Genomic DNA, 57671 nt, shown 5'->3' with positions numbered 1-57671 from the left:
GGAGCCTATGAAGAAGGTCAAATCATAGTGCGGGCTGACAATCCAGCGAGTGGTTGCAGTTGTTTGTTCCATGCGAAAATTTAGGAAACATATTTTGATTTTTGGGCTAAATTACGGCGCTTCATAGAACTTAATTAATTGCATGAAACACAAACACTTGCTTTGGATGGGGCTCACCTGCCTTGCATTGACAGGCCATGCACAAGCCCAAACATCGTATCAAAGCCATGAACAACGCAGTTCAAGGCTGAGAACATTAGCTTCAGCCAACGGTTCGCTGGCTTCCGTGAAGTCTATCGGAAAAAGCCGCGGACAACGCGACATCTGGTTACTTACGCTCAGCAAAGGCGATGCTGCCAAAAAACCGGCACTGCTCATAGTGGCAGGTTTGGAGGGCGCACACCTTGCCGGAACGGAAACGGCCATTCAGATGGCAGAAAAAATGCTGGCCAATGCCGGCAAAGATTCCATTGCCAAATTATTGGAAACAAAAGCTATCTACATCATCCCTTCCGCTAACCCTGACGCACAAGAGCAGTGGGCTGCCAAGCCCCGCTATGCGCGCAGCGAAAACGGACTGGATTATGACAACGATCGCGATGGCCGCCTGAACGAAGACCCTTTTGAAGACCTCAACGGCGACGGACTGATTACCATGGTGCGTGTGGAAGACCCGACAGGCACATTCATTGTGTCCAAAGATGACCCGCGCGTGCTGGTAAAAGCTGACCCTGCCAAAGGCGAAAGCGGTAAGTACATCCTCATCACCGAAGGAACCGACAACGACAAAGACGGCAAATTCAACGAAGACGGTGCGGGTGGCGTTCATATAGACAAAAACTTCACCTTTGACTACCCGATTTTCGTAGATGGTTCGGGCGATTATGCGGCTTCCGAGCCTGAGGTGCGTGCCATTTCCGATTTCCTGTACGGTTCTCCGAATATTTTCGCGGTGCTGACCTTCGGCCCGAACAACAACCTGAGCGAAGCGCCTAAGTTTGACCAGTCTAAAGTAGCACGCCGCATTGTTACAGGCCCTACGCAAAAAGATGCTTCGGCCATGGAGCAGGTTTCCAAACTCTACAATTCGTTAGGTTTGAAAGATGCGCCTGCCATGCCGCAAACCAAGGGCAACTTTTCGCAAACTGCTTATTTCCACGCAGGTCGTTTCAGTTTTACCACACCCGGTTGGTGGGCTCCCAAAGTAGAAGCAGCCAAAGACACTACCAAAAAAGCTGATGCGGGCGCAGGTGCAGCCACAACAGCTCCTGCCGGCGGCGGGCGCATGGGCGGTGGCGGTGCAGGTGCTGCGGCAGCCGGCGCAGATAATGACGACGTGCGCTTCCTCAAATGGGCAGACCGCGAGAAACTCACGGATGTGTTCGTAGAGTGGAAAGAAATCAAACATCCTGATTTCCCTGATAAAAAAGCCGAAGTGGGTGGTATTGCACCTTATGCAAAATTGAACCCTCCTGTAAATTACCTAAACGAAACAGCCGAAAAGCACTTGAAGTTTATTGCAGGATTAGGTATGCAAATGCCTGATGTTCAGATTGTAAACGTCAGAACCGAATCGTTGGGCAACGGCCTGAACCGCATTACGCTGCAAGTGGTAAACAAAGGTTTGCTGCCTACCTATGCCGATATGGGCGACCGTGTGCGCTGGGTGAAGAAGGTAAAAACAGAACTGTTCTTAGGCAATGGTCAAAGCATTGTTTCAGGCCGTAAAATTATTCTCCGCAATGCGCTGGCTGCCGGTGAAGCAGAAGAATACACTTGGCTGATTTCAGGAACAGGCAAACTGACCATTCAGGCAGGATGCCCTACGGCAGGCGTAGCTTCCACCGAAGTAACGCTCAAATAACCAATGCAGGGTTTAAATCATTCACACCGTTTGACAAATTAAAAAGAAACCAATGTTGAAGAAAATATTTTCCGCAGCCCTTTTGTGTATTGGCGTACAGATGGCTGCCTTTTCACAAACCGACCCCGACCTGACAGGGATGCGCGCGTTGGGTACGCCCGCTAACCCGAAAGTAAAATGGGCATGGAACTACTACATGGACTATGCCGGCATCATGAAACTTTCGCAGGAATTGGTGAAGGCTTACCCCAATCTGGTAAAGATTGAGAACATCGGGAAGTCCACACAAGGCCGCGACATGATTGTGCTGGCCATCACCGACTACAAAAAAGGCAACGCCGACCGCAAACCGGGATTCTGGATTGATGGCGGCATCCACGCCAACGAGTTGCAGGGTACACAGTTTGCCATGTACACTGCATGGTATCTGGCTGAGAGCTTCGGCAAAGTGGAGTTCATCACCGAAATGCTGCAAGACCGCATTTTCTACATCCTGCCTACGCTCAGCCCCGATTCGAGAGAGCAGTTTTTGTTTAAACCCAACACTGCCAACTCATCCCGTTCAGGTTTGGTTGCCTTAGACGACGACGGCGACGGCTACGTTGATGAAGACGGTTACGACGACTTAGACGGCGACGGCGAAATTACCATGATGCGCCGCAAGTCGCCTACAGGCCGCTGGAAAGAAGACCCGAACTATCCCGCCCGCATGATTCCCGCAAAAGCCGACGAGCCGGGCGAGTATGAGATGTTGGGCATTGAAGGCATTGACAATGACGGCGACGGTCGCGTAAACGAAGACCTGCCCGGTACTTACGACCCTAACCGCGACTGGGGCTGGGGCTGGCAACCGGACTATGTGCAAAACGGTGCATTCTACTACCCCGGCACGCTGGTTGAAACCCGCAATGTGAAAAACTTCATCTACAACCATCGCAATATTGCAGGCGCACAGAGCTACCACAACTTTGGCGGTATGTTCCTGCGCGGCCCCGGTGCTGAGGAAGACCAAGGGTTTTACACACAATCCGACATTGCCGTTTATGACCTGATTGGCAAGCAGGGCGAAAAAATGATTCCGGGCTATAACTACTACGTGCTCTGGAAAGATTTGTACACCGTTTACGGTGGTGAGATTGATTGGCTGGCGCTGGCAAGAGGTATCTTTACTTTCTCCAACGAAATCAACACTTCTTACCGCCTGTTCAACAAAAGGTCTACGGAAGGCCGTTTCCAAAACGACGAGTTCAATGAGTTTGATAAATACCTGCTCTTTGGCGATGCGTATGTAAAATGGAAGCCTTACAAGCACCCGCAATACGGCGATATTGAAATCGGTGGCAGCAAGAAAAACAACGTCCGCAATACGCCGGGCTTTATGTTGGAAGAAGAAGGCCACCGCAACATGGCCTTCACGCTGTTGCACGCCTACCACATGCCCAAAATTGAGATTGCCGAAATTAAATCTAAGAAACTGCCCGGAGGTTTAACAGAGGTTACGGCTACCATTATTAACACCCGTGCCATGCCTACGCACTCTTCGCATGATGTGCGCTACAAAATTGAGCGTCCCGATTATATCACGTTGAAAAATGCGCAGGTTATCAGCGGCATGATTGTGGACGATGCAGACCTCAACCTGACTCGCGAACAGAAGTTCAACCCGCAAACCATTGAAGTGCCCAATATCCCCGGCACACTGACCGGCACAGGCGGCGGTGGCGGTGGTTTTGGTGGCTTTGGCGGCGGTAATTATGCCGTTAAAGTGCGCTGGATTGTGCGTGGTTCTGCCGATAAATACACCGTAGAAGTGGACAGCATGAAAGGTGGCGTAGTAAGCAAAACCGAGTAATCCTGCTCCGAACAATGGAATTTAAAAGGCCGCCCGTTTTCGGGTGGCTTTTTTATTGCAAAACGACCGACAAAAAAATGCAGGTGCGCGTTTTCGGCCATGCCAATTGGAGGGTCTGAATATTTAGACAAAACCGACTTGCAGGAGTAGGATAGTAGAGGGCAGTGTATGACCTGTCTCTGCTGTATTGTCTGTATAAAATGGTTAGATTGGCAATGGATTCGTGCGCAACCGTGAATCAAATTGGAACTTTTCCAAGATTTTATGCCGTATTTAATCCCCGCCGCCGCAGCCGCTGCAACCACCCCCACAGCCGGAGTCGCCTCCGCCGTCGGAGCCGCCATCATCAGAACTGCCGCCATAGGAGTCCCCGTCGGAGCTGCCGCCAAAGCCATCATCAAAAGAACTGTCAAAGTCAAAGTCAAAACCATCGGTCATGTAAAGTAAGTCGTTGTTGTCCGATGTTCTTTCGCGCTCAAACAAACGGCTTAACTCATCATCTAACAGCACGAGCAAATGGTGGTCAATAGCCTCGGTAAGGAATAAGTTGCCGTGCAGCAGTTGCAGCAGTTTTTTTGCTGTCGCCTTGTCCGTATGATAGAGGTCAGGCAACATATGGGTCAGTTCCTGTAATTCCGTGGCGGCATAGGTTCGTTTCAGTGCTCCTTCTTCGGTATATTTGACCTTATCCGTCAGCCTTGCCCAAAACCCGCGTTCAAAAGCCGTAAGCAGTTGCGGAGTTTTCATCACCTGTTGCCGCAAATAAGCAGGGTTTGCTGCCTTTCCACGCGCTAACTTAATCAAGTTGGCTAATAAAATTTCCCGATTGGGTTCGCGCGAAAAATGACCGGTGTAAATCTCCTCATGTGCAAACGGGCGATAGTCGGCATAGTGCTCGCCTCGCTGTACGTACAGATTTGCCGTCGGTGCTTCATCATGTCCTGTGGCAGGTGCGGGCTTGATGGCAAGCACTTTTTTCAGCAGCAAGTCCATCAGTGTCAGTTTGAGCATTCGCTTGAAGTCTGCTTCTTTACCGTGCAGCAATACGAGCGATTCCGCAGGCGTTAGCGAGGGCAGCATTTTGAAATTTACGAGCGCGGCAGCCATAATCGTTTCAATTGGTTTTTGAGGAGCAACCACCAATGCTTTTTAGGGATGATAAAATGCGTATCGGCATTGACTCTCATAAAGTTAATGAAACGAAAACGAATTTCGGCAGGCGGCCAAATATCTTTGGGCGGAGCATGGCCGAATGTTGTTTGGTAGCTTGTCAGCGTGTAGTTGTACCAATCGTTGAACTTGTTGCGCTCGGCATTGCCGCCGCGTGTAGGGCCGTGATGCAGAGGTTTTCGGAGAATTTGCCCGCAAAGCTCGTCCCAGTAGCTGCGTGTATAGAGCAGGTGCAAATGCCAAACTTGGTCTACTTCATCGGAGGGCGTTACCGGATGTGGCAGCGTGGCTGCCAACAACAGAAATTTCTTGTATTCGTCCACTGCGCGAAGGGCAAAATCAAGTGTCCAGCCGTTGTCGCGTGCCAGTCGCGCAGAAAACGGCAAGGCCGATTTTACATCGTCCATCTCAAAATATTTGAGCTTTTGCCACAACTCCGCCTGTTCGGGTGTCATTATCTGCTGTTTTAGAACGCTGAATACACAAATTTTGCCAAAAATTTCAACTTTGCTGCCTCAACTGTTCAAGTGCTTCAAAACCGTTGCCGCTTTGTCTTTGCCGATAAGCCCGGCAAGTTCTTCAAAAGGCACGGTGGCAATTTTTTTTACCGAATGGTACTTGGCAAGCAGTTTTTCGGCGGTTTGCTTGCCGATGCCGGGGATATTTTCCAATTGGCTCACAATGCTTTTGCGGCTGCGCTGGTCGCGGTGGAAGGTAATGGCGAAGCGGTGCGCCTCGTCGCGGATGCGTTGCAAGAGCATCAGCCCTTCCGATTTTTTGTTAATCAGCAGCGGCAACTCATCTTCGGGGTAAAAAATTTCTTCCAAACGCTTGGCGATGCCCACAATGGGGACAAGTCCGTAGATGCCCAAGTCTTTCAGAGCTTGGCAGGCGGCACTCAACTGCCCTTTGCCGCCGTCAATCACGATCAGGTCGGGCAGGGTTTTGTGGTCGTCCAGCAGGCGGCGGTAGCGGCGCGTTACGATTTCGTACATAGAGGCAAAGTCGTTCGGACCTTCTACGGTTTTGATGTTGAAATGCCGATAGTCTTTTTTGGAAGGTTTGCCGCCTTTGAAACACACCATCGCCGCCACGGGGTTTGTTCCCTGCAAGTTGGAATTGTCAAAACACTCAATGTGCATCGGCACGTTGGGCAGGTTCAAATCGGCTTTGAGGCGGTCAAGTACGCGCTTGCTTTGCTCTTTTTGTTCGCTGTCGCGCTGCATTTTTTCCTTGCGGTAGAACATGGCGTTTTTGTAGCTCAATTCCACCAACTTTTTCAGGTCGCCTATTTTGGGCACCATCACCTCAAAGCCTTCAAAATCAATATCGGGCGCAACGTTGGTAATCACGCGGGGCGCTTCGGAACGGAACTGCTGCCGAAACTCTACAATCATGGATGAGAGAATGTCCGTTTCGCTTTCGTCCAACTTCTTTTTCAGATGCACGGTTTTGGTCTGGATAATGCAGCCGTGTTCAATGTGCAAATAGTTGAGGTAGGCGTATTTTTCGTCGGTCGTAATGGTAACCACGTCCAAATCGGAAATATCGGGATTGACCACCAGCGACTTGCTTTGGAATTTTTCCAGCGCTTCCAGCTTTTCCTTGAAAACCTGCGCCTCTTCAAATGCCAACCTGCCTGCGGCTTCCATCATTTGCTCGCGGAAATAGTTGCGCACAACGCCCAACTTGCCTTTCAGAATGTTGAAAACCTGCGCCATATCGGCATCGTAATCGGCGGCGGTTTGCAGCCCTTCGCAAGGTCCTTTGCAGTTTTTGATGTGGTATTCCAAGCAAACTTTAAACTTTTTGCGGGCGATGTTTTCGGGCGTAAGGGCATATTTGCAGGTGCGAATGGTATAGAGGCGGCGCACCAACTCCAAAACGGTTTTCATTGCCTTTACGCTGGCGTAAGGGCCAAAGTAAGTACCGCGCCCTTCTATGCGCTTCCGCGTCGGAATCAGGCGGGGGAACGGCTCGTTGGTAATGCAGAGGTAGGGATAAGTTTTGTCGTCGCGCAGCAGGATGTTGTAGCGCGGCTGGTGTTGTTTGATGAGATTATTTTCCAACAGCAGCGCGTCAAATTCTGAATTGACGACGGTATATTCCATGCGGCGAATTTCTCTCACCAATTGTCGGGTTTTGCGGCTTTTGTCGTTAGATTTGACAAAATAGCTGCTCACCCTGTTTTTCAGGTTTTTTGCCTTGCCTACGTAAATCAACTCATCCGCCGCGTTGTAGTAGCGATAGACCCCCGGTGCGGGGGGCAGGTTGCGGATGGTTTCCATTAGTTCGCTGCGTTCTTCCTGTTCCTGCATGTGCAAATTTAGCTCACTGCCCATTCATTCACCCCAAAAATTGCCGCCGTTCGCCTGCCCCAAGCTGCCGTTGGCAAGTTTTAAAAGCACGGTATTTTTCGTTTTTCTATTTTCGGTATCGTACGATGTTGATTGGCAAGGGCGCACCCTGTCCCTACATGATACACGGTGAAATTCGTGTTCCAAAATGCCTCAGACACCGTCGGTAAATCTGAAAATGAAATGACTGAACTTGCTTCCGAACAATTAGTGATTGCCGGTTGGGTCAGTATAGCGGCGTATGCCTTGCTGATTCTGTTTTTTGTTGTGCGCGGCGCACGTAAAATCACCAACCTTTCCGACTATGCGGTGGGCAGCGTGTTGTTTTCGCCCGTAGCGGTGGGGCTTTCGCTGGCTGCCTCTATGACCTCTGCCGCCACATTCATCATCAATCCGGGTTTTGTGGCTTTTTACGGCATCAGCGGCGTACTTTCTATGGCGGTGATGTTGCCGCTGGGGGCGCTGGTTTCGCTGGTTGTTCTCACCAAAGGTTTTCGCAAGGTGGGCATGAGCGTAAAGGCACTCACCATGGCGCAATGGATTGGCACGCGCTACGGCAGCCCTGCTTTTGCCATGTTTTTTGCCGTGCTGTCGCTGTTGCTGCTCACCTTTATTGTGCTGATTTGTGTGGGGCTGACCAAGGTCATTTCGCAAACGCTGAACCTGCCCGAACTGCCCGTGCTGATTGGCATCGTGGTTTTTATTTTCGGTTACATGATGTTTGGCGGGGCTAATTCCATGGTTTATACGAACATGATTCAGGCGCTGCTGATGATAGCAGTTGCCGTTATATTGCTTACTTCGGGCTATGAGCATTTTTCGGCAGGCGTGAAGGGCTTCATGGACAAGCTCGCGGCAATTGACCCGCTGCTCACCGCGCCGCTAAACCCGCAATCTTACCTGTTCCGCGATTGGTTTGAGGTGGCATTTTGCCAATTGGTGGTAGGGGTGGCAATTGTTTGTCAGCCGCACATCATTACGCGCTCGCTGTTGCTCAAAAACGATAAAGACGTGAATCGCTATTTGCTAACGGGCGTGCTGGTGGAAATCTTGTTTTTCTTCGTGGTATTTGCGGGCTTATATGCTCGCCTGCGCTTCCCCGATTTGACCATTAACGGTCAGGCTGTACCTCTGGACGGCATACTTTCCGCCTACGTGGTGAGCGAATTTCCCGTGTATGTGGGGCTGATTGTGGTGTTGGGGCTGATTTCCGCAGGGCTGTCCACGCTGGAAGGCTTGATTCAGTCGCTTTCTACATCCATCAGCAGCGATTTGCTCAAACCGTTGGCGGGCAAGTGGCTCATCCGCGATGAGCAAAATCCGCAAGGGTTGATTCCCGCTATTTTGTTGAACCGCTTGGTGATTGTGGTGCTGGGCGTGCTGGCGGTGCTGGTATCGTGGCAGCAGTTGGTTGCACCCGATTTGAGCGTAGGCATTTTTGCACAAAACGGCGTGTATGCGTATTTCTCGGCGGCTTTTGTACCCGTTTTGTTCGGCACATTCGTTAAAAACGTTCCGCTGCGTGTGCCTGTGGCAGGTGCGGTAACGGCTACGGTGGTGCATTTTGCGGTGTATTACGGCAGGCTTACCCCCTACATGGAAGCACCCGTGCGCAACCCGGGCATTGCCGCCGCGCTGGCGATTCTGTCGGCGGTGGCGGTGGCGGGGGTGTTGTATTGGGCAGGGACAGGGCATGCCCTGTCCGTACACGAAAAAAAATCGGTGTAAATCCGCGTCATCCGCTGTTATCAGCATTCTAAAAAAACCCAAAAAACAAACCGACAACCCATATGAAACTCATCCCGTTTTTCTTGCTGTTTGTCCTGTTCGCCGCCTGCGGTGGCAGTGCGGAACTTGCTTGGGACAGCGCCAACGACAAGCGTCCGCCTTTTGCGCCGCAGTATGCCTTCGCCGTGAAAGAAACCGAATATCCGAAAGGCTATAAAATGGCTTATACCGACGAAGGCGCAGGCGATACGGCAATTGTATTCATCCACGGGCTGGGCGGCTACCTGAAACATTGGGAAGCCGTTGCCGACTCGCTGAAAGGTTCGGTGCGATGTATTGCGGTTGATTTGCCCGGCTACGGCAAGTCGTCGCGTGCCGAATTCAAAGCCGATGACTTCATGGATTTTTACGCCGATGCGGTGTTGCACCTCATCAATGCTTTGCAGCTCAAAACCGTTGTGCTGGCAGGGCACAGCATGGGCGGGCAAATTGCAATGGTTGCCGCACTGAAAGCACCCGATAAAATAGCGGCGTTGGTGCTGGCTGCCCCCGCAGGTTTTGAAACATTCAGCGCAACGGAAGGCTATGCGATGAAGTCCTTTGCCACTGCCGATTTTTTCGCCAAGCAGGGTGAGGAAGAAATCCGCAAGAGCTTTGAAGCCAACTTCTTTCAAATGCCGCCACAGGCAGAGCAACTGATTCAGGAACGGTTGGCGATGCGCAACAGCTATGGCTTTGAGGCATATTGCCAAACGGTTGCCAATGGTGTAAAGGGCATGTTAGACCATCCCGTCAGAGAGCAACTGCCCAATATCCGCCAAAAAACGCTGGTGCTGTTCGGGGCGAACGATATGCTGATTCCCAACCGATTGATGCACAAGGACTTAACCACGCAACAAGTAGCCGAAGAAGGCACAAAGGCACTGCCCGATGCCCGCTTGGTGATGATTCCCGAAGCGGGGCATTTGCTGACCTTTGAAAAACCGCAGGCAGTAGCGGCAGAAATTCGGCAGTTTTTGAATAAACCGCAATAAACCGCTGTTAGGGTCTGCCGACTGCTAACAGGGCAATCCCTAACAGTAGATTCAGCGAAATAACAGAAAATCAATTTATACAAACCTTTGAAAATCAAGTAAAAACATGAAAATGATGAAAACTTTTCTACTCGCGGTTGCCCTGCTGCTCGGTGCGGTGCAGGCATGGGCACAAAACGGTACCATTACGGGCACTGTTACGACAAACAACGAACCGCTCATCGGTGCTTCGGTGATTGTGGTCGGCTCTATTACGGGCAGCACAACCGATGCCACGGGCAAGTATTCCATCAGCATCAAGCCCGGCACGTACAAATTGCGCATTTCGTTCATCGGTTATGAGACCCAAGACCATACCGTTACCGTTACGGCAGGGCAGACCACTACTTTGGACGTTGCCATGGTAGAAGGCGCGCTGGTAGGTCAGGAAGTGATTATTTCCGCTTCGCGTCGCCCTGAAAAACTCACCGAAGCCCCTGCCACCATCGTTACTTTCGGTGCGAAAGAAATCAGCGAACTGCCTTCGTTCAACGTGGGCGAACTGCTGGCGCGTCAGAAAGGCGTGGACTATGTGCGCTCGGGCGTTTTGGGTGTGGGTATCAACGTACGCGGTTTCAACTCGGCATTTAACCCCAAAAACCTGCAAATGAACGACGGTCGGCTTTCTACGCTGATTGCAACAGGCTTGCCGCTCGGCGCGCTTAGTACCGTAGTGAAAGAAGACGTAGAGCGCGTGGAAATCGTGTTAGGCCCTTCTTCGGCTTTGTACGGCCCTAACGCGCACAACGGTTTGGTGAACACCATCAGCAAAGACCCGCGCACCTCGCAAGGTACAACCGTTGCGCTGGGCGTAGGCAACCAAAGTGTAATGACAGCCCGCTTGCGCCATGCACAGGTATTGAGCAAAAAATTTGCCTTCAAACTATCAGCCGAATATACCGAAGGTGAAGAATTTGCTTACAATGACACTGTTTATTTCAACAATACTGCCTTCCCAACCTTCACGGGCGGTGCTGTTCCAGCAAGATTTACTGCTATTCCCGAACTGGATTTAGATAGAAGATTCAACAGTTTACGCGGTGAAGCAGCCTTATACTACTCTATCACTGACGACTCAGATTTGATTTTGGCATACGGCGGCAGCAACAGCAACAACATCGGCGTAACTAACGCGGGACGCAACCAAATCAAAGATTGGCAAATTCATTACCTGCATTTGCGCTATGTGTCGCCGCGTGTGTTTGCACAGGTGTATCACACCATTTCTAAAACTGATGACACCTATGCCATGAACCAACGCACGCAAAACTATATCTCGTTCCGCGATGCAGGATTCCCTGAGGCAGAAGCCCGCCGTCGTGCGATGAATGAGCAATGGTTCGGTATTTCACCTACCATTGGCGTAGCCTTGAATCGCGGTGCACTTTTCCGCGACGATTCGCGCCGCTGGAACGGTGAGGTGCAGTACAACAACAACTTTGCAGGGTTTGACGTAGTCGTAGGTACGCAGTTCCAACGCGATATTGCGCAGAGCTATAACACCTATCTGCTGGATGCCAAAGGTGCAATCGTGATTGACCAAGTAGGCTTCTACGCACAAATTGACCGTTCGCTGGGCAACGGCTTCAAAGCGACCGTGGCAGCCCGCGCCGACAATCACGATTTGTACGGCTTTAACTTCATCCCCAAAGCGGCAATTACCAAAACCTTTAAAAGCGGTACTGCCCGCATTACCTACGGACAAGGTATTTCAGCCCCTACCATCTTGAACTTGGAAGCCAATATCTTTGGCGGTTTGTTGCTGGGCAACGGCAGCGGCTACACTCTCAGCGACGGTACGCAAATCCCCGGCTTGAAGGTTGAAAAAATCAGCACTTTTGAAGTGGGTTACAAAGGAACCATCGGCAAAAATCTGTTCATTGACGTAAACGCTTATCACAACACATCCCGTGACTTCCTCAGCCCTGCGCTGAACATTGCCACCAACGGACGCACCGTAACGCAGCGCGGCGGCGTACCGATGAATCAGGTAATACCCGGCACACCTGCCACGGGCGCACCTCTGGTACTGACCTATCTCAACTTCGGTAACGTTCAAACCTACGGCGCTGACTTAGGCGTTACTTATGCCTTTACCCCTCAATTGAGTGCTGCACTGAACTATAGCTGGTTCGGTTACAGCTTAGATAAAAACGACCCCGCCAACGACGGCAACAAAGACGGTCGCGTAACGGATTTGGACTTGCCGATTAACACCCCTGCCAACAAAGCAAGCGTAGCACTGAATTATTCAAGCAGCAAATGGTTCGGTTCTATCTTTACGCGTTGGGTAGAGCGTTACAACTTCTTTTCAGGCATCAACGTAGCTTCTGAAACCATCCCCGAATTGGGTATTCGCGAAAATGCGCGATTCGGTCGTACCTTTAACTACGGCCCGCTGGGCGGTTTTGTGAATGTGGACGTATCGGCAGGTTATCGCTTCGGCAAAGTGGTTACGCTTTCGGGGCAAATTACCAACCTGTTCAACGCACGTGTGTATGAGTTTGTAGCTTCGCCGATTATTGGTCGCCTGTACAGCTTGGAATTGAAAGTGAACATCCCTGCCATCGGCAGCAAGAAATAAGTTTTTCACCGTTTTTCTAAACCTGACAGGTTTTAGAAACCTGTCAGGTTGAAAAAACCATCCATCAAACATCGTAACCAAACATGAAATTACAAGGAAAAGTCGCCGTGATTACGGGCGGGGCTGCCGGCATCGGGAAAGTTGCCTGCTACAAATTTGCCGCAGAAGGTGCAGCCATTGCCATTTGGGACATGAACGAAACCGCAGGCGCGGCACTTGCCGCCGAACTTTCGGACAAAGGCACAAAAGTGGCGTTTTACAAAGTCAATACCGCCGACTATGCCGCCGTAGAAGCCGCAGCCAAAGAAGTACATGCTGCCTTCGGTCGCATTGACATTCTGATTAACAACGCAGGCATTACCCGCGATGCTTCGCTGAAAAAAATGACACCCCAGCAGTGGCAAGAAGTCATTGACGTAAACCTGACGGGCGTATTCAATTGCGGCAAAATTGTTTCCGAATACATGACGGCGCAAAACTACGGGCGGATTATCAACACCTCGTCGGTAGTGGCGCTGTACGGCAACTTCGGGCAAACCAACTACGTGGCAGCCAAATCGGGCGTTATCGGGATGACCAAAGTGTGGGCAAAAGAATTGGGCAGAAAGGGCGTTACCTGCAACGCCGTAGCGCCGGGCTTCATTGCTACCGATATGGTAAAAACCATTCCGCGGGAAATTTTAGACCAAATCACCTCGCGTGTGCCGCTGGGGCGCATGGGGCAACCCGAAGACATCGCCAATGCCTATGCCTTTTTGGCTTCCGATGAGGCTGCCTATATCAACGGGGCGGTTATCAGCGTGGACGGCGGCGCGACGTTGTAATCGCATCGGGTGCGATTGATAACGTAGGGACGCGATTAATCGCGTCTCTACAATCCCCAAACATTTAAATTCAAAAAACATGAACAATGCCGTTATTTTAGGTTCGGGCAGCTATGCCCCCGACTGGGTATTGCCCAACAGTTACTTCAACGAATTGCTCGGCGAAGACGTAGCCACTTGGTTGGAACAAAACGTTCATATCTACGAACGCCGCTGGTGTCGCGATGATGAGGCAACGTCCGATTTGTGCCTGCAAGCGGCGCAAAAAGCACTGGCAGCCGCCAACGTATCGCCCGAAGAACTGAACCTGATTATTGTAGCAACCGATACGCCCGAATATATTTCGCCTTCTACGGCTTCCAAATTGCAGTACCAACTCGGGGCGGTCAATTCGGGGGCGTTTGATTTGAACAGTGCCTGCGCAGGCTTCGTAACCGCACTGGACGTAGCCGCCAAATACATCCGCGCCGATGAGCAGTACCAAAAAATATTGGTCGTAGGTGCATATGCCATGAGCAAGCACCTCAACAAGCGCGACAAAAAAACCGTTACGCTCTTTGCCGACGGTGCGGGTGCGGTAGTGTTGGGTGCAGAAGCTGACACCGACAGAGGCTTCATAGCCTCGCAACTGATTGCGCAGGGACAGTATTGCGACTGGATGGGCATTTATGCAGGCGGCACGCGCCAACCCGTAACCGAAGCCGTGTTGCAAGCCAAAACGCATCAGTTGCAGTTTGTCAAAAAATTCCCCGTAGAAATCAATCCCGACACATGGACGGCGATGATTCGGCATCTCTGCGGGCGCATAGGCGTACAGCCTGCCGACGTGCAGCAATATTTCATTACCCAACTGAATATCAACAGCATTTGGGAAACGCTCGGGCGGCTCAACCTGCCGAAAGACAAGGCGCATACCATCATGCAGCGTTACGGCTACACCGGCTCGGCGTGCATCCCGATGGTGTTTGACGACGCAGTACAAAAAGGCATCGTCAAAAAAGGCGATTTGGTATTTTTCGTAGGTTCGGGCGGCGGGTTGTCGTTCGCATCGGCGGCGTTTAGGTTGTAAAATTACCGCGTATTGCGTAGGGACAAGCGACGTGCAACACGCATGCGTTGTCCCTGCATGTGCCCCCGTATTTTCAAACCTTTAAAATCCTTGACCTATGACAACCGATTGGATAGGTAAATGGGCAATGTATCAGCCCAATAAAACGGCGGTCAGCTCTTACGAAACAGGGCAACGCCTGACTTACGGGCAATTGAATCAACAGGCGGAACAAACTGCCCGTTGGTGGGCTTCGTTGGGCATTCGCTCGGGCGACCGCGTGGCTGCGCTGTTAGATTTTTGCGTTGAATATGTCGTCTTGTTCGGTGCGGCGCAGAAAACGGGCGTAATCCTCGTGCCGCTGAACTATCGCCTCTCGCCGCGTGAGTTGGACTATCTGCTGTCCGATTCGCAGCCCCAAATGGTGATTTGTGCCGAAAAATATTTGCCGCTTTTGCAGCAACAGCCTCATTATGAAGCCGTTCATAACCGCCTGACGCTGACAGACTATCAGCAAATACTGTCTAAGGATATAGTTGCTGGCAAGTGGCACTTTACGCCGCCGACGGAAGACAGCCCTTTGTTCATTCTCTATACATCGGGCACGACGGGCTTCCCTAAGGGCGCGATGTATACCCATAAAATGGCATTTTGGAACAGCATCAACACTGCCTTGCGCTTAGACCTGACCTCGGCAGACCATACGGTTATTTGTATGCCGCCGTTCCATACGGGGGGCTGGAACGTGTTCCTTACGCCCTTCCTGCATCATGGCGCATCGGTTACGCTGATGCAAAAGTTTGAGGCTTCCGATGTGCTGCGCGTGTTGGCATCTGAAAAAAGTACCATTTTTATGGCAGTGCCTACCATGCTCAAAATGATGGCGGATGCGCCCGAATTTGAGCAGGCGGATTTGTCGGCGATTCGTTATTTCATCGTTGGCGGCGAACCCATGCCCATCCCTTTAATTGAAACATGGCATCACCGCAAGGGCATCCCCATTCGGCAGGGGTTTGGCATGACCGAAGCGGGACCCAACCTGTTTTCCCTGCATCAGGACGATGCCATCCGCAAAAAAGGTTCTATTGGCAAGCCCAATTTCTATGTGGAAGTGAAACTGGTAGATGAGGAAGGCAATGAAGTGCCGACGGGCGAAATCGGTGAATTGCTTATCAAAGGTCCGACGGTAACGCCCGGCTATTGGCAAAAGCCCGAAGCAACGACACAGAGTTTTCAGGGCGAATGGTTCTGCTCGGGCGACCTGCTCAAATGCGACGAAGAGGGCTATTTCTTTGTGATGGACCGCAAGAAAAACATGTTCATTTCGGGTGGCGAAAACGTATATCCCGCTGAAATTGAGCACTTTTTGCGGCAGCATGAGCGCATAGCCGAAGTGGCGGTCATCCCGATTCCGCATGAAAAATGGGGCGAAGTCGGTAAGGCATTCATCGTACCGCAAAACGGCGCAATGCTTACCGAACAGGAAGTGCTGGATTTCTGCCAAGGGCGGCTGGCGCGCTACAAAATCCCGAAGCAAATTGTATTTATCAATGAATTGCCAAAAAATTCAACAGGTAAAACAGACCGTCGGGCGTTGGCAAGTATGTAATTGAGCCAATTTGTACTTAAAACTCTTTGTGAGCGTCGTCGGCCTAAACGCCATGCACGCAGAGGGAGCGTTTGCGCAAAATTTTTTGGAATTACAAGTCAATCAAGGGTCAAATCATTGGCTATCAACAATTTGACCCTTGATTGAGGAACTGCTAAACAGCTTAGTACAACACCCTGAACTTGATGGTATTTTCAATGGCTTTGAGGTCTTTAATCACCTCCTTGTTGTAGGCTTTGTCAATATCGGTGATTACGTAACCTACTTTTTCACTGGTTTTCAGGTATTGTCCGACAATATTAATCTGATGGCGGGCAAGCACATTGTTGATTTGCGCCAAAATACCCGATACGTTTTTATGAATGTGAATCAGGCGGTGTGCATTTTCCAGTACGGGCAGTTGAATGTTAGGAAAATTTACACTCATAAAAGTATTGCCCGTGTTGATGTACTCTATCAGTTTGCCGGGGACAAACTGGGCAATGTTGATTTGTGCTTCCATGGTGCTACCACCTATGTGAGGGGTTAGCAGTACGTTTTTCATGCCGCGCAGAGGAGACACAAACTCTTCCTTGTTGTTCTTAGGTTCTTTGGGGAACACATCTACGGCCGCACCTCGGACTTTGCCTGTTTGCAGGGCATTTACCAGTGCATCTACATCTACTACTTCGCCGCGAGCCAAATTGATGAATATGACACCGTCTTTCATTTCAGCAAACTCGGCGGCACCAATCAGGTTGCGGTTTTGCTTGCGCCCGTCCACATGGAGCGATACAATATCTGCCAGATTGAGTAACTCCCGCAATGAGCGGCATTTTTGGGCTTTACCGATGGCCAGCCTGTCCACAATGTCGTAGAAATAGACATCCATACCCAGCGCTTCGGCAACTACGGACAGTTGAGAGCCGATATTGCCATAGCCGATGATGCCCAACTTTTTGCCGCGGACTTCGTAGCTGCCCGTTGCCGATTTGTCCCACTTGCCTTGGTGCATACCTGCAACCTTGTCGGGCATGTTGCGCATGAGCATAATAATTTCGCCGATGGCCAACTCTACAACACTCCTTGTATTGCTGTAAGGAGCGTTGAACACCGCTATCCCTTTTTCAAGACAGGCTTCCAAATCAATTTGGTTAGTGCCAATGCAGAATGCACCAATTGCCATTAGTTTATTGGCATGTTCTATTACTTTGCGCGTTACATTGGTTTTGGAGCGGATGCAAAGGATGGAAATGTCTTTAATTTTTTCGCAGAGTTCGTTTTCATCCAGCGCAGAGTTGATAATTTCAACATTGTAGCCTTCTTCTTTGAAGATATGGGTGGCTTCGCTGTGGATATTTTCCAGAATAAGCACATTGATGCGACTTTTCGGGTAGGAAATAGCCATCGGCAGCTTATTTACGTACAGGAACTCATCTAAACTCGGCGTAACGTGGTCGGCAATGCCGGTTACGCTTTCGCGCACTACATTTTCCGTAAACGCATAGAAGCTATTGGCAAGGCCTGCTTTGCGCATTTCGTAGTCGGTGTAGCCGTCGCCGATGACATAGACTTCACCCTGCAAGTTCAGTTCGGCAAGTTGTGTTACTTTGCCGTTGTTATGTGCCAGCGGAATATCATCGCGGAAACCAATGATGTTTCCTTTGTCATCGAATAAAAACTCGTTGGCATAAACATTTTCGGGTTTGATGCCATATTCGGAAACCACAGGTACAATAAACTCCTTAAAGCCGCTGGAAATAATCAGAATGGTATCGGCATAGGTTTCAAAAAAGGCTCGGTTGCGCTTGACCGAATCTGAAACTTTGGCTTTAAGTGAGGCGATGAGGCGCTCCAAATGTGAGCGGTTGGCATTGAGCAAAGCCACGCGCTTTTCAAGCGACTCGCGGAAGGAAATGCTGCCATCCATACCGCGGTTGGTCAGGTCTGCAATTTGTTCGACGATTTGTTCGCGGAGGGGTGAGCCATCGAGGGCTATGCCTGCCAATTCGTCCAAGGCTTCTACTTTGGTAAATGTACTGTCAAAATCGAGGATAAAGTACTTTGTTTCTGCGGCTGCCATTTGCGCTTTTGAAAAATTTGAAGAGCAAAGTTAGTAATTCCATTAGGATTCAACGGTTTTTTTAGAAAACCTGCGGTTGCGAGCGGTTGGTGCAGTGGGTTTGTTTTTGAATCATTGCTGATTAGATTTTTTGTAATCGGTTTTACCAAAACCAAATTAACATAGACAGAAAAGGTAGTGGTGGAATAAGGTTTATTGTAAAAAATGTTGATTGAGCCACACGGCAAGTTGCTGGGCGGGCAACACTTGGTCAATGGTTGTGAGCGCCATGGCAGCGCGAGGCATCGTGTCAATCATACAGTCGGCGGGGTCTTGGACGGCCGTTGTACCACCTGCTTCTTTGAGGAGCTTCATGCCCATAGCCCCGTCATGATTGGCTCCCGTCAGCAAAATTCCCAAGGCATTTCGGCCGTACACATCGGCTGCGGAAAGAAAAAGCACGTCTATGGAAGGGCGAGAGTAGTGCACCAACGGGCTATTGGAAAGTTCTAAGGTGCGATTTTTTTCAACAACCAAATGCCGGTCGGGCGGTGCCAGATAAATATGCCCGGGCTGGGGCAGAGTTGTGGCTTTAGGCTCTATGATAGGCATCTTGCAGACATTCTGCAATACATGGCGCAAGTTGGAATCGGGGTCGTTGGCGGGGCGATGCAAGGCCATCAGAATAGGCACGGGAAGGACTTCCAAAAACTGGAAGATATTCCTTGCCGCACGAATACTGCCCGCAGAACCGCCCATAACGATTACTTCAATGTGTTCAGTACTCATATCAGGCCTGTTGGGAGCGATAATAATTCATCAATATGATGAGTTCGGAAATTACCTGATGCAGATAGGTCAGGCACATTTCGCTTTTGACCAAATAGTTGAATACGCCCAACGATTGCACTTCTGCCAGTACGTCTATATCGCGTTGTGCAGAAACCACCACAATACGAATATGGGGATTGTATGCCTGTATTTTCTTAATCAGTTCTATGCCGCTCATATCGGGCAGAATTAAATCCACTAAGACAATATCGGGTTGTTCGGGCAGGTGTTCCAGCATTTGTGTAGCAGTCGGGAACGTTTTGATGGTCAGGTTTTTGATTTCCGACAATGCCAACTGAAGCAACATGCTTTCTGTGCGGTTGTCTTCTATAACAAATAATCTGAACGGGTGGGTTGCCGTGTTTTGCTGCATAGTTGTATGAGGTTTAAAAAATTACTTTGTCAGAACTTGTGAAAAATGCTCGCTTCGCACAGCTTCGCAGGTGGCATCCATTAACTGAAACAATTGCTCCAATTGCTCGCTGCTGACCGATTGCGGAACAGCAGAGGCCTGTCCGTATAAAGCATTGCTGTAATCAAACAATCGGGAAGCGCCAATTGTACCACTAAGCCCTTTCAGTGTGTGCAAGACCTTTACCATTTCCGTGTGATTGCCGTGCAGATAGGTATGGCTGATTTTTTCCCTGATTTGTCCGATGTCTAAAATAAAACTTTCCAGCAAGCCCTGCAACATTCCTGAATGATTGCCTGCCAATTTTTTGATATGCGCAATAACCGAAGGGTTCATCAGCGGCATATCGGTTGTTACCTGCTCTGCTTGGTTTTCTTGTGCGGTAATGGCTGTTCGTTCCAAACTTTCAGGCAAGAACCGATACAACATCTCATATAATGCTTCGGGGGTAATCGGTTTGGTGAGGTAAGCATCCAGTCCTTGTGCCATAAAACGTTCGGTGTCGCCTGCCATCGCATTGGCACTCATACCAACAATGGGCGGACAGGGGCTGAGCGCTGTTTTGATGTGTTGCATGGCCGTAATGCCGTCCATTACAGGCATGTTGATATCCATCAATATCAAATCGTATGGCGCAGATTTCGCGCTTTCATAAGCCTCAAGCCCATTGGAAACAGTAGTTACCCGCACACCGATTTCTTCCAGCATCCATTTTGTAACTTCCTGATTAACCGTTATGTCTTCCGCAAAAAGCACGTGAATGGGCTTAATGGCGCGATAGGTGTATTGTTTGGCTGTGGGCTCCGGCTCGGGTGGGTGCGCCTGCACGTGCCATGCTTTGAAAGTAAACCAAAATTCGCTGCCATGGTTCAATTTGCTTTGCAGCCCTATTTCGCCGCCGAGCAGTTCTACCAGCTCCTTGCAAATGGCTAAGCCCAGCCCTGTGCCGCCTGCTGCTCGTTGTTTGCCTTGGTAAAACTTGTCAAACAATTGTTCAAAAGAGGCTTCATCTATTCCTATGCCTGTATCGCGCACGGTTATTTTCAGTATGTCGTATTCCTCGAAGGCTTCGGATAACTCTGCCGTAACGGTAACAGTGCCCGCATCCGTAAACTTGATGGCATTGCTGACCAAATTATTGATAATTTGCCGCAGTCGGTTGTAGTCCGATACAATCAGTGCCGGAACATTGTCCGATACCCAATAGCTCAGCGTCAGTTTTTTTTCTAATGCGACAGCGTCAAACAAATCCTGTACTTCGCCTATGCAGCGCCTCAAATCCATTGGCGCAAGTTCTAAGGTCAGTTTGCCGGCTTCCAGTTTAGACAAATCTAAAATATCGTTGAGGATGGCCAACAGCCCTTTGGTGCTGTTTTGAATGCTGTCCACTATTTTTTTCTGCCGTTCGTCGAGCGAAGTGCCCAGCAGCAGATAGGTCATTCCCTGCAAGCCGTTCATCGGAGTTCGTATCTCATGGCTCATTTTGGCAAGAAAGTTACTTTTAAACTCCAATGACTTTTCGGCAATGGCTTTGGCTTTCATGGCCTCTTCTGCCTGTTTGCGAGGGGAGATATCGCGGATGGTCAGTTGCAGGTATTCTTCCTCACCTATCGGCAAAGGAATTGCGGCTATTTCTACCCATAACCATTGGCCGGCTTTGTTGCAGATACGGGTTTCCAACAAAATTTCACGACGGTTGGTGAAGGTTTTGATACGTCTGCGCAGTTCTTGCCAAGAAATTTTATTTTCTATTTCCAAAATATTCAATTCGCGCAGTTCTTCGGTTGAATAACCCAACAGTTCGTAGGCTGATGTATTGGCTTCTACCACGGTAAGGTCCGTAGGCTTCAACGGATTGGTTTTCAAAATCAGGATGGCATCGTAGCTGGCGTTGAACAAGGTCTGGTAGCGCGTTGCAAGTGCTTGTACTGCCTGTTCGGCTGCCATGCGCTCGGTAATATCGCGTGAAGAACTTTGAATGGCAACAACGGTGTCTTTCTCATCTAAAATATACTTCCAGATGGTTTCCAGCCATATGTATCGCCCGCTGCGAGTGCGAATCCGATGCGTAAGCGTATGTTCGGCCTGTGTTTGCCGAAGGCTTTCGGCTGCTTCCTGTATTTTAATCAGGTCGTCCTGATGGAAAAAATCTGCCCAAGTATGGCCTATCATTTCTTCGGGAGCAAAGCCTGTGAGTTTTTTGGCAGAAGGGCTTACGTATGTCAAATAGCCATTGGCATGAGCCAGCGCAATCAATTCGCTGGTATTTTCTGCCAGCAGTTGTATGGTTGCCTGACTTTCGGAAAGTTCACGGGCTTTTGTTTGCTCCTGTTCGCTTAACTCCTGATAGGCCTTAATCAGCCCTTCCAGCGCCTGAATACGCTCGTTTTGTTCGGTAATATCGGTTGAAAAGACGGCGATTTTATCAATTTTGCCTTCCTGATTCCAAATAGGTGCTTTGATGGTACGCAGCAGGTGATTTTCGCTGTATTGGTTGCGCACCCAATACTCATAGGTAACCAGTTCCTTTTTGAGCAGCACTTCGCGGTCTTCTGCCAACTCTTTTTCCTGTGATTCGGAGTCATTAGCAGGCACTTCGCCGTAAAATTCCTTAAACCGATGATTCGTCCACAAATATTGAGAATGGATATCTTTCAGAGCTATTTGGTCGGTGCTTGCGTTCAGCAACTGCCTGTACATGGTTTCTCGCGCTGCCAACTGTGCTTGGGCTGCCTTATTTTTTGCCAAAGCATCTAATAGTTCCTCTTCTTTGCGTTTGTTCAACGAAATGTCGGCAACGACTATAATCACACCGAATATATCGCCTGCTTGGTCGTATGCAGGCATATATTTTACCTGCATCCATTGCTTAATTGGCGCTATGTAGTATTCAACCGACGTGATTTTGCCTTGCAGTGCCTCTTTGTGATGCCTTAAATAACTTTCGCGATTTTCGGCCTCTTTGATATTGTTAAGAAGCAACTCTCCGACAGGAGGGGCAGGATTCAGCCCCAAATTACCTTCCTGTGCCCGTTTATTAACATTGATTATCCTGCCATGCTTGTCGGTCAGATAAACATTTTGGTCTATTGAATCCAAAATGGCTTTTAGTTGCTTGCCGGCATATTTGAGTTGCTGTTGTGCTTTATGGGCTTGTGTAATGTCGCGGTAATAAATCCCTACACCGTATATTTCGCCCGTACTCCTGTCTTTAATCGGGCAGTAGCGCAAAACGAGATATTTGTCCGATTCATCGTTGTAAAGTTCTCCGGTAACAATTTGCCCTTGGAGTGCCGTTTGGATACTTTCTTCCACAACTCGCCGCCGCTCTTCGCTGACAGCAATTGACGTAATGGGCTTGCCAATTAAATCCGTAGATACGCCGTGTGAGCCGATGTAATCCAAAAAAGGTCGGTTAATTTGTATAACAATGCCGTTTTTATCCACCAAAGCCACAAATACATCTACGTTGTCCACAATATTTTGCAAGTGTAGCCGCTCAATGTAGAGCTGCTCCGCATATTCTTTTTGTTTTTGGGTATTTTCACGGATGGTTTGCAGGTATTGAAGTGTTTGAGAAAGTTGCCGCTCACGCACTTTGGTATTGATGGCAAACATTGCCCCGTTCCAAATTATCGTAAGGATAAGCGCTGTTTGCCAAGTAAGCATCAATTGCTCGTTGAGCATAGCCTCTATCATCGGGTGTAATGCCACTATACCGGTAGCATATGCAAGCACTGCCGATAGCCGCAAACGTGAATAGCGGGCTATAAAAGCTATTATGGATGCGCCAAACAAGTATATCAGCAAAAAAAGTGGGTGATATTCGTGCGCAAACAATTGTTGGGCAAGCATAGGCAGCAGCACGGCCTGATATGCCATCAATAAATTTCTTCGCAACTTGGCAGACTGCCTGAGAGAGGGCAGCAGCGTAAGCGCCGATAAACTCAACGTAAGAAAGGTTATCCACAACAGCAGCTCACGGTCAAACAATAACAGGTCTGCCTGATAAGGCAGCATTTGCAAGCCCCAAAGCATCATAATCAACACAAGGGGCAGCAAACGTATTTCTGAAATCTCTTTATCTACGGCTATGTCGTCGAGTTCCGGCATGTAAAAAAGATTATTCTATCATCCATAAATTGTTGCGGCGCACATAACCTGTTTTGTCGTTCCATTGCACGCGGCACCAAATGTCGCGGCTGTCGGTTACTCTGAAACAATGGCCTCTCTGTGCGGTAAACATCAACTCTGCACCGGCAGCAGGTGCACTCATTATAAACGCTTTTTCGCTGCGGATAATTGCTTTTTGTCGGTGTAAAAAGGTCTGTATGGCATATATAACAGATGCAGCCGCAATTGCCCACACAATAGCTACTGCCCCAAAAGTCTTTTTGCGCCGATACCTGCGGAATATGTACCACGTCAGCAAACCTGCCATGAGCATCAGCAAACTGCCCCATAGGTAGATGTATCGCCGCAGAGCAAGGACAAGAAACTCTTCGTCGGCCACCGCATAGCCCGGCAATTCATAGCGGGCAGCCAAATCGGTAATTTTATTATAGAGTGCTTCGCTATGCTGTCGGGTATAAAGCAGGTTGAGGTAATACAAAGCCTCATCGTAGTTGTTGGTGCCTTCGGCTATAAAGGCCGCTTTGGCAAGCATTTGCGGCGAGTAGCTGCGGTGCTGCTCCAATACTTGCCGATAGGCAATGCCTGCCTCCTTGTATTTGCCTTGTGCATACAGCGAGTCGGCGTGGTTTAGCAACTTATCAGGCGTGTTTTGCCCAAGAGAAATGCCCGAAAAAACGGGGCTGACAAAAAAAATAAGAAATATATTTCGGATAATCTTTTGCATTTGCTTTTCGTGTCATACTTTTGTGGGCGCAAAAAACAAAGGCAGCCCGTCAAACATTTGATAGTAAATCTTTGTTAAGCAAAAGTAAGGATTCCGTAGCTCAGTTGGTAGAGCAATACACTTTTAATGTATGGGTCCTGGGTTCGAGTCCCAGCGGGATCACAGAATTTCTACCCCAAGTCGCGCAAGTGGTGAAACTGGTAGACACGCCATCTTGAGGGGGTGGTGGGCGTTAGCCCGTGGAAGTTCGAGTCTTCTCTTGCGCACAGTAGATTCCGTAGCTCAGTTGGTAGAGCAATACACTTTTAATGTATGGGTCCTGGGTTCGAGTCCCAGCGGGATCACTTTAAACGCCTGACAATTTTCTGAATTGTTAGGCGTTTTTTTTACAAGCAAGTAAATTCTCTAAACCGCTGCAAATCCTTGCGAAGGCCAATATACACAAACATGACAGGTTACGAAGACCTGTCATGTTTGTGCTCCTGTTTTCAACAATTTAAACAAAATTTTCTTCGCAAAATCGCTTGCACTTTTGTATATCCTCCCCGATAAGTCTTTATGATTTATCGGGAAGGAGGGAGTTGCAAGGCTAATCTGTTATCTGTCCCAGAACACCAAGTCGGTGATGGAGGCAGGGCCGGCCGCTGCTACGGATGCGCCGTTGGTCTGCACCTCTGTAATCGGGTACGGCCAGCGACGCGGGAAGCGCCCTTGCGTGAAGGTTTGCGAATTATTGGCAATGGTAAGGGCAGGGATACCGCCGGGAGTTTGTGCGGTTATCATGCGGCGCCAGTCTGTCCATGCTTCGGGGTCGAGGAAAAGTGCGATGTACTTTTCGGTCATGATTTTCTCCAAAGAGATGCTTGCTGCGGTTTCGCTGGCATAGGTTGCTATGTAGGCGTTGTTGGCTGCTGTGTTGGTGGTCAGTCCTGCGGTGGCAATAGGGGCGGTCATTTTGGCGATGGAAGCCCGTACAGCCTCATTGTGCGCTGCTGCTGCCCGCTCCCGATTACCTAATCGCAAAGCGGCTTCTGCTTCAATAAATTTCACTTCTACATAAGTAATCAGGTTGGCGGGTGTTTCGGGGCGGTTAAAATACGGCCCGGGCAGCGATGCGTTCAGGTTTTGCGGGCCTCCGGCAGGTGAGCCTACAAAAGTACCTGCTGCTGTTGTGCGTGCATAGAACGGCAGGCGAGGGTCTTGACGGCTTTGCATCAGATTCACCATAAAAGTGGAAAGGCGGAAGCCGTTGCCAAAGCTGCTGTTCAGGGCTGCAAACCACGGCGAAGGTGTATTTACGGCCGTACCGAATACGATGCGGGCATCTTGTGCGTTGGAAGTAATCGCTCCGGCATCAATGGCAGCCAGTGCGCGCTGTGCAGAGCCTTGCGGGTCTACTTTGCTTAGGTGATTGGCATAGCGTGCCTGCAAGGAACGCGCCGCGCGTATCCAGTTGGGGCGGTTACCGGCATATACCAAATCATCTCGCCCCGGCGAGCGAAAACTTGTAGTGCTGTTCAGGTCGTTAATCGCATTATTGAGCAGTGCATTAACCGAATCGTACAGCACCGCACCGGGCTGATAACGCGGCGTGAAGATAGGGTTCACCGGGTCATTGCCGCGGAAGGCTTCATCATATGGCGCATTGTTCCACAAATCCACTATTTGCCCCAGTGCATTGGCCATCAGGATGCGGCTTACCCCGCGGTAGTGCGGTGAGTTTTCTTGGAACGATTTGCGAATGACAACGCTCAAATCTTGCATAGCGCCCGGATACAGGTTGCCGTTCCATACGCGGGCTGCCACGTTGGCATTCAGGTCGTACTGCCCGATACTGATGTAAATGTTTTCAGCACCCGACAGGTGTTGTACCAGCAGGCTGTTAAACTGTGAAATATCGCCGTGCAGGCCATATACCAAGTTGGCTTGTGCGGCAGGCAAGAGCACGTTCATGGGTGCATCGGTTGCCGAATTGGGATTGACGTTCGTATTGCCGAAGTCGCAGGCGCTCATGCTTAGAGCTGTTGCGGCAATCAGGCTGAATATCTTGCGTTTCATGTTGATTTTCAAAAGTTTAGCGGTTTTCTATTGTTAAAAAGAAGCGTTCAGGCTGATGCCCATGCTGCGGGTGTTCGGGTTGCCGAAATAGTCCAAACCCTGCGCGGGGCTGACACCGTACAAGTTGTTTTCGGGGTCTACGCCGCTGTAATTGGTCAGCAGCCACAGGTTGCGGCCAAAAACAGATACATCCAATGACTTCATTTTCAACTTTTGGGCAATTGGTTTCGGCAAGGTGTAGCCGATGGTCAGGTCGCGGAGACGCACCCAACTGGCATCTTCCACAAACTGCTCGTGCACACCGGCTGCACCGGTAGCGCGGCCGTCTTGCTGGAACCAGTTTTGCTGTGTCAGCGTTACAGCCTGTGTATTCGGTGTGCCGTCGCGGCGAACGCCTTCAAAAACCACTTGCTCGCCGCGTTGCAGGGTGCGCATGGTTGCACCGATATTGGTCAGAACTGCCTCGGTGCCGTTCCATACATCGCCGCCTTTGCGAATGTCAAACAGGAACGATAAACTCAATCCTTTCCATGAAACCGTATTGCGGATACCCAACAGGTAGCGCGGATTAGGGTTGCCAATCAGGATATTGTCTTGGCGAATCGGGAAGCCGTTGTCGCCAATGATGCGGCGGCCTTGGTCATCGCGCAGCCACCCGGTGCCGTAGAATACGCCAAACTCCTGCCCGGGAATCAGGCGCGGGGTGAAGATAGTGCCGAAGCCGGGGAGGTTAATAAATGCCAAACCCTCGGGCAATGACACTACAACATTGCGGTTGCGGGTAAAGTTGAAAGTCATATCCCAGCGCAAGTCGTCTTTTTTCAGAGGAGTCAGCGTCAGTACGGCTTCAATACCGCGGTTGCGAACTTCGCCTGCGTTTACGTTGCGGGTAGTAAAGCCCGAAGATGCTGCAATTTGCAGCGGCGTGAGCAGGTTGCGGCTCAAAGAATTGTAGTAGGTAAAGTCCAGCGTAATGCGGTCGCTGAGGAAGTGCAGGTTCGTACCGATTTCAAAAGTGTTATTGGTTTCAGGTTTCAGAGCAGGGTTGCCCAGCGTGTTGCTCAGCGTTACACCGCCTATATTGCTACCCTGAATAGGGAAGCTGATGCCGCTGCCGAATCCGTTAACAGCACTGGCACGGAAAAAGAAGGTTTCCGTAGCATAAGCCGCCGGAATTTGTGCTGCACTGGCATACGACACGCGCACTTTGCCCAACGAAAAAGTTTTGTTATCCTGCAAACCGAACATATCGGTCAGAGAGGCACTCAAACTTGCCGAAGGGAAGAAAAACGAGTTGTTATCTTTCGGCAGGGTAGAAGCCCACTCGTTACGGCCGGTCAATTCCATGAAAATCATGTCCTTGTAATCTGCTTTCAGGCTAGCAAAGGCTGCGTAGGTAGCACGGCGTACCAATGACTGCTGCGGATTGGCGTAAATCGTTGCATTGGAAATATTGAAGAAATCGGGCTGATTGAAGGTGTTGCCGTCAATGCGGTTGTAGTTAGACCGTGTGGCAAAGTGGTTATGACCTACCAAGGCTGTCAAGTTGAAGTCGCCTACTTTTTTCTCGGCCGTCAGCACGAAATCGGAGTTGAAAGTGCGGTCTAAATAGGTTTCTTCGGCTACGCGGCCATAGCGCCCATCACCGCCAAACGAGCCAACGTTGAACGTTTGCAGGCGGTTATCGGAGAATAAATCCACACCACCGCGCCAAAGTGCTTTCAGCCAAGGCAGAATTTGTCCGTTGAGTTGTATGTAACCGTTCAGGCGGTGTACATCGTCTATGAAAGCATTTTGGTTCACTGTCCAAAGCGGGCTGTCAGGTCCCAGCGCAAGGTCAGCAGGGTTCGTCGCATCAATCTGGTTGCGGTTGCGGAAGTTGCGTTGCGAACCGTTGGGGAACTGGTAGGCAATCGGGTTGCGGGGGTCGCGTTGCCCGTTGAAAATATCAAAGTGGGCAGGAGTGCGGTACAGACCTTGCACAGGTCCCGTGAAGTTGTCGCCGCGGCCGATGCGGTTGCCACCCGAACGGGTGTAAGTTGCCGAAGACGACAGGCGGATTTTCTCACTCAATGCCGTTTCGCCGGAAAGTTTGACCGTTGTGCGGCCAAACGTATTGTTCGGGATGATGCCTTTCTGGTCTAAATGGCCGATGGAGAAGTACAAGTTGCCGTCTTTGTTGCCGCTCATAATGCTCACGTGGTTGTTCCAAGTAGTTCCCGTTTGCCAAAAGTTGCCTTGGTTATCAAAAGGGCGCACGAGCAAATCCTGACGGGCAGAAGGGTCAGTTGCAGGGACTATTCTGCCCAGCGGGCTGAGTACGTCCGGTATGCCGTTGTAGCGCAAATCGCTCAGGCGCGGCCCGAACAGGAAAGTCTGTGTAGGGGCATCGGAAAATACGCCGCCGCTGCCCTGTGCAAATTCCTGCTGCAAGGGGAATACTTTGTTGATATTTTCAACAGCATAAGAAGTGTTGAAATTAATGGTTGTGGTGCGTTTGTCGCTTTTTGCACCCTTTTTGGTGGTGATGAGGACTACGCCGTTGCCACCCTGAATGCCGTACAAAGCAGCGGCAGCAGGGCCTTTCAATACGGAAATGGTTTCAATATCATCGGGGTTAATATCCACGGCACGGTTGGGTACGTCCACCCCTGAACCGCTGCCTCCGCGGAATGCGTTATTCATCGGAACACCGTCCACCACAAACAGCGGCTGGCTGGCACCCGTAAACGAGTTCTTCCCGCGGATATTGATAGAAGCACCTGCACCGGGCGTTCCGGCATTGCTGATGATTTGTACCCCTGCCACCTTGCTGTTCAGCGCATTAACAATATTAGCCTCGCGGGATTGCAACAATTCGGTACTTTTCACTTCCTGTACCGAATAGGTCAGCGATTTTTTCTGTTGTGTCAAGCCGAGTGCCGTAACAACCACCTCATCCAATTGGCGGGTATCTACCTGCAATACTACATCCACAGTGGTTCGGTTGCCCAGTTCCACCTCCTGCCGGATATATCCGACGGAAGAAAATACCAAGAAATTCACATCAGCACCTATGGAAATGCGATAGTTGCCCGTGGCATCTGTTACAGTGCCTTTGGTAGCACCTTTCACAACTACATTCACACCCGGAATGCCCGAGCCGTCGTCGGAAGAGGTAACGCGCCCGCTGATAACGCGTTCCTGCGCCCACAGCGATTGCACGCAAAGAAAAAAGGCCAATGTCAGCACTCTTTTCAGGGAGTTTAATTGCTTCATAAGAAGTAGAGGTTTAAGTTTTTTGTGAACAGACGATTAACTACATTAACCGTTACCTAAAACTACGAACCACTGTACTGTTTTGCAATTTTTAATGGAAAGAAGTGTGTATTTTAAGATATGTACAAAAGCATTCCCGAAGAACATAAATCCTTTCGGGGATGCTTTTTCTATTACTTTATGGAGTGAGTACCAACTCTTTTTTGGCGGATAATGCGGATTTACACGAGTTTTTATTCTCCTATCCGAATTCCTAAACACAGTTCTATGCCGCTCAATTATACAAAAACCTGACAGGTTATGAAGCCTATCAGGTTTAACTGTCTGATTTTGAATAATTGATGTGAAATATTGTTCTCGCCGACCAATGCTTGCACTTATGTGCTTTGTATCAAGCGGCTACGATAGGCGCACGCCAATATTGCGCAGTTGCTCTGCCAGCAACATTTTTTTGGCTTGTTGTACCTTGCTTTGTTTATACCACAGGTAAGCAATCACAACGAATATCAGATAAGGGATGCTCATCAGGTAAAGGATGCCCGTATTAAGCCCGCTCCCAATTTTATTTGCACCCGTACTTACGTTATTTTCAACAGTGGCGCGGCACATGGCACATTGTGCTTCTGCCACATCGGGCAGCAGCCACATGGCAGCTATCAACAGCAAAGTAATGCCAATCACTTTTTTCATAGGTAATATGGGCTAATCATCAGATATACAATCACACCCGTAACAGCTACGTAAAGCCAAATCGGGAAAGTGAATTTCACAATTTTCTTATGGCGGCTAATTTGCCTGCTAAGCGCAAAGTAAAAAGCAACCAAGACAAAAGGAACCACCACAGCCGCTAACAGAATGTGCGTCAATAAGATAAACAAATAAATTCCTCGCATAATTCCTGCCTCGGCCAGTTCTATTTCGCTCAATATACCATCGCCGTTAGTATCGCCGAACTTAGTGGAAGGCGCTTGAAAGTGATAGACAACATACGAAACCAAAAATAAGGAAGACAGAACAAAGGCGGCCATCATTAGTCGCCTGTGCATTTCCTCATTGCGATTTTTAATGAAAAAATAAGCCACTACCAAACAAGCAGCCGTGGCACTGTTCAGCAATGCATTGATGTGCGGGAGAATAGACACATCTATATCTCCTAATTTACCTGTTTGAGGAACAAACAGCAATAATGCCACTACAATGGGTATCAATACGGAAATGATACCGATGGCGGCCAAATATTGCTTGTCTTGCTTAGGGGCGATTTCTTGCAGAGCCATAGATTCAAAAAAATGCTAAGTGATAAAGATTAAACAGGTTCAGTAGTGATTTGTTTGCTGTATTGTCTATTTTTTGTATTCGGCAAGCAATACCTGAATTTCCGTAATCAGCCTGTCCACGTCTTCCCTGCGCGTGCCGCTGTAATAGCCTCTGATGCGCTTTTCCTTATCTACCAGCACAAGTTTGTCGCTGTGGATGAAATCAAGTTCCGTATCCGATGTGGCAGGTTTGGCAGCAATGTAATAGCCGCATCGCGCCTGTTCGTAAATAGCGTTTTTGTCACCCGTAACAAAAATCCACCGCTTGGTATCAGCGCCGTAGCGTTGGGCATAGGCTTTGAGTACCTGTGCACTGTCAAAAGCAGGGTCTACCGTATGCGACAGAATTACCACTTCCGGATAGTTTTTCATGGCCTCATGCACGCGGGCTAATTCGGAAGACATTGTGAGGCAAATATCGGGGCAACGGGTAAAGAAAAAGTCCGTTACATAAATTTTACCGGCCAGTTCTTTGTCGGAGAAAGGTTGGCCGTCCTGATTGATAAATGAGAAAGGAGGAATGCGGTGAATATCATCCACTTTGTTGGGAGCACATTCTCCCGACTCGGGATTAAGTATGGGCAGTGCAAACTCATTTTCACCAAATCCCCTGAGAAATAGAAATGCCAAAGCCGGCAGCACTAACAGTAACAAAAGTGCGCCGGCTTTTAACAGTTGATTGGTTTTCATCAAACAACAAAATAGTTAGTATGTAAACACCTGTTTATCAGGCTGTAACATTACTTCATGAATATAAAACGTCCTTCTGTGAGCAGGGCAATTACTAACCATACTACAAATGCGCATGGTAATACGATAGACCAAATAAGCGCTTTTACTTCATGTCTGAGGTGCATGAACTCGGCTACGATGTAAAAGGCTTTAATGAAGGTCATAATCACAAATATCATGTTGCGTGCTATCCCCGGAGTCATCAGAAAAGCAAGAGCAAACTCTACGAGAGTGATACCTGCCAGAATAGCGGTAACAGTCCAGATGCGTTTTACGTTTGCCTTATGTGCTTCTTCGGGTGTTAAGTTTTCGCTGTGTGCCATAGTTGTATGCCTTTTAAGAGTTGATTAAACCAGATAAAAGAAAGTAAATACGAATACCCACACCAAATCTACAAAGTGCCAGTATAAACCTACCTTTTCCACCATTTCATAGTGGCCGCGGCGCTGCATCACGCCCATTGCTACTTGATAGAAAATCAGGATGTTTAACATTACACCACTGAATACGTGGAAACCGTGGAATCCGGTAATGAAGAAAAACAGGTCGGCAAAAGCAGGAGGCCCGTATTGATTTTGTATCAGATTAGCCCCCATAAACATAGTACCGTCAGGCATCAGTGTACCCGGCGCTTCACCGTGAATAAAGTGGCTCCATTCCCAAGCTTGGCAGCTCAAAAACGCGATACCGCCCAAAATAGTCCACAGCATCCATTTCTCAACATCTTTCTGATCCATGCGATGGCCGGCTTCTACGGCAAGTACCATGGTAACGCTGCTCAAAATGAGGATGAAGGTCATGATACCTACAAACACCAGCGGAAAGTGCCCTTCAATGAAAGGAATAGCGGCATAAACTTTTTCCGGTATAGGCCAATATTCGGTAGAGAATGTAAACTTATCGTGGTCGCCTTCATAGGCAGGGTGCGCATAGCGCAGCATACCATAAGTAATCAGTAAGCCCGAAAAAGTAAAGGCATCCGACAACAGGAAAAACCACATCATCATTTTGCCGTAGCTTACGTTCAGCGGTGAAACACCGCCATCCCAAATGGAACGTTTTTTTGATACAGTTACAGTGGACATATCGTTTCAGTTGTGTTCTAAGGCGTTAATCGCAATTTGATTTGCGTCCAAAATTATTTCAAATTCCGTTTACCAGCAAAAATACAAACAAATAAACCCAGAGCAAATCCAGAAAATGCCAATAAGTAGCGCACATATCCATGCGAACCATCGCTTTGCCGTGAATTTGCAAGCGAACGGCGGCTACAATAATCAACAGCAGGAATACCAATCCGCCAATCAGGTGCAAGCCGTGCAGCCCCGAAAGCACATACAGAAACGAACCCGCAGGGTTAGACTGGTTGCCCGCAAAGAAAACACCCATATTCACCAACTCAACCCAGCCCATCCATTGCATTGCCAAGAATACCATCCCCAAAAGGAAAGTCAGCCAAAGGGCAATTTTCAGTTTGCCGAGCTCATCTTTTTTGGCGCTGATGTATGCCCAATGCATGGTAATGCTGCTCAAAACGATAACGGCGGTGCTGTAGTAGAAAATTTTCGGCAGTTCAAATTCCAGCCAGTTGCCTTCGGCGCGCCGTACCAAGTAGGCACTTGTCAAGCCGCCAAACAGCATGATGATGCTTACGATGAACAACCACATCGCAAACTTTTTGGGATGCATACCCAGCGTTGGGGCGGGTTGTTCGGTTGCAGGTTTTATATTGGTGCGTGTTGCCATATGAATGGGATTTTTATACTTTGTCTAACAAATAGGCGATTTGTACAATCGGCAGGTACAGAAACGAGCCAAACATGATGCTCAACGCTGCCTTGTCGTTGAGTTTGCGAATCAGGTTAAAACTTTGGAACAGAAACAAAATGCCGCAAACAGTGGCAATGACAGCCGAAACAGTTCCCGTCATGCCGAACTGCATGGGCAGCATACCCAACGGTATGAGGAACAGCGTGTAAATCATAATAGAAAACGCTGTATTTGAGTCTTTGTTTCCGCCCGAGGGCAACATTTTAAAGCCTGCCCGCTTGTAGTCTTCATCGGCTACCCAAGCAATTGCCCAAAAATGCGGGAACTGCCAAATGAACTGAATGGCAAAAATTACCAATGCCTCAACGCTGATGTTGCCTGTGGCTGCCACCCACCCAATCAGCGGGGGGAATGCACCCGGAAATGCACCCACAAATACCGAAGCAGAGGTTTTCTGTTTCAACGGTGTATAAACAAAGGCATACAGAATCAGCGAAAAAAGCCCCAGCAGGGCGCTGAGCGCATTGACAAACAGGATGAGCAACGCCGTTCCTGCAAGTGCCAAAAGGGCGGCGTAGATGCCTGCCTCTTGCGGGCTGATAGCGCCCGTCGGCAGCGGACGGTTGGCAGTGCGGCGCATCAGCTTATCCAAATCGCGCTCAATAATTTGATTGATGGTATTGGCTGCGCCCGTAATCAAAAAACTGCCAAGACAGAAGGCTGTAAACGAAAGCCAATTAAAGTTGCTTGAATTGGCAAGCAGATAGCCGAAAGCCCCCGAAAAAACCACCAGCGCAGACAGGCGGAATTTCAAAAGCATGAGGTACTGTCTGATTTTGAAGGTGAAAGTTGGCACTGCAATAGTCTGTGTGGACATCAAACGGTTCGTTTAAGCGGACAAGGATGAATGAAAAGTAGCCGATTTGAACACGTGCTCACGGTTCAAGAAAAGTGCAAGCAATATTTGAACACCGAACATGAGCGAGGCAAGCAGCAAATGAACGGGCTGCATAACGGCAGGTATGGCAAAATATGCCATCACGGCACCCGTTACAATTTCACCCGCAATCAGCCCCACCAAAACATTAGCCCAAAAGGATAACGTGCCCGCTTGTGCAATGTTTTTACGCAACAGAAACACCAGATACAGGTGTGCTGCCAAAATCACGAGCGAATAGGTGCGGTGTATGTAAAAAGGAAGTCCGATTTGTTCAATCCAAGTTTCGCGTGCCAGATAGTTCATCTGAGCTGCAATGTGGTCAATGGCTTCGCGCAGTTGCGTACCCAGCACAATCTGCGACAAGCCCATCAGCGCACAAATGCCGAGTACTAAGTTCAATTTATTTTTTTCCCGTACTTCTTCGGGTTGCACATCGCCCGTGTGTGCCCGCGAAATGGCGTAAATCAACACCGCCACAATCAGCAAGGCAACAACCATGTGCAGGGTAATCATAAAAGGTGCAAGATTGGTTGAAACAACTACCGAGCCTAACCAACCTTGAAAGCCTGTCATCAAAAATGCCGCAAGTACGGCATAGAACACCGCGCGGTCGCGGCGGAAGTAGCTTGCAGAAAGCAGCAGCGTAATGAAAATAAACAAGCCGATGAGTACGCCCAGCAGGCGGTTCAAGTATTCTACCCAAGTTTTGAAGGGGTCAAAATCGGCGATTTCTTTGCCCTGAACTTTAAAAATAGTTTTGTAGTCGGGTGGAAGCTGGCTGATGTCGGTCGGGGGAATCCACTGCCCGAAGCACTTAGGCCAATCGGGGCAGCCCATGCCCGAACCCGTACTGCGCACGATGCCGCCAACAAGTATCAGCAAATAAACAGCTACAATAGTGATGATACCGAATTGACGAAACGCACGTGCCATAGTCTTTTAGAAATTTTGCGCAAATATACTTCAAAAACGCTTAGCCGCTTATCTCTACCGAAGATTGCGCAGCCATAGCCGGTTGTCGTTCAAAGAACAAAAGCAAAGCGTTTTTTGTTGTTGCTGCCGCAATTTTTTCGGTGTTTAGCCCTTTGGCTTCCGCGATTTTTTCGGCAATCAGCGGCAAGTAAGAGGTTTCGTTGCGCTTGCCGCGATGCGGCAGAGGTGCAAGGTACGGGCTGTCGGTTTCCAGCACGATTTGTTCCAGCGGAATTTGCGCCACTACCGATGCCAAATCGCCTTTTTTGTAGGTTACTACGCCGCCAATGCCTACGCGAAAATTCATGGCATAGAGCTTTGCGGCATCTTCCGCCGTTCCCGTGAAGCAATGCAGTACGCCGAACAGTCGTTCATCGGCAAGGCTTTCCAGCAGGGCAAGCGTTTCTTTCATGGCTTCGCGGCAGTGAATTACCAACGGCAGGCGGTATGCCTTCGCCCATTCTGCCTGAATGCGAAAGGCTTCTTTTTGCTGTTCAAAATAGGTTTTGTCCCAATACAGGTCTAAGCCCATTTCCCCGACGGCTACGAACGGATATTTTTTGAGCCAATCTTCGGCAATTTGCAGTTCTTTTTCAAAGTCGGCATTTACCGAACAAGGGTGCAGCCCCATCATCGGGAAGCATTGGTCGGGGTACTGTGCGGCAAGTGCCATCATGCCTTCTATGGACTCGCTGTCCACGTTGGGCATCAAAATTTTTTCAACACCTGCGGCAAAGGTGCGTTCCAGCATGGCGGTGCGGTCGCCGTCAAACTGTTTGGAATAAATATGTGCGTGCGTATCAATCATCGCGATTGAGATAAAGAATCTTTTTGTTGAATGGCTTTTTGTCGGGCGTAGAGCGTATCGGCTACCAGTTTCATCAAATCGGCAAGGCGACTGCTTTCGCCCGCGTAAAATTCATACGATTTGCGATAAGTTACCGTATCGGTTTGGTGGCGGCGCATGATTTCGCGCTCATAGCGGTCGTATCGTGAAAGCGCTTCCTGAAAGGTCAGCCCTTGCATGGCTACCGCCGCTTCCGCCAAGTGAATATCGGCAGTGATAGCCGCCATTTTCGGCATCGGCAGCGTGCCTGCGGGTGCATCCTGCTTGCCGTTGCCCGTGCAGGCAGTCAGCGCGATGAGCAGGGCGCATCCGTACAGGAAGTTTTTAAAACCTGTAAGGGTTTTGTATGAGAACTGATGTATGACCTTGTGAAATAGCAACATGTAGATAAATACGTGTAACAGACAGGCAACGTCCCTCTATTGTATTGTATTGTAGGGATAGGACATGCCCTATCCCTACAAGTTTACACCGCAAAGATAGCGCATTCCGCGCCGTGCTTTTTGCGGGGAATGGTTTATATTTGTTAAGAGACGGAAAGGAAGATGCGTTTTAAAAAACTGCTTCGCTTATGAAAACAGAAACGGCAATTGTTCGCATAAAAAAGGATAAGAAAGGATTGGCACTGCTTGCTTTCCTTTCTACATTAGGTTTTGTGGAAATAGAACAGCCTGCCGAAAATGCCTTTGTTGCAGGTAAATTCAAGCCCGGCGAAAAACCTTCCGATTTTGCGGGCATATGGGCAAATGATGAAAGAACGGCAGAAAGCATCAGAGAGCAGGCATGGGCAAGAAAAAATTAAATAACCCAACATTCCCGTCGGGGCGGAATTACACATGTACAATTGCCGTTTGAACATCTGCATTAATCCGTGTTATCTGCCTTTCGTCTGCATTTTAATCATCCTTCTTTTCCTTTCCCCGCTATTGCGCGCCCAGCCGCACACGGAAAAACTGCAATTGCAATACGACAGCACCGTAAGGCAGTTGTTGCAGACCGTCGGTGCGCATCGCTACCTCAACGCACAGGGGCAAACCACCGTCGCCGACTGGCAGACCATTCAAAACAAAGTGCTGACCTATGCGGAAAACAACGGCTACCCCTTTGCCGAAATCGGTTTGACCGACTTGCGGGTCAATGAAAATCGGCTCATGGAAGGCAGGATTACCTATCGCAGCGGCACGCTGATTCGTTTTGATACGCTGATTATCGTAGGGCAGGGAGGGATTAAGCCCGTGCTGCTGCAAACCATGCTAAGCATCTATCCCGGGCAGTTGTTCAGTCAGGCAGCCGTGCGGCAGGCAGAGGAACAGCTCAAAACGCTGCCCTTTTTGCGGCTGACGCGCCCGCCCGACGTGCTTTTCCGCTTCGACCGCGCCCATTTGGTGCTGCACGTAGAGCCTGTGCAAGTCAATCGCTTTGACGGCGTAGTCGGGTTTTTGCCCAATCAGGAACGGCAGGGCAGCGTATTGCTGACCGGCATGGTCAATTTGGAATTGGGCAATTTGTTCAACGGGGGCAAGTCGCTGCGGGCAGAGTGGCAACGGATGCGGGCTGCTACCCAATCGCTGCGCATCGGCTACGACCATCCGCTGCTGTTTCGCACCCGTTTGGGGGCAGGTTTTCAGGTCAATTTTTTGAAAGAAGACACCACTTTTTTCAACTTGCAATGGCAGGGGCAACTGTCCTATCCGCTCATGTGGGGGCAGCATCCCGCGGGTAAAGTCGGCTTTTTTGTCCGCAATCAGACCTCTGTACTTACCGACAGTTCGCGGCGCAGCACCGAACGCGGTATTGCCAATACGCGCTTTCTTTCCTACGGCATCAGCTATCGGTTCAGCCGATTAGACAATATTTTGCAGCCTCAACGGGGTTGGCAATTGGCTTGGGAAGCGGGTGCGGGCAACAAAACCGCTGCTGTGCGCACCCCGCAAGGCTTTGCCACATTCCATGTGGCGCGATTCATCGCTACGGGCAAACAAACCGCGCTGATGTTGCGCACAACGGGCGGCATCATGTTGGGGCAATCGCTGTTTTTGAATGAGTTGTTCCGATTGGGTGGCTTGCAAACTCTGCGCGGCTTCAACGAAAACGATTTTTTTGCTTCCCGCTACCTCATCGGCACGGCAGAGTATCGGCTGTATTTTGAAGAAAGTTCCTTCCTTTTTGCTTTTACCGACTACGGCAGGCTGGCAGGGCAAACCACCGCGCAAACCTTCGCCGATTCGCCGCTGGGGCTTGGCTTCGGCATCAACGTAGGCACAAAGGGCGGCATTTTTTCCCTGACCTACGCCATGGGCAATTCCGCAAGGCTACAACAGAGCTTTTCGCTGGAACAATCCAAAATTCACTTCGGCTATGTCAGCCGTTTTTAAGGGGTTGGTTTTGTAGTGCAATGTTTCGTAATTTCGGTGCAAACATGTATTTGCAGGCGAACCTGACGGGTACGCTGTGTTTTCAAAAAATGATTTTTTTGAAAACCGAATCCGCGTTTATCTGTGTCATCTGCCTTTATCCGTGTTCTGATTTTTTTAAACCCGTTCAACAATGCTACCACTGCAAGGACTGAAAGTTTTGGAATTTACCCACGCCGTTATGGGACCTGCCTGCGGGCTGTTGCTGGCAGATATGGGCGCAGAAGTGATTCACATTGAGCCGCCCGAAGGCGATGCCACCCGCCGCCTGAAAGGCTTCGGCACGGGCTATTTCCCTTATTACAGCCGCAACAAGAAGAGCCTTGCCATAGACCTCAAATCGGCAGAAGGCAAAGAAATTATTTACAAGTTGGCAAAGCAAGCCGATATAGTCGTGGAAAACTTCGGTCCCGGCACGATGGAACGCTTAGGCTACGGCTACCAAGCCCTGCGCCCGCTCAACGAACGCCTGATTTACTGTTCGCTGAAAGGTTTTTTGAGCGGTCCTTACGAAAAACGCCATGCCATGGACGAAGTTGTGCAGATGATGGGCGGACTTGCCTACATGACCGGACCGCCCGGAATGCCCCTGCGTGCCGGAACGTCCGTAATAGACATCACGGGCGGCATGTTCGGCTTAATCGGCATCTTAGCCGCCCTCTACGAACGCGAGCGCACGGGCAAGGGCAAGTTCGTCAAAGGGGCGTTGTTTGAAACAACCGCCTTTTTGATGGGGCAGCACATGGCTTACGGGGCTATCACCAAAGTGCCCGTGCCGCCGATGCCTGCCCGTGTAAGCGCATGGTCGGTCTATCGCACCTTCCAAACCGCCGACGGCGAACAGGTATTTATCGGCATCATCAGCGATAAGCATTGGGAAAAATTCTGCCGCGCTTTCGGCAAAGACGAGTGGGCAACCGACCCGCGCCTGCAAACCAACAACGGGCGCATAGACGAGCGCGAGTGGCTGCTGCCTGCCATAGAGCAACTGATGGCAAGCCTGACCAAAGCCGACATCATCAGCCGCTGCGAGGCTGCCGAAATACCTTTTGCCCCTATTGCCCGCCCCGAAGATTTATTTGACGACCCGCAACTGAACCACGGCAACAGCCTGCTGCAAACCACCCTGCCCGACGGAACGGTTGCCAAACTGCCCAATGTTCCGCTTGAATACGGTGATACGCATTTTGAATTGCGCAACAATCCGCCCGCCATCGGCGAACATACGGCAGAACTGCTGCAATCGCTGGGTTATTCCGAAGAACAAATTGCCGAATGGCGCAACAAGGGACTGATTGCATCCTTATAGATACGGATTCTGACTTTTTCTGATAAATGATAAAATTAAGCTGAAAAACCGCTTTTATATAAGCGCAAATGACTTGCGAATTTTTTATAAATTGCTAAAAATCAAATATTTAATCCTGATGGGTCTCTGAGACCCATCAGGATTATGCATAGCGGTTGCGAGCTCTTTTAATATCATCTCGGCCTGCGGTTTGTGAATAGGAAGAAAAAAACGCCGATTTCAGGCAGACAACATGGCTTGTCGCTGATTTTTATTTCGGTATCCCAAGTCCGAATTCCGCCCCGAGGTTTTACAAAAAACCCGACAGATTTTAACAACCTGTCGGGTTTAAAATTTTGATTTTTAGTGTTTTATGCAAAATTTATTTTAAACCACCTGTGGTATTTTGCCTAATTACCTGCTTGGTCTGCCTGTTGAATAAGCCGCACCAAGTCTTCCTGATTTTTGGTAGGGTTCAATTTTTGTTCCTTAATGAACGCTTTAAGTTTGCCGTCCTCATCGTTGAGTGTTTTCAGCAATGCTTTTTCATTGGTTTTCAACTTCACCCATTCCAATGAATTTTTGCTGACCAAGTGATAATTAACAGAAGTCAGAAACTCATCATAATATCGTCCTGCACTGTATGCACCCTTGAAGTCGGCTTTCAGAATAGTTTTTTTGTAGTGCGCAAGCAAAGTGTATTTGCTGCCTTCGTGCAATACTTGATAAAAGCCGCTTTGTTTGGTTTCCGCATCTGTCAGTTTGCGGAAAAGCATTTGCTGACCTTGCCCGTTAACAAGCGTGAAATGCTGGATGGCCGCCTTGTCCACTATGATGGAGTCGCCCGTGTCGCGCTTGCGAACAATCACTTCATCGCTGTAAGTATTGAGTTTAAGGTCTACATCCGAATATTTCGTGCCGTTCTTAAAAAACAGGTCGCCTTTTGCCCACGATTCCAGCAAGTAGGGGCTGTTTAGAAAACCCTTGTAGCGTGTGTCAAAAGACAGGATAACATTGCCTCCGCCTGTATTGGGGCTGCCGAGTGCATCAAGGTTTTGTTGTGCATTCACCCCGTTGGGTGGCGTAGTGTTGGTTGTGGAAGGTTGCTGCGCATAGGCAAAGGTTGTTGTCAGCAGGCACAGCACCCCCCAGAAAAATTTTGTTTTCATAAAGGACTTATTTTATCCGTTCAATTAACTCTTGCAAATAAGCTGAGAGTTCCTCATCAGGGTTCATTTTCAATGCTTTTTCTGCATAAGTTTTTGCGTTTTTCTTATCGCCTGACTGTTCAAGTACGAAGGCATATACATAGCAGGAAACAGCATCCTCACCCATTTTGAGGGCTTTGGCCGACCACTCACGCGCTTTTGCCAATGGGGTTGCCTCTTTGCTGCGCGATGCTATTTCTAACGAACGGCGCATCAGTTCATCGCGTTCGTTCATGTTGTAGGCTTCCATCCAACGGATGAGCGCGCTGATATAACCGGCTTCATTTTCAATACCTTGCTGGTAAAACATGTCAATAATCCCTTCATAAAATCCCGCTTCGCGTGCTTCGGGATTGGTGGCTTTCATCAGGCTTACATACATGCCTTTCACTTCATTGGCTTTTTCTATGCTTTTTTGTCGCACAGCGTTGGTCAAAGTAGCATCCATGTGCTTAATGACAAATTCTTCCAAACTCTTCCCGTACTTTTCCGCAAAAACGTTTGCATTGTTCAACACATACTTAAACTCGCGACTGTCGGAATTATTGACAAACTTTTGGATAATAGTCCAGTTGTCTTCTTCCTGCAATTGCGCATCGCTCAGCCCTGAGAGGTAACGGGCGGCAATAGTGCTTGCTTCGCTGCCTGCATCGGTTTGTGCCAGTGCCAGCAGATAGCTGCGGGCAGCGGCGGCATCGTTGGTATTGGCTTCATATTTGGCTTTCAGGGCAGGTAACTCCTTAACGGCAGCCTGACCGCTGAGTACTTTTTTGCCAAATGCGATAAATCCTGTTTTGTCCAATGCGCCGATATTTTTGTTAATCACCGTGCCGTCGGGACTGAAATAGTACAGCGAAGGATAGGCCTCAATTCGGGATGCGCGCACCAGTTCCGGTTCTTCTTTTTCCGCATCAATCTTTACGGATATGAAGTTGGCGTTGTAATAGTCGCCCACCTCAGCATCGGTAAATACGTTTTTGGACATGAACTTACAAGGGCCGCACCATTCCGCATAAAAATCAACAAAGATGGGTTTGTTTTCTGCCTTGGCTTTTGCCAAAATTTCCTGCCATTTACCTTTGGTAAAAGCAATTCCTTGCGCAAAAGCCGTAGTTTGTAGCAAGATAGCGCCGGCGAACAGCAGGCCGGCCTTCAAAAAAGAGGTCATAAAATTATTATTAATGTGAAGTGAAAATACGCGGACTGTTGCATGTGCGCGTACGCGTATAAGTTAGTTACAATTCTTTTACTAAATTAGTTTTTATGGCAATAAAATTAAAAGCCACCTGCGCTGCGGTGGCTTCTTTATGTAGGGAAAATGAGATGAGTCAATAGCTGATTTATCAGTTGCCGCCCAACGAAGGTCTGTCCTGAGCCGCAATTTGCAACATCTTGGTGTATTGCTCCGGTGAAAGGTCGTTGAAGAAATAGCCGATAGGATTTACCTTCTGGCCGTTTTTGATGACTTCGTAGTGCAGGTGAGAAGAAACGGAAGTACCTGTATTGCCTACTCTGCCTATCATCTGACCGCGCTTTACTTTTTGTCCTACTTTCACCGTGTAGGCAGACAAGTGAGCATATTTGGTTGCAAAACCGAAACCATGGTCTATTTCAATACATTTGCCGTATCCGCCGTCATAGTCAGCCATGCGCACCACGCCGTCTCCCGTAGAATAAACAGGTGTTCCGGTAGGGGCGGAGAAATCGCAACCGCTGTGGAACTTACGCACCTTATAAATAGGATGCATCCTCATGCCGTAACCTGAAATAAACATCGTAAGGTCATTGTCTGCCACAGGGCGTATGGCAGGCATGGAAGCCAGCCGTTTTTCTTTTTCTGCGTGCATTTTGACAATCTCATCATACGATTTGGATTGTACGTACATCTGACGCTTCAACTGGTCTAATCTTTTGAAACTGTTGATGATTAAGGCTTCTTGCTTCAATCCTGCATCTAACATGTCGCGGTATTTCTGAGCACCGCCAACACCCCCCTTGCGAATTTCATCGGCAATGGGCTCGGCCTCAAAAACCAAGCGATACATTTTGTCGTCGCGCTCTTGAAGGATTTTAAGCACATCGGAAACGTCGTCCATTTGCTTGGAAAGCAACTCATATTTGAGCAGTAGTTGCTCATTTTCTTCTTTGAGTGCTAATTCGGAGGGAGAAGGGAAATAGGTGCGGGCAATGTAGAATAGGAAGAAGGAGAAAAACAGGGAGAGGGTAACAAAGCCGGCAACATTGATAAGGATGTCTGAAGTGGTTCTTTTAAGCTCTTCATACTTGCACGTTTCCGTGTCGTAGTAGTATTTTATCTTTGCCATATAGCAAACAGGTTAGTTCACATTTAATCCTAATCGGGGCACCAAGTAATAAAATATGCCCCAAATTCTGAAACATTTAACGAACTTTCGGCAAGTGTATTTCGCAAATATAGAGTTTCCTGTGAAAAATCATACAACTTACCTGTTTTTATTGAGAATAATTCTTGTTAAAATTAACGCCTGACAACCACAACGATATGGAGCAACACATCATAGATAATCCTTCCGCCATTCGCCAAGGCGAGGAGTTGAATGTCAGCAACTTAGCTGCCTTTATTCGCTGCAACTTCCCTGACTGGCCGGGCGAGGTACAGGTAGCGCAGTTTCCTTCCGGTTTTTCTAATTTGACCTACTTTGTTCAAGTTGGCGATAAAGAATTGGTGTTGCGCCGCCCCCCGTTTGGTGCCAACATCAAGTCGGCGCACGATATGCAGCGCGAGTATGGCATCCTTCAATCGCTGGAGCCTGTTTATCCAAAAATACCTAAGCCGTTGATTTACACCGATGATACATCCGTTATCGGTGCAGAGTTTTACATGATGGAGCGGGTGCGGGGGCTTATCCTGCGCAACCGCCCGCCCAAAGGCATGGAACTTACGGCAGATAAAATGCGCACCCTTTCAAAGGCCGTGATTCAAAATTTGGCAGATTTACACGCCATCAATATCTACGATACCGGCTTAATCCGACTCGGGAAGCCCGAAGGCTATGTGCAGCGGCAAGTGGAAGGTTGGATTGGGCGCTATGAAAAAGCTGCTACCGACAACGTGCCTGCAATGAATACGGCCGCTGATTGGCTGCGCGCCAACTTGCCTGCGGAAAATAGCCCTGCACTGATTCACAACGACTACAAATACGACAATGTGGTGTTAAACCCCGATGACCTCTCGGAAATTATCGCCGTTCTGGACTGGGAAATGGCCACCGTCGGCGACCCGCTCATGGACTTGGGTACCACCTTGGGCTACTGGGCTGATGCCGACAGCCCCGAAATGCTCAAAGCGTTTTCCCTGACAGCCTTTCCGGGAAATATGAACCGCGAAGAAGTTGCACAATGCTACGCCGAGGCAAGCGGCAGAAACATTGACCACATATTATTTTATTATGTATTTGGCTGCTATAAAATAGGAGTCATCGTGCAGCAGATTTATGCCCGCTACAAAAAAGGCTTTACACAAGACCCGCGCTTTGCCAACCTGATTCACTTGGTTCATGCCTGCGGGGAAAGTGCCGCCAAAGCCATTCAATATGGCAGAATCAGCAATTGGAGATAGTTGCCATGCCTGTTTTCACCGACCAAATGGGGCGGCATATTGCCTTAGACCTGCCGCCCCGGCGCATTGTGTCCTTAGTGCCTTCCCAAACCGAACTGCTGTTCGATTTGGGTTTGCAGAAGCGCATAGCAGGCATTACCAAATTCTGTATCCATCCTGCCGAAGCGCGGGCAATCAAAACCATTATCGGCGGCACCAAACAGTTTCGCATGGAGGTCATCCATCGCCTGCAACCCGACCTGATTATCGGTAATAAAGAAGAAAACTATCAAGAAGGCATCGAAGAACTTAGTCGGCATTATCCCGTTTGGATGAGCGACATTTTCGGCTTAGACGATGCGCTGGCGATGATTCGCTCCATTGGCGAACTGACAGAAACCCGGACACAGGCAGCAACCATTGCACAGGAGATTGCAGACGGCTTTGCAGCACTGACGGCGCACCCAACCCACAGGCGTGTGTTATACCTCATCTGGCACAACCCATGGATGGCAGCAGGAAAACAAACGTTTATTGATGACATGTTGCAGCGCGGGGGCTGGCAAAATGCAGTTACCGAAAGCCGCTATCCCGAACTTAGCGAGGCTGATATGCGCAACCTCGCGCCCGACTGCGTATTTCTTTCCTCCGAACCCTTCCCTTTTCGGGAAAAACACATAGCCCATGTGCAGGCAATAGTGCCTCACGCAAAAATTTTACTTGTGGACGGCGAACTGTTTTCTTGGTACGGCAGCCGATTGCGGCACAGTGCGGCATACTTGGCAGATTTGCGACTCCGCATGCAAACCTGACGGTTTTTTTTATGCAAAAGCGCAATAGATTTGCGAAAAACGCTTTATTTAAACTCCTGAAATACAGGTGTTTAAACCCGATAATTCTCCAATACCTGTCAGGTTTATGTATAAAACCTTTCAAGGTTAGTCTGTTGGTTTTTAACGGATTACGCAAAATTGTCTTCCCGAACTACTTGCGCTTTTGTGTTCGGATGCGATGTGTTTCATCACAATCTACAATCGTTAATAAAAAAATCTTTTACTCCCCATGCAACCCTTTTGCAACCCGTCGGGTCTTAGGCTTGCGAATTAAGGATTATTCACATTTGCAATGCTGCGGAAAACCTGTTTTAAGGTTTTTTAACGTGCAAATTTGCAATATTGGATAACAACCTTAATTTTGCGAAATCAATTAACAAACCTAATTACAATTAAAAAAAACGTTATGAACAAAAACACATTCATGTATCCGGTTCGGATGACTGCTGTTCTGGCGGCTGCTGCTCTGGTAACGAGCTGCGCTAAGGACAAGTTCACTGAAGCGAATGCCTTGGATCTGGAATTGAAGCGCCTCCGCACAGAGGACTCAATTCGTGTTGCCCGTGAGCGTCAAGCTCGTATTTGGGACAACAACCGCCTGGCTTATCAGCGCGTATTGGACTCTTTGGACCGCATCAACGCCGGTGGTCGCGTATTCTACACTGTAACAGTAGTTGCAGGTGGTAACGCTGCTTTCGGTTCTGGTCGTGTTGAAGAGTTGGAAGGCGTACAAGGCGCTACCGTTTCTATCGCTCAGTATGGAAACATCGTAACTCAGACTACTCCTGCCAGCGGTATGGTTACAGTAGAACTGCGTGCCGGTTCTGTTAGCGTAGTGGCTTCTGCTCCTAACCACACTACTGTTAACTACACTGCTAACCTGACTGCTGATGGTAACAGCGTAACTAACGGTAACTTGCCTCAAGCTCCCGGCAATGGACGTACTATCCACGTAGGTAACGTAATTCCTCTGTTCCCAACTACAGGTGCAGGTACTGCTACCGTTCGTGGTCGCGCTTACATTGAAACAGATTTGACCAACGAAACTGCAGAGCAAGTAACTCCCGGTGTTTTGGGTGCCGGTACAAACCTGTTCACTGCAAACATTAACATCAACGACGTATTCCGCGCTCGTTATTTGAATATTGCTAATCAGGCTTCTGCTATTCCGGGTGGCCAAGAGGCTGCTATTAACCGCATCTCTTACGAGAATGCTACCACTAACGTAGTAGTAGATGCTGCCGGTAACTATTCAGGTGTTGTTCCTGCAACTGCTTCAGGTCTGCCTATCCAACTGCGTTACTCTCAAATCGCTGCTGACCGTACTTTCTGGGCAGCATCATTTGATAACACTAACTTGGGTACCTTGGATCTTGCTAACCGTCGTACAGGTGCTGTAATTACTCGTCGCTTCATCTATGGTCCCGGTTTGACTGCTGACCGAGTGTTTGGTGACGGTCCTGTAGCTAATACGAACATTGTTTCTGCATCAGCAACATTCAATACTGAAATTGCGGCTGCTCAGGTAACTGCGGCTATTACCCGCACCGGAGCTCTGCGTGTAGGTCGTCCTTCATGGGATCCCAACAATGATTACTTTATCTTGCGTACAGGTACCGGCATTGATGGAACCGATGCTGCATTTGAGCCTGCAGCTGCTGACAATGGTCTGTATTTGACTAATGTACCGGCTTTCGGTGGCAACAACTACATTCAGTCTTCTAATCCTAACCAAATCCAGCCTCCTGCAGTGACTTTCACTCCTTCACCTGCAGGTCCTGCACAAACTGCTACAGGTTTGGTAGTACTGACTGATAATGGTGTAGCAGCTGCTGATGCTCCATTCAAGCGTATCCGCGGTATCCGTGCCGTAAACGCAGGCTCAGGTTATACTACTGCTCCTACCGGTACTTTCACACGCAACGACAACACTTCTGCGACAGGCAACGTAACAGGTACAGGATCTCTGCAGGCTCCTGTTGATGCTTTGAGCGTTATTCAGGTAACTAACGGTGGTTTTGGCTTCTTGCCTCAGCCATATACTTCACCTGCTGTTGTTTCTACTACAGGTGCATGGACAGGTGTTAACCCAACTATTCTGTTCGGTGGTCAGAATCCTCTGCCGGTACCTAAAGTTACTCCAACCGTACAATACTCATACAATGCAGTAGGTACCGTAAACGCAATTGATGTAATCACAGTTGGTGCCGGTTTGTCAGCCGCCGATGTAAATATCGGCTTCTCTTATGGTGCCGGAGCTCAATTAGCTCCTACTCAAGGTGTAAACGGTGGTGCTATTCCTATTGCTTTGTTTGAAACAAGCCCTACAGGTCGCGTACAATTCAACTTTGACAACGGCGGTAACGCGCTTGGTGGCTTGGTTGCTGACTCACCTTACGGTAATGCTACTACAGGTATTACAGCTACTACGTTTACATTCTTTGACAATACAGGTACTGCTCAATATGATGGTACAGGTTCAAATGTAGTATCTCCGGGTACCCAGCCTTATGTATTCGTGCCTACTGCTTCTTTCTCAGGTGCCACTGCAACTACGCTTGCCAATGCCGGTGTTCTTCCTAACATCAACGTTTCAGTATTGTCTGCTAATGCTCTTGCTAACCAAGGTTTAGTAGCTGAGATTACCTTGTCAGGTGGTGGTGATGCTGCTACAGTGCTTGGTATTGCTCCCGGAGATCCTATTGCTAACTTGGGTATCACTATTAACAACCCCGGTTCAAGCCAATCTTTGGCCGCTCAAGGCTATTTGGCAGGTACAGGTATTGACAACTATGCATTTAACGTACCTTCTCAAAATGCCGGTCGCTTTATTCCGGGTCCTTCTACAGCAGCTTCAATCTTTGCTGATGGTTATCCCGGTTATACTCCTGCAGGTGGTTCAGGTGCTCGTATTAGCAATAGCGCGGCTGCTACATCTCAGTATGCACGCGATAACCATACTTACATTGCTAAGTTCAGTACTCCTCCAACAGCTCCATTCTTACCTGCCGAAGGTTATCCTGTATTTGACAATGCTAACCGCGTTGTAGGTCTGGTAATTACTTCTAAGGGTGCAGGTTATGTACAAGGTCAGCCTATTACATTTGAAATTGTACCTAACGGTGAGGATGCAAATGATGTATCTACCAGATTGGAAGCTGCTTCTCTGACATTCACTATTGTAAACGGTGGTCAGTATGCGGCTGTGCCTGACGTGTTTATCTCCGGTGGTGGTTTGGCACTGGCTCAACAGCCTTCTAATGCCTCTACTTTGAGCAATATTGGTCCTCCTGTTCCTGCTAACGGTAACATCACTATTTCTAACGGCGCGTTTGATATCCGTTTCAACTCAACAGGTGTGATTCAAGCAATTACTTACAATCCTGCTGCTGCTGGTGCAATTCCTGTAAATAGTTGGAATACTACTGAGCCTTTGACAGTAACTCTTTCTTCTGCTCGTCAGAACTTGGCTTTGAATCGTGCATTCCAAGCTTACACCGGTGCTGTATCTGCTACTATTGCTACCGGTGCTGTATCAAATGTATCACTGTTCCCACCATCTACAGGTGCTGGTTCTGCTACACGTCCTGCTTCTGGTCGTTGGTTTGAGTTTGGTGATATCACTACGCCGTTGTCAGGCTTTACTGCTACCGAAGATGATTACTTGCGCTCTCAAAGCTTTATCATTCCACCTTCTGTAACTATCAACTCTGCTACAGGTACAGGTGCTACTGCTGTAGTTAACCTGTTTGGTGGTAACATCGGAAGTGCACTCAATACAGGTGGTGGTAAAATTGCAGGTGTTACTGTAACTGCCGGTGGTAGCGGTTATGTAGTTCCTGTTGCCGGTTTCAACCGTAACGGTCGTATCATTGCTACTTACAGTGGTAATGCTATAGATGGCTTCTTCCGCAACTTTAGCATTCTTGCTCCGACAGATGGCAACTCAGGTGATAACCTGACTGATTTTGATGCCTTCTCCGGCGTAACTTATGTACGCGACGTACATTACGGTACAGGTGCTTACTTTGCAGTAGGTCAAGGCCGCTAATTTATCGTAGCGAACAACTAAGTTAAAAGTTGTTAAACCCATCAGGTTTTAAAACCTGATGGGTTTTTTGTTTTGATTACTCCAATTACGCGGTACATCTGATAAATAGTACTTTTTATGTGCTACAATTTTCCTACCTTTGCGCCCTAATTTAGAACGACTATCTATGAAAAACATGTTCATTTTACTGCTGTTATCTGCTGCTTTGGTATATGCTTGCAGGCCAAAAGAGAAAGTGCGGCAGGAAATGATACCGCCTGCCAATGGTACATCCGTGCTTTTTCATGAACGGCATCCCGAAGCCCGTAAGCCGCAGTTAAAAGATATTCTTTGGTTGCGCTATGTTTACATAGGCCCTTACGGGGACACGATTATTAGTACCTATAAGGTAAAACCCAAAGAGCAATATGCAACGGTAGAACCAAAGGACTATATTGAACAGGAGTTATTATTACCGCCATTTCCGGGAGCTATAGAGGAAGTATTGGCACAGGTGGCTGTAGGCGACAGCCTGACCGTTTACATGCACCAAGACTCAGTAAAAAGACGCTCGGGCTACAAAGAGCCTGAAAAAGGGGCTACGCCGTTTATTTATCCGCAAATGCCTTTCCGCTATGTCATTAAGGTGTTGGGTGTGATGAGTCCACAGGAAAAAGAAACTTATCTTCGCTTACAGATAGATGAACAGATTCGCAAGCAGGACGCTGTGCTGGCGCAATATGTAAAAGATTATTCCTATACAAAAGCCATCAGAGACCCCAGTGGTTTGTATATTCAGGTAGATAACCCGGGCACTGGAGATATTCCTGTAACAGGCGATAGTATTTCTTTTATCTATGCGGGTCATTTTCTCAATCAGCAGTTTTTTGATTCAATGGATAAGCCGCAAGGTTTTAAGCTGGGTATCAATCGTTTGATTCCTGCATGGGAAATTGCTTTTAGCAAATATTTGCGCAAAGGGGCTAAGGCAACCTTATTTGTTCCTTCCCACTTGGCATTTGGTCATCAAGGCAAAGATAAAATTCCACCGTTTACACCATTGGTTTTTCGTATGCAGGTAGTGGACATCATCAAAGCCAAAGACTTGCCGAAGTACCGCAAGAGCAAATAGATGAGTAAAGATATTTCAATGTAAGCAGAGCCGGGGGAAGCCTCGGCTTTCGCGTTTTTTAAAACCATTGTGTTAAATTGCATCATCCTAATAACAGGCATATGCGCATTTTTACGGCCTTTCTTATCGGTTATCTGATTTTTGCGGGTGGACTGCATGCCCAAAATGACCTTGCCGATTTGGAAAAAAAGTATCAGGCGGCAATCGGCAAGAAGAACTACAAACAGGCAACAGAGTTGGCACTGCAAATCGGCAATAAGTACGAAGCACAAAAAAAGTTTCCGCAAGCCGTGAGTGCATTTAATAACGCCATTGCGGCTGCGCGCAAAGTGGACAATGCGCTGCTCCTTGCCCGTGGATATGAGGAGTTGGGCTCGGCATATGCCTTGATGTCGAGTCGGGAACTGCCAAAGACTATCCGCAATCTGGAACAGGCCTACGAGTATTATCAGATTGCAGGGGGTACGGAGGGGGAGCAAGGTACAGCCCGTGTGCGTTTTAAGCAGGGGTTGGCTTATTACGATGCCCGCCGTACGAAGGAGGCACAAACAGCCCTTCAAGAGGCGCAGGAACTAGCAGAAGATGCCCGTTATGCGGACATACAGGCACAGGCAAAACTCTACTTGAGCCGCTTGCGCGTGGAAAGCAGCCCCCCTGCGGCGGCGGCATCAACGCCTTCGGTTAGTGCGCCTGTCGTAAACAATGAGGCTGCGCGACAGGTGGAAGCGGAGATTGAAGCCCTGCAAAACCGCCTGCGCGACAGTTTGCGTATGCAGGAGGCGGAAAAGCAGAATTTGCGGCAGTCGTTGCTGGCCAAAGAACGGGAGCGGGCAAAAATTCAGGAAAATTTGGCTGCAACCAAGGATTCGCTTCTGCAAATGCAGGAGATAGTGCAGTTGCGGGAAGAAACCATTGCCGCACAGGAAAAAACCACGCAGGCAATACTTGCAGCTGCGGCGGCATTGTCGCTATTGCTGGTAGCGGCATTATTTTTTATGATACGCATTCGTCAGGCGAACCGCAAGTTGCAGGCGCAGAAAAAGCAGATAGAGGCACAAGCTAAAGAATTGGAAGCCGAAAAATTGAAGTCCGATGCGCTGTTGCTAAATATTCTGCCCCGCGAAATAGCCGATGAACTGAAAAACAAAAAGCAGGCAACGCCGCGATTCTACAAAATGGTAAGCGTTTTGTTCTGTGATTTCAAAGGCTTTACGGAATACACCGAAAAGCATACACCCGAGCAGATTGTCCGCGAACTGAACGAGTGTTTCTCGGCGTTTGATGACATCTGCGCACGTTTCAATATGGAAAAAATCAAAACCATTGGCGATGCTTACATGTGTGCGGGCGGCGTACCGAAACCCAACATTACACATGCGGCAGATGCCGTGCTGGCAGGGCTTGCCATGCAGGAGTTTATAGAGAAGCGCAAATATCAGAAGCGGCTGCGCGGCGAGCCTTATCTGGAACTGCGCGTGGGCATTCATACCGGCCCCGTACTGGCGGGTGTGGTAGGCAAAAATAAATTTGCTTACGACATCTGGGGAACTACTGTCAATGTAGCGGCGCGCATGGAAACGGCAGGCGAAGTAGGCAAAGTCAATATTTCGGAAGCCACCTATATGGAAATCAAAAATCAGTTTTACTGTCGCTATCGCGGTGAAATTGAGGCCAAAGGCTTGGGGAAAATGGATATGTATTTTGTGGAGGAAATCATCGGATGAGCAGCATCGTTGTTCGGCAAATTTTGGCAGGGCTGTATTGGGTGGAAATACCTGCCATTGGGTTGCGCTTGCAATGCGGCTGCCCGCCCGATGCCAATAAGTACCTGCGTGCGGCCGGATTCATTAGAGCCGAAGCGCAAGGCGAAACGGGGCCTAATGCCATCTTGCTGGCCGATGTAACGACGAATCCTCTCATGCAAGGTTGGTTTCCGGTGAATGTGGCCGAGTTTTCGGTGATGCAAATGCTTTATTTGCAAGGGCTTATCATTCCTAACCATCCGAATAATACGGGCAAAAAACCCGTTCTGATTGGAACGGCGGAGGAAGTAGCCCGCCAAATGAATTACATCTATTGTGGCAATTACGGATTGGACAGCCCCGAGGAGTTGCTGGCAGCAGGCATGAGTGCACGCGAGGCAGAGGCTTTTTGGTATGTGAAGAAGAAATTTGCTTTCGGTACGCTGCACCCGATTACGCATCTGATAGAGCCGGTCTTTTTGGAAGGTGCTGTGCCTGTTGCTTTGGCCGACGGCTGCCAAATAGAGCGGTTGCGCCCTAATTATTTTCGGATTAGCTATGCGGGCGAATCGGTGGAAATCCATTTGCAACCGCAGATTTTTCCTCCTTCTTACCAATTGCCGCACGTCAGTATTCCCAAGTCTGTTGCTTTCGGCATTCTGCACATGGGAGAGGGGGACGGATGGGACGAGAACCGCCCCTGCATGGGTTCTGCCCTGACATTCCACGACACGCACTATCTGATTGATGCAGGGCCTCATGTATTGCACAACTGGCAACAGGCAGGCAAAGCCGTTGCCGATATACAGGCTGTTTTTTTGACTCATGCGCACGATGACCATGCAATAGGTTTGATACAGGCCATCAGCAAAGGTATCAGGTTGCCTGTTTATTGCGGCAGCGTGATAAAGGCAGCATTTGTTAAAAAAATGTCGGCCTTAATGGGCATTAGGGCAGAAGAAATGGAGGGGTTTTTTGAGTTCCGATTGTTGGATATGCAGCGCTGGAATCCGATTGCCGCGGCAAACGGGGCAACGTTGGAGGCTATGCCCTGCTATTCACTGCATCCGATTGAAACGCACATTTACTATTTCCGCTATACCGATGCACACGGTGCGGTAAAAATATACGGTCATTTGGCGGATATTCTTTCCGAGAAAGGCTTGCAGGCAATGGAAACAGATGCGCCCGAGCAAGTACGCTGGTTGTTTGACCATATCCGCACTAACTACTACATGCCTGCCGACTGGAAAAAAATAGATATTGGCGGAGGTGCCACGCACGGTGTGGCGGAGGATTTCATCCAAGACTCAACCCCTGTCAAAATATGGGCACACGTACACCGACCGCTTTCGGCAGCCGAGTTGCAAATCGGTTGTGCGCGCAGCTTTGGCGATTGGGATGGGTATCAGGTTTAATCGGTTGAACGACCGAGAAAATATTGCATCAGGGTATTGCGGAATCCGTAGGCAGATTTCGGAGTATATAAATAGTTGTTTTTCAAGTATTTGCGCAAAAAGAATCACAAATCGCTTCTGCTTTTGATAAATGGCAAATACAACCCGATGGGATATCCACCCATCGGGTTGTGTATGTTGCAAGAACCTTAAAACTCAATGATAAAACCAATGGTCGGTACTACTGACGGGTCGTTGTTGAGCAAAATAATTGGGATGCCGTTGCTGCCGTCTGTTGCCAATGGCTGTCCGTTAGTGGTAGCAAAGCCGCTGTTATCGGCAGTTCGTTGGAAGGTGAACTGCGGATAGGCAGGATTAGGCGTAACAAAGGCGTTTTGTACGTCAAAATACAAATCAATGGTTGTGCGGCGCAGGTTCCACTTTTTGTCAATGCGAAAGTCAAACTGGCTGAAATTGCCCAAACGGAGGGTATTGAGGCGATTAAAATCTAAAACACCTGTGCCCAAACTGGCAAAATTCCGCATACTGGCTTCCATATCAAACGGTGTGTAAGGCGCACCGCCCGCAAAGCGGTATTTCAAGCCCATTTCCCAACCTTTTTTGAATTTGCGGCCAAAAAGCGCCGAAATCAGGTGGCGGTTATCCCATGCCGAAGGAGTCAGCACGCCGTTGATGCCTGCAAATTCGCTGCGTACAAAGGTGTAAGAGAATACCGCAAAAATATTTTTGGTCAGTTTTTGTTGGAAGAAAAACTCCATACCGTAGGCGCGTCCTGTGCCATTGGTGCGCACTGCCTCATTGCCAATAGCTCCGAAGTCGCCGCCTTGATTGGCTAAACTGATACCATCGCGGATAGAAACGGGGTAATTGGCGTAATTTTTCCAAAAACCTTCCAGCGTAAAGCGAGTACTTGCGCGCGGAATAAACTCCAATCCGGCTACGTAATGGTCTGTGCGGGTGTATTTGCTGTCTTTATTGGCAAACTGTCCTTGTTCATTCTGAAAGCCGAGGATGGTGTAAATGGGCAGCTTGTAGTAGCGTCCGGCCGAAATATTCACGCTCCATTTGTCGGACAGCAGGTAAGAAAGCGCCGCCCGAGGCGACAGCGTTTCAAATGGATTATTGCCCGATGCAGTAAAATTATTCATATCGGTACGGATGCCACCCGAGAAACTGAGGCGGTCTTTCAGGAAACTGCGGGCTACCTGCACAAAAGCACCGTAGCGGAAAAAGTCAATACCTGTGTCAAAGCTCACATTAACGGCAGGTTGCAGCAACTGCCCCTGCGGGCTGCGAATTTCGCGGCGTATGCGCGCAAATACGTCGTTGTTAAACTTAACATATTGCCCTACTGCACCGTAAGAATATTTCCATCCGTTCCATGTTTTATTCACATCTATGCGCAGTTTGTTTTCAATTTCCTGTGAGCGCACACGCAACAGGCGACGGCTCTCATCGCCTTCCTGACGGTCTTCAAAGCGGTCAAGGCTGTTGTCAAACATGTTGCGGCTAAGGGCAATGTTCAGGTAGCCGCGCTCTAAGGAACGACGCAAACTCATGCCGAAAGTGTAGTTCCATTGCTGAATGGAAGGCTGGGAGCGAAGCACATAATCGTTTTCAGGTGTGGTTTTACGCGGCTGTGCAAAACTGAATTCATCAATTGCGCCTACACCAATGAAGTTGAGCGTAGTTTTCGGATTGATTTTGTGTGTGATTTTGTACTGAAAATCCCAGTAGTTGGGGCGAATGGGCAAATCAATTGCCTGAAACAAAAATTGCAGATAAGAACGGCGCACCGAAGCCAAAAAAGTGGTGCGATTGGAAAGAGGCCCTTCCGTGGTTAGTGCAAGTTCGGTGCTGCTCAGGCGAACATTGCCCTGAAAGCGGTCGGGGTTGCCTTCGCGCTGCTTAAACTGAAACACAGACGCCAGTGCGTTGTCGTAGCGGGCATCAAAGTTGGAGGATTTCAGCGTTACATCCTCAATGAACGATACATTCAGGATACCGGCAGGGCCTCCTGCGCTGCCTTGTGTGGAAAAGTGATTCAGTACCGGAATTTCAATACCGTCCAAATAATACACGTTTTCGTTGGGTGCGCCGCCGCGAATGATGATGTCGTTGCGAAAACCTCCGATGCCGGTTGTACCTGCCACACCGGGCAGCGACTGCACCACGCGCGAAATATCGAAGTTGCCGCCGGGGTTGCTGCGGATTTCTTCCGTCGTCAGCCGCTGAACAGAGTTCGGCGACTCAGCCGTAGTTACGGCAATTGAGCGGTTAGCCGTAATTTCCACTTCCTTTAACTCGGCAACCACCTCTTCCAACTCTATATTGAAGGTATTGGCATTACCTGAGGTAACAACAATATTGAACAGCGTGAAGGGTTTGTAGCCAATCAGGCTTACTTTGATGTTATGGCTGCCTGTTGGGATGCCCGCGATGCGGAAACGTCCTTCGGCATCGGTGGCTGCGCCCAAAGTAGTGCCTTCCACAGCCACGGAAACGCCAATCAGCGGCTCTTGCGTGGCCTTGTCGCGCACCGTTCCACTGACTACGCCCGTAGCCTGTGCAAAAATCTGTTGTGCCGACAACCACAGCATAGCAAATAGCAACGCTCGCTTCGTAAAGAATGTTTTCGTACTAATATACAGGTTCATTGCTCCGATAAAGTTTAATAACAGCGCAAATGTACGCGTAATTGCAGCAAATAAAAATGTTTTCGTACTTTATTTTTGAATTTTAGGCGGTTTTCGTACTTTTGTGAAGAGTAAAAAAAGTCCATGTCCTACGCATTTATCCGACAACTGACCGAAGCAGCCGAACAGTACGAAGCACAAAACGGCAACACACAAGACCTCGCCGCTTTTGGGGCATGGTTGCAGGCCAACTATGCCAACTCACGACCGCCTATGCAGCAGCCGTCTATTCCGCAGGCAGTGCAGGAAACCACCGAGTCGCGGATAGGCAGTTACATTATTTTCCTGTACCGCTATGCAAAAGGATATACTAAAAAGGCATTGGAAGGCAGCCCCTTGCAAACTGTTGATGAATTTTCGTTTCTGATTTCTCTGATGTTCGGCGGCAGCAAAACCAAAACCGAGCTCATCCAACACGCCGTGCAGGAAAAAACCTCGGGTATGGAGGTCATCAAAAGGCTGCTGCAACAAGGTTTGATACGGCAGGAAGGCGATACTGCCGACCGCCGCAGTAAGCGTCTTTACATCACCCCCGAAGGGCAGCAAACGCTGTTCAGTGTATTTGAGAAAATGAATCAGGTGTCGCAGATTGTGGCAGGCAATCTCAGTACCTCCGAGCGCGAGCAATTGCTGCAACTGTTGCATAAATTGCACTTGTTCCACAAACCCATTTTTCTGGAACAAAAAGAGGCTTCGTTAGCAGAGATTTATGCAAAAATGGTTGGCAACAGTTAGCGACGTTATCAGCATTTTTGCATATTGAAAACATACTTACACCCGCTTTCATCAAGCATTAACAAACTGACAACCATGAAAAAAGAATTCAACGTCACTGGTACGTGTCGCCCTGCCGAGCATTACATGATGGATGATACTCGCCGTTTTACGGCTATTATGGACTTTGTGGAACGGGGTAAATATTTTGTCATCAACCGCCCGCGGCAGTACGGCAAAACGACCATGCTTGCAGCCTTGCGCAAAGAGTTGCAAGAACGGAGCGACTACTTGCCCATTGTCATGAATTTTCAAGGCTTGGATTCTGCGGTATATGCAAGCGATATTGCTTTCGGGCAGTTTTTTTACAAACAACTTATCAGCGCTTTGCAGCGTTCACCGGAATTTGAAAATAAGCAAGTGTTAGCCGAATTACCTCTGCCTGAACACATTACCGACTTGTCCGAACGAATTA

44 protein-coding genes and 3 tRNA genes (1 of these 47 running past the window's edge) are annotated in these 57671 nt (G+C 48.8%); 22 read left to right on the top strand and 25 right to left on the bottom strand.

The window, feature by feature from the left end; genetic code table 11:
• Positions 1-72: the start of a hypothetical protein gene (locus tag NDK19_RS12815; protein WP_250632290.1), read on the bottom strand. It extends 960 nt beyond the left edge of the window; 72 of the gene's 1032 nt are visible here — the first part of the coding sequence; its start codon is at positions 70-72; its stop codon lies off the left edge, out of view.
• Between the two features lie 70 nt (positions 73-142).
• Between NDK19_RS12815 and NDK19_RS12810 the strand changes: the two genes are divergently transcribed.
• Together NDK19_RS12810 and NDK19_RS12805 are read left to right on the top strand one after the other, a co-directional pair.
• On the top strand, positions 143-1864 hold the full coding sequence (locus tag NDK19_RS12810) for a M14 family metallopeptidase (RefSeq protein WP_250632289.1): 1722 nt from the start codon (positions 143-145) through the stop codon (positions 1862-1864).
• 52 nt (positions 1865-1916) lie between these two features.
• On the top strand, positions 1917-3716 hold the full coding sequence (locus NDK19_RS12805; protein WP_250632288.1) for a M14 family metallopeptidase: 1800 nt from the start codon (positions 1917-1919) through the stop codon (positions 3714-3716).
• 273 nt (positions 3717-3989) lie between these two features.
• On the opposite strand, the gene NDK19_RS12800 is transcribed toward NDK19_RS12805, so the two are convergent.
• The 3 genes from NDK19_RS12800 to uvrC are packed head-to-tail and all read right to left on the bottom strand — an operon-like array spanning position 3990 to position 7204.
• Positions 3990-4823: a hypothetical protein gene (locus tag NDK19_RS12800; RefSeq protein WP_250632287.1), complete on the bottom strand. Its 834-nt coding sequence runs from the start codon at positions 4821-4823 to the stop codon at positions 3990-3992.
• Positions 4805-5341: a glycine-rich domain-containing protein gene (locus NDK19_RS12795; RefSeq protein WP_250632286.1), complete on the bottom strand. Its 537-nt coding sequence runs from the start codon at positions 5339-5341 to the stop codon at positions 4805-4807. Before NDK19_RS12795 ends, NDK19_RS12800 begins: the two co-directional genes overlap by 19 nt.
• A 60-nt stretch (positions 5342-5401) precedes the next feature.
• The gene (uvrC, locus tag NDK19_RS12790; RefSeq protein WP_250632334.1) at positions 5402-7204 is read right to left on the bottom strand and encodes an excinuclease ABC subunit UvrC; all 1803 of its coding nucleotides are present in this window, start codon (positions 7202-7204) and stop codon (positions 5402-5404) included.
• A gap of 168 nt (positions 7205-7372) precedes the next feature.
• On the opposite strand from uvrC, the gene NDK19_RS12785 reads away from it, so the two are divergent.
• The 6 genes from NDK19_RS12785 to NDK19_RS12760 all read left to right on the top strand — a co-directional run bounded on the left by NDK19_RS12785 (position 7373) and on the right by NDK19_RS12760 (position 16109).
• Complete coding sequence (locus NDK19_RS12785) at positions 7373-8971, top strand: sodium/pantothenate symporter (protein WP_317207171.1); 1599 nt, start codon at positions 7373-7375, stop codon at positions 8969-8971.
• A 62-nt stretch (positions 8972-9033) separates the two neighbouring features.
• Entirely contained in the window at positions 9034-10005 is a 972-nt protein-coding gene (locus tag NDK19_RS12780; RefSeq protein WP_250632285.1) for an alpha/beta fold hydrolase, read from the top strand.
• Positions 10006-10111: 106 nt separating this feature from the next.
• Positions 10112-12628 carry a TonB-dependent receptor gene (locus NDK19_RS12775; protein ID WP_250632284.1) on the top strand — a complete coding sequence of 839 codons (2517 nt, stop codon included), beginning with the start codon at positions 10112-10114 and terminating at the stop codon, positions 12626-12628.
• An 83-nt stretch (positions 12629-12711) separates the two neighbouring features.
• Complete coding sequence (gene fabG, locus NDK19_RS12770; protein WP_250632283.1) at positions 12712-13452, top strand: 3-oxoacyl-ACP reductase FabG; 741 nt, start codon at positions 12712-12714, stop codon at positions 13450-13452.
• Positions 13453-13531: 79 nt separating this feature from the next.
• Complete coding sequence (locus NDK19_RS12765; RefSeq protein ID WP_250632282.1) at positions 13532-14521, top strand: 3-oxoacyl-ACP synthase III family protein; 990 nt, start codon at positions 13532-13534, stop codon at positions 14519-14521.
• Positions 14522-14618: 97 nt separating this feature from the next.
• On the top strand, positions 14619-16109 hold the full coding sequence (locus tag NDK19_RS12760) for a class I adenylate-forming enzyme family protein (protein ID WP_250632281.1): 1491 nt from the start codon (positions 14619-14621) through the stop codon (positions 16107-16109).
• 163 nt (positions 16110-16272) lie between these two features.
• Here NDK19_RS12760 and serA read toward each other — a convergent pair whose 3' ends face one another.
• The 5 genes from serA to NDK19_RS12735 all read right to left on the bottom strand — a co-directional run bounded on the left by serA (position 16273) and on the right by NDK19_RS12735 (position 24251).
• Positions 16273-18171: a phosphoglycerate dehydrogenase gene (serA, locus tag NDK19_RS12755; RefSeq protein ID WP_250632280.1), complete on the bottom strand. Its 1899-nt coding sequence runs from the start codon at positions 18169-18171 to the stop codon at positions 16273-16275.
• 192 nt (positions 18172-18363) lie between these two features.
• Positions 18364-18939, bottom strand: coding sequence for a chemotaxis protein CheB (locus NDK19_RS12750; RefSeq protein WP_250632279.1), 576 nt, complete (start codon positions 18937-18939; stop codon positions 18364-18366).
• A gap of 1 nt (position 18940) precedes the next feature.
• Entirely contained in the window at positions 18941-19354 is a 414-nt protein-coding gene (locus NDK19_RS12745; RefSeq protein ID WP_250632278.1) for a response regulator, read from the bottom strand.
• A gap of 21 nt (positions 19355-19375) precedes the next feature.
• A complete protein-coding gene (locus NDK19_RS12740) occupies positions 19376-23506 on the bottom strand; it encodes a PAS domain-containing hybrid sensor histidine kinase/response regulator (RefSeq protein WP_250632277.1) in 4131 nt (1376 codons plus the stop codon).
• Positions 23507-23516: 10 nt separating this feature from the next.
• On the bottom strand, positions 23517-24251 hold the full coding sequence (locus tag NDK19_RS12735) for an SH3 domain-containing protein (protein WP_250632276.1): 735 nt from the start codon (positions 24249-24251) through the stop codon (positions 23517-23519).
• Between the two features lie 89 nt (positions 24252-24340).
• On the opposite strand from NDK19_RS12735, the gene NDK19_RS12730 reads away from it, so the two are divergent.
• The 3 genes from NDK19_RS12730 to NDK19_RS12720 all read left to right on the top strand — a co-directional run bounded on the left by NDK19_RS12730 (position 24341) and on the right by NDK19_RS12720 (position 24595).
• Positions 24341-24413 (top strand) — tRNA-Lys (locus NDK19_RS12730).
• Positions 24414-24433: 20 nt separating this feature from the next.
• Positions 24434-24517 (top strand) — tRNA-Leu (locus NDK19_RS12725).
• A 5-nt stretch (positions 24518-24522) separates the two neighbouring features.
• Positions 24523-24595: transfer RNA gene (locus tag NDK19_RS12720), tRNA-Lys, on the top strand.
• Between the two features lie 253 nt (positions 24596-24848).
• Here the strand turns inward: NDK19_RS12720 and NDK19_RS12715 are convergent.
• From NDK19_RS12715 to NDK19_RS12660, 12 genes are all read right to left on the bottom strand, one after another.
• Complete coding sequence (locus NDK19_RS12715) at positions 24849-26309, bottom strand: SusD/RagB family nutrient-binding outer membrane lipoprotein (protein ID WP_250632275.1); 1461 nt, start codon at positions 26307-26309, stop codon at positions 24849-24851.
• Between the two features lie 33 nt (positions 26310-26342).
• Complete coding sequence (locus tag NDK19_RS12710; protein ID WP_250632274.1) at positions 26343-29567, bottom strand: SusC/RagA family TonB-linked outer membrane protein; 3225 nt, start codon at positions 29565-29567, stop codon at positions 26343-26345.
• A gap of 399 nt (positions 29568-29966) precedes the next feature.
• On the bottom strand, positions 29967-30257 hold the full coding sequence (locus NDK19_RS12705; RefSeq protein ID WP_250632273.1) for a hypothetical protein: 291 nt from the start codon (positions 30255-30257) through the stop codon (positions 29967-29969).
• On the bottom strand, positions 30254-30844 hold the full coding sequence (locus NDK19_RS12700) for a DUF420 domain-containing protein (protein WP_250632272.1): 591 nt from the start codon (positions 30842-30844) through the stop codon (positions 30254-30256). The genes NDK19_RS12705 and NDK19_RS12700 overlap by 4 nt, the downstream gene beginning before the upstream one ends.
• A gap of 66 nt (positions 30845-30910) precedes the next feature.
• Complete coding sequence (locus NDK19_RS12695; protein WP_250632271.1) at positions 30911-31573, bottom strand: SCO family protein; 663 nt, start codon at positions 31571-31573, stop codon at positions 30911-30913.
• A gap of 50 nt (positions 31574-31623) precedes the next feature.
• Entirely contained in the window at positions 31624-31938 is a 315-nt protein-coding gene (locus tag NDK19_RS12690; protein WP_250632270.1) for a cytochrome C oxidase subunit IV family protein, read from the bottom strand.
• A gap of 24 nt (positions 31939-31962) precedes the next feature.
• The gene (locus NDK19_RS12685) at positions 31963-32700 is read right to left on the bottom strand and encodes a cytochrome c oxidase subunit 3 (RefSeq protein ID WP_250632269.1); all 738 of its coding nucleotides are present in this window, start codon (positions 32698-32700) and stop codon (positions 31963-31965) included.
• 58 nt (positions 32701-32758) lie between these two features.
• The gene (locus tag NDK19_RS12680; protein WP_250632268.1) at positions 32759-33361 is read right to left on the bottom strand and encodes a cytochrome c oxidase subunit 3; all 603 of its coding nucleotides are present in this window, start codon (positions 33359-33361) and stop codon (positions 32759-32761) included.
• A gap of 13 nt (positions 33362-33374) precedes the next feature.
• Positions 33375-34262, bottom strand: a complete 888-nt coding sequence (cyoE, locus tag NDK19_RS12675; RefSeq protein WP_250632267.1) for a heme o synthase — start codon at positions 34260-34262, stop codon at positions 33375-33377.
• Between the two features lie 12 nt (positions 34263-34274).
• Positions 34275-35258: a COX15/CtaA family protein gene (locus tag NDK19_RS12670; protein WP_250632266.1), complete on the bottom strand. Its 984-nt coding sequence runs from the start codon at positions 35256-35258 to the stop codon at positions 34275-34277.
• Positions 35259-35298: 40 nt separating this feature from the next.
• The gene (locus NDK19_RS12665; protein WP_250632265.1) at positions 35299-36105 is read right to left on the bottom strand and encodes a TatD family hydrolase; all 807 of its coding nucleotides are present in this window, start codon (positions 36103-36105) and stop codon (positions 35299-35301) included.
• Positions 36102-36527 (bottom strand): DUF4296 domain-containing protein, encoded by a 426-nt coding sequence (locus NDK19_RS12660; RefSeq protein WP_250632264.1) that lies wholly within the window; start codon positions 36525-36527, stop codon positions 36102-36104. The genes NDK19_RS12665 and NDK19_RS12660 overlap by 4 nt, the downstream gene beginning before the upstream one ends.
• Before the next feature lie 188 nt (positions 36528-36715).
• On the opposite strand from NDK19_RS12660, the gene NDK19_RS12655 reads away from it, so the two are divergent.
• The 3 genes from NDK19_RS12655 to NDK19_RS12645 all read left to right on the top strand — a co-directional run bounded on the left by NDK19_RS12655 (position 36716) and on the right by NDK19_RS12645 (position 39867).
• Complete coding sequence (locus tag NDK19_RS12655) at positions 36716-36946, top strand: hypothetical protein (protein WP_250632263.1); 231 nt, start codon at positions 36716-36718, stop codon at positions 36944-36946.
• A 124-nt stretch (positions 36947-37070) separates the two neighbouring features.
• Positions 37071-38519 (top strand): BamA/TamA family outer membrane protein, encoded by a 1449-nt coding sequence (locus NDK19_RS12650; protein ID WP_250632262.1) that lies wholly within the window; start codon positions 37071-37073, stop codon positions 38517-38519.
• A 172-nt stretch (positions 38520-38691) separates the two neighbouring features.
• Positions 38692-39867, top strand: a complete 1176-nt coding sequence (locus NDK19_RS12645; RefSeq protein WP_250632261.1) for a CaiB/BaiF CoA transferase family protein — start codon at positions 38692-38694, stop codon at positions 39865-39867.
• Positions 39868-40256: 389 nt separating this feature from the next.
• Here the strand turns inward: NDK19_RS12645 and NDK19_RS12640 are convergent, their stop codons facing one another.
• From NDK19_RS12640 to NDK19_RS12630, 3 genes are all read right to left on the bottom strand, one after another.
• Positions 40257-41015 carry a hypothetical protein gene (locus NDK19_RS12640; protein ID WP_250632260.1) on the bottom strand — a complete coding sequence of 253 codons (759 nt, stop codon included), beginning with the start codon at positions 41013-41015 and terminating at the stop codon, positions 40257-40259.
• Between the two features lie 7 nt (positions 41016-41022).
• The gene (locus tag NDK19_RS12635) at positions 41023-42222 is read right to left on the bottom strand and encodes a thioredoxin family protein (RefSeq protein ID WP_250632259.1); all 1200 of its coding nucleotides are present in this window, start codon (positions 42220-42222) and stop codon (positions 41023-41025) included.
• 175 nt (positions 42223-42397) lie between these two features.
• A complete protein-coding gene (locus NDK19_RS12630) occupies positions 42398-43378 on the bottom strand; it encodes a M23 family metallopeptidase (RefSeq protein WP_250632258.1) in 981 nt (326 codons plus the stop codon).
• A 197-nt stretch (positions 43379-43575) separates the two neighbouring features.
• On the opposite strand from NDK19_RS12630, the gene NDK19_RS12625 reads away from it, so the two are divergent.
• The 6 genes from NDK19_RS12625 (at position 43576) to NDK19_RS12600 (ending at position 53786) form a co-directional block, all read left to right on the top strand.
• Complete coding sequence (locus NDK19_RS12625) at positions 43576-44652, top strand: phosphotransferase family protein (protein WP_250632257.1); 1077 nt, start codon at positions 43576-43578, stop codon at positions 44650-44652.
• 5 nt (positions 44653-44657) lie between these two features.
• Positions 44658-45443: a helical backbone metal receptor gene (locus tag NDK19_RS12620; RefSeq protein ID WP_250632256.1), complete on the top strand. Its 786-nt coding sequence runs from the start codon at positions 44658-44660 to the stop codon at positions 45441-45443.
• A gap of 427 nt (positions 45444-45870) precedes the next feature.
• Positions 45871-49515, top strand: a complete 3645-nt coding sequence (locus tag NDK19_RS12615; RefSeq protein WP_250632255.1) for a beta strand repeat-containing protein — start codon at positions 45871-45873, stop codon at positions 49513-49515.
• A gap of 166 nt (positions 49516-49681) precedes the next feature.
• A complete protein-coding gene (locus tag NDK19_RS12610) occupies positions 49682-50626 on the top strand; it encodes an FKBP-type peptidyl-prolyl cis-trans isomerase (RefSeq protein ID WP_250632254.1) in 945 nt (314 codons plus the stop codon).
• 101 nt (positions 50627-50727) lie between these two features.
• Positions 50728-52350 carry an adenylate/guanylate cyclase domain-containing protein gene (locus NDK19_RS12605; protein ID WP_250632253.1) on the top strand — a complete coding sequence of 541 codons (1623 nt, stop codon included), beginning with the start codon at positions 50728-50730 and terminating at the stop codon, positions 52348-52350.
• A complete protein-coding gene (locus tag NDK19_RS12600) occupies positions 52347-53786 on the top strand; it encodes an MBL fold metallo-hydrolase (protein WP_250632252.1) in 1440 nt (479 codons plus the stop codon). Before NDK19_RS12605 ends, NDK19_RS12600 begins: the two co-directional genes overlap by 4 nt.
• A gap of 188 nt (positions 53787-53974) precedes the next feature.
• Here NDK19_RS12600 and NDK19_RS12595 read toward each other — a convergent pair whose 3' ends face one another.
• Entirely contained in the window at positions 53975-56386 is a 2412-nt protein-coding gene (locus tag NDK19_RS12595) for a TonB-dependent receptor (RefSeq protein ID WP_250632251.1), read from the bottom strand.
• 180 nt (positions 56387-56566) lie between these two features.
• Here NDK19_RS12595 and NDK19_RS12590 point away from each other — a divergent pair, with 180 nt between their 5' ends.
• Both NDK19_RS12590 and NDK19_RS12585 read left to right on the top strand, forming a co-directional pair.
• Positions 56567-57217: a MarR family winged helix-turn-helix transcriptional regulator gene (locus NDK19_RS12590; protein ID WP_250632250.1), complete on the top strand. Its 651-nt coding sequence runs from the start codon at positions 56567-56569 to the stop codon at positions 57215-57217.
• A gap of 75 nt (positions 57218-57292) precedes the next feature.
• A partial coding sequence (locus NDK19_RS12585; RefSeq protein ID WP_250632249.1) for a hypothetical protein occupies positions 57293-57671 on the top strand: 379 nt, incomplete at its 3' end.

The sequence above is a fragment of the Rhodoflexus caldus genome (assembly GCF_021206925.1).
Taxonomy (GTDB): domain Bacteria; phylum Bacteroidota; class Bacteroidia; order Cytophagales; family Thermoflexibacteraceae; genus Rhodoflexus; species Rhodoflexus caldus.
This window is presented reverse-complemented; position numbering and strand designations above follow the sequence as displayed.

Coding starts and splice junctions, on each gene's coding strand:
- NDK19_RS12690 (WP_250632270.1), bottom strand. CDS start 31,938: ATGGCACACAGCGAAAACTTAACACCCGAAGAAGCACATAAGGCAAAC.
- NDK19_RS12765 (WP_250632282.1), top strand. CDS start 13,532: ATGAACAATGCCGTTATTTTAGGTTCGGGCAGCTATGCCCCCGACTGG.
- NDK19_RS12655 (WP_250632263.1), top strand. CDS start 36,716: ATGAAAACAGAAACGGCAATTGTTCGCATAAAAAAGGATAAGAAAGGA.
- NDK19_RS12685 (WP_250632269.1), bottom strand. CDS start 32,700: ATGTCCACTGTAACTGTATCAAAAAAACGTTCCATTTGGGATGGCGGT.
- NDK19_RS12640 (WP_250632260.1), bottom strand. CDS start 41,015: ATGAAAACAAAATTTTTCTGGGGGGTGCTGTGCCTGCTGACAACAACC.
- NDK19_RS12695 (WP_250632271.1), bottom strand. CDS start 31,573: ATGAAAACCAATCAACTGTTAAAAGCCGGCGCACTTTTGTTACTGTTA.
- NDK19_RS12635 (WP_250632259.1), bottom strand. CDS start 42,222: ATGACCTCTTTTTTGAAGGCCGGCCTGCTGTTCGCCGGCGCTATCTTG.
- NDK19_RS12625 (WP_250632257.1), top strand. CDS start 43,576: ATGGAGCAACACATCATAGATAATCCTTCCGCCATTCGCCAAGGCGAG.
- NDK19_RS12810 (WP_250632289.1), top strand. CDS start 143: ATGAAACACAAACACTTGCTTTGGATGGGGCTCACCTGCCTTGCATTG.
- NDK19_RS12610 (WP_250632254.1), top strand. CDS start 49,682: ATGAAAAACATGTTCATTTTACTGCTGTTATCTGCTGCTTTGGTATAT.
- NDK19_RS12590 (WP_250632250.1), top strand. CDS start 56,567: ATGTCCTACGCATTTATCCGACAACTGACCGAAGCAGCCGAACAGTAC.
- NDK19_RS12665 (WP_250632265.1), bottom strand. CDS start 36,105: ATGATTGATACGCACGCACATATTTATTCCAAACAGTTTGACGGCGAC.
- NDK19_RS12645 (WP_250632261.1), top strand. CDS start 38,692: ATGCTACCACTGCAAGGACTGAAAGTTTTGGAATTTACCCACGCCGTT.
- NDK19_RS12715 (WP_250632275.1), bottom strand. CDS start 26,309: ATGAAACGCAAGATATTCAGCCTGATTGCCGCAACAGCTCTAAGCATG.
- NDK19_RS12740 (WP_250632277.1), bottom strand. CDS start 23,506: ATGCCGGAACTCGACGACATAGCCGTAGATAAAGAGATTTCAGAAATA.
- NDK19_RS12660 (WP_250632264.1), bottom strand. CDS start 36,527: ATGTTGCTATTTCACAAGGTCATACATCAGTTCTCATACAAAACCCTT.
- NDK19_RS12745 (WP_250632278.1), bottom strand. CDS start 19,354: ATGCAGCAAAACACGGCAACCCACCCGTTCAGATTATTTGTTATAGAA.
- NDK19_RS12805 (WP_250632288.1), top strand. CDS start 1,917: ATGTTGAAGAAAATATTTTCCGCAGCCCTTTTGTGTATTGGCGTACAG.
- NDK19_RS12680 (WP_250632268.1), bottom strand. CDS start 33,361: ATGGCAACACGCACCAATATAAAACCTGCAACCGAACAACCCGCCCCA.
- NDK19_RS12700 (WP_250632272.1), bottom strand. CDS start 30,844: ATGGCTCTGCAAGAAATCGCCCCTAAGCAAGACAAGCAATATTTGGCC.
- NDK19_RS12620 (WP_250632256.1), top strand. CDS start 44,658: ATGCCTGTTTTCACCGACCAAATGGGGCGGCATATTGCCTTAGACCTG.
- NDK19_RS12760 (WP_250632281.1), top strand. CDS start 14,619: ATGACAACCGATTGGATAGGTAAATGGGCAATGTATCAGCCCAATAAA.
- NDK19_RS12705 (WP_250632273.1), bottom strand. CDS start 30,257: ATGAAAAAAGTGATTGGCATTACTTTGCTGTTGATAGCTGCCATGTGG.
- cyoE (WP_250632267.1), bottom strand. CDS start 34,262: ATGTCCACACAGACTATTGCAGTGCCAACTTTCACCTTCAAAATCAGA.
- NDK19_RS12775 (WP_250632284.1), top strand. CDS start 10,112: ATGAAAATGATGAAAACTTTTCTACTCGCGGTTGCCCTGCTGCTCGGT.
- NDK19_RS12630 (WP_250632258.1), bottom strand. CDS start 43,378: ATGGCAAAGATAAAATACTACTACGACACGGAAACGTGCAAGTATGAA.
- NDK19_RS12795 (WP_250632286.1), bottom strand. CDS start 5,341: ATGACACCCGAACAGGCGGAGTTGTGGCAAAAGCTCAAATATTTTGAG.
- NDK19_RS12595 (WP_250632251.1), bottom strand. CDS start 56,386: ATGCTGTGGTTGTCGGCACAACAGATTTTTGCACAGGCTACGGGCGTA.
- NDK19_RS12600 (WP_250632252.1), top strand. CDS start 52,347: ATGAGCAGCATCGTTGTTCGGCAAATTTTGGCAGGGCTGTATTGGGTG.
- NDK19_RS12800 (WP_250632287.1), bottom strand. CDS start 4,823: ATGGCTGCCGCGCTCGTAAATTTCAAAATGCTGCCCTCGCTAACGCCT.
- uvrC (WP_250632334.1), bottom strand. CDS start 7,204: ATGCAGGAACAGGAAGAACGCAGCGAACTAATGGAAACCATCCGCAAC.
- NDK19_RS12605 (WP_250632253.1), top strand. CDS start 50,728: ATGCGCATTTTTACGGCCTTTCTTATCGGTTATCTGATTTTTGCGGGT.
- NDK19_RS12780 (WP_250632285.1), top strand. CDS start 9,034: ATGAAACTCATCCCGTTTTTCTTGCTGTTTGTCCTGTTCGCCGCCTGC.
- NDK19_RS12735 (WP_250632276.1), bottom strand. CDS start 24,251: ATGCAAAAGATTATCCGAAATATATTTCTTATTTTTTTTGTCAGCCCC.
- NDK19_RS12710 (WP_250632274.1), bottom strand. CDS start 29,567: ATGAAGCAATTAAACTCCCTGAAAAGAGTGCTGACATTGGCCTTTTTT.
- NDK19_RS12615 (WP_250632255.1), top strand. CDS start 45,871: ATGAACAAAAACACATTCATGTATCCGGTTCGGATGACTGCTGTTCTG.
- NDK19_RS12750 (WP_250632279.1), bottom strand. CDS start 18,939: ATGAGTACTGAACACATTGAAGTAATCGTTATGGGCGGTTCTGCGGGC.
- fabG (WP_250632283.1), top strand. CDS start 12,712: ATGAAATTACAAGGAAAAGTCGCCGTGATTACGGGCGGGGCTGCCGGC.
- NDK19_RS12670 (WP_250632266.1), bottom strand. CDS start 35,258: ATGGCACGTGCGTTTCGTCAATTCGGTATCATCACTATTGTAGCTGTT.
- serA (WP_250632280.1), bottom strand. CDS start 18,171: ATGGCAGCCGCAGAAACAAAGTACTTTATCCTCGATTTTGACAGTACA.